The sequence below is a fragment of the Streptomyces sp. SID1328 genome (genome assembly GCF_009865595.1).
In the GTDB taxonomy this organism is placed as follows: domain Bacteria; phylum Actinomycetota; class Actinomycetes; order Streptomycetales; family Streptomycetaceae; genus Streptomyces; species Streptomyces griseoluteus.
Map to the genome: position 1 here is coordinate 1 of NZ_WWKH01000034.1, position 51,806 is coordinate 51,806.

A 51,806-nucleotide genomic window follows, 5' to 3' on the forward strand; every position below is an offset into this window, starting at 1 on the left:
CGTGGCCGCCGCGGCCCGCGGGGCCGGCGCCGAGGTCGTCACCCGGCCCGCCGCCATCGCCGGCGACACCGCAACCTCCGAGGCCGCCGTCCTGCACGCCCTGGACGCCTTCGAGGAGCGCGTCCGGGCGGCCGTCGACGTGGTGCTGCTCGTGCAGTGCACCAGCCCCTTCCTGCTCGCCGACGACATCGGCCGGGTCGCCGAGGCGGTCGTCCGCGACGGCGCCGACACCGCCGTCACCGTCGCCCCGTTCCACGGGTTCGTCTGGCGCGACGGCGACCCCGACGAGCCCGGCGGCTTCGGCGTCAACCACGACAAGGCCGTACGCCCCCGCCGCCAGGACCGCCCGCAGGACCTGCTGGAGACCGGCGCCGCCTACGCGATGGACGTCGCCGGCTTCCGCACCCACGGCCACCGCTTCTTCGGCCGCACCGAGCTGGTCCGCACCGACCCGGCCCGCGTGCTGGAGATCGACGACCCGCACGACCTGGCCCGCGCCCGCGCCCTGGCCCCGCTGCTCGACACCGTCCCGGCGGGCGCGCTGCCCACCCGCGACGACGTCGACGCCGTCGTCCTCGACTTCGACGGCACCCAGACCGACGACCGGGTGCTGATCGACACCGACGGACGGGAGTTCGTCTCCGTGCACCGGGGCGACGGGCTCGGCATCGCCGCGCTGCGCCGCGCCGGGGTGCCGACGCTGATCCTGTCCACCGAGCAGAACCCCGTCGTCGCCGCCCGCGCCCGCAAGCTCCGGCTGCCGGTGCTGCACGGCATCGACCGCAAGGACCTCGCCCTCAAGCAGTGGTGCGAGGAGCAGGGCATCGCCCCCGAGCGGGTGCTCTACGCCGGCAACGACGTCAACGACCTGCCCTGCCTCGCCCTCGTCGGCTGGCCCGTCGCGGTCGCCGACGCCCACGACGCCGTACGCGGCGCCGCCCGCGCCGTCACCACCGTCCCCGGCGGATACGGCGCCGTCCGGGAGATCGCGGGCTGGCTCCTCGGGCCCTCCCTCGACACCCTTCCCGACCCCGTCCCCACGTCCCACAGCAAGTAAGGAACACCCTGATGAGCACCAACTCCCGTCTCCGCAGCTTCGGTTCCCGCGAGGCCGGCCCCGGCCGCCCGGTCTACGTCACCGGCGAGATCGGCATCAACCACAACGGCGAGCTGGAGAACGCCTTCAAGCTGATCGACGCCGCCGCCGAGGCCGGCTGCGACGCCGTGAAGTTCCAGAAGCGCACCCCGGAGATCTGCACCCCGCGCGACCAGTGGGACATCGAGCGCGACACCCCCTGGGGCCGGATGACCTACATCGACTACCGCCACCGCGTGGAGTTCGGCGAGGACGAGTACCGCCAGATCGACGAGTACTGCAAGGAGAAGGGGATCGACTGGTTCGCCTCCCCGTGGGACACCGAGGCCGTCGCCTTCCTGGAGAAGTTCGACGTCCCCGCCCACAAGGTGGCCTCCGCCTCCCTCACCGACGACGAGCTGCTGCGCGCCCTGCGCGCCACCGGCCGCACGGTGATCCTCTCCACCGGCATGTCCACCCCGAAGCAGATCCGCCACGCGGTCGAGGTGCTCGGCTCGGAGAACATCCTGCTCTGCCACGCCACCTCCACCTACCCGGCCAAGGCCGAGGAGCTGAACCTCCGCGTGATCAACACGCTGGAGAAGGAGTTCCCGAACGTCCCGATCGGCTACTCCGGCCACGAGACGGGCCTGCAGACCACGCTGGCCGCCGTCGCCCTCGGCGCCGTCTTCGTCGAGCGCCACATCACCCTGGACCGCGCCATGTGGGGCTCCGACCAGGCCGCCTCCGTCGAGCCGCAGGGCCTGATCCGCCTGGTCCGCGACATCCGCGCCATCGAGGCGTCCCTCGGCGACGGCGTCAAGAAGGTCTACGACTCCGAGCTGGGCCCGATGAAGAAGCTGCGCCGGGTCCCCGGTGTGGTCGCCGAGGCGGAGATCGCCGCCGCCGCGGGCGAGCCGGTCACGGTCTGACCCGACTCGCCCGACTGCTCTACGACGGGACGGTCACAACCCCCCATGAGCCCTCGCGCCGGACACCCCGGCCCCCCTGCCCGCACGCTCGCCTTCGTGGAGAGCCCGGTGCAACTGCTGAACGTACTGGAGTGGGCCCACGCGGGCGGGGTGGCCGCGCGCGAGGGGGCCGGGGCGGAGCTGACGCTCGTCGTGCTGGCCCCCACCGACCCCATGACCCGGGGCCAGCTGCGCCGCATGGCCGACCTCGCCCGGGACGAGGGGTACGAGGTGCGCTGGGAGGAGGCGCGGGGCGGCGCGAGCGCTCCGTTCCAGACCGTCGGCGCGCTGGCCGGGGCGCTCCGGCGGGCCGGCCGGATCGTCATGGGCGACCCCTTCTCCCGCTACGTACAGCTCCTGCTCACCATCACCCGGGCGCCCGAGCTGGTCGTGGTGGACGACGGCACCGCCACCATGGAGTTCGTCGCCCAGCTGGCCCGCGGGGAACGGCTGGTGCGCTGGCACCGCAAGGGCGGTCCGCCCGGACCCCGTGACCTGCTCTTCGCCCCGGTCTCCGCCACCGCCCGGCGCCGGCTCACCCCGAGCGGCGGCCGGCGGGTGGAGGTCTTCTCCGCGATGCCGGTGACCGAGACCCCGGACGGCGTCACGGTCACCGCCAACGAGTTCGCCTGGACCCGCGCCCGCTTCGGCCCGCCCCGCGTGACGAAGAGCGCCGACCTGGTCGGCACGTCCCTGGTGGAGACCGGCGTGGTCGACGCCGACCGCTACCTCGCGGCCGTCCAGGCCCTGGCGAAGGCCCACGGCGCCACCCGGTACTTCGCCCACCGCCGGGAGAGCACCCCGAAGCTGCACCGGCTGGCCATCGAGACCGGCCTGGAGATCGTCCGTCCCGAGCTCCCCCTGGAGCTGATCGCCCGCCGGGGCCCGATCGGCAGCACCGTGCTGAGCTTCCCCTCCACGGTCGTCCACACCCTGCCCCTCGCCCTGAAGGGCACCGGCGTCCGCGTCGCCGTCTGCGACATAGACCCCGCCTGGCTCACCGCCCACGCCTCCCCACGGGCCCAGGGCTTCCTCTCCGGCGTGACGGGAACGGCCCGCGACACGCACCGGCTGACCACGGTGGTGCCGGGGACCTGAGGGGTCAGTCCCTCCGCGCCAGTACGAATCCCCGCGCCCGCGTCTCCTCGCCCTGCGGCTCGCGGACCACGGACGCGACCAGGGTCAGGCCCGCGTCCGTGAGGCCGGCGGCGATCGCCGCCGGGGAGCGCATGTAGTAGTCCAGGTCGATCTCGTGCCCGAAGCGTTCCGTCAGGTGCAGGTGGCCGGCCTCGCCGGTCTGGAAGGCCAGCAGGACCGGCGCGCCGGGGCGCAGCGTGCGGTGGAACTCGGCGAAGGCATGCGGGAGGGTGTCGTCCGGGACGTGGATCGTGGAGTAGAGGGCCAGGATGCCGCCGAGGGTGGCGTCCGGGAGGTCCAGCGCGGTCATCGAGCCCACGTGGAAGCGCAGACGCGGATGGGCCTCGCGGGCCAGGGTCACCATCGCGGGGGAGAGGTCCACCCCGAACACCGGCACGCCCAGGCTGTCCAGCAGGGCGGTGACGAACCCCGGCCCGCTGCCCAGGTCGGCCACCGGGGCGGGGCCGTTCTCCTTGACCAGCTCGGCGAAAGCGCTGATCAGGGAGCGGTCCAAGGGGTGGCGCAGGCCCGAGGGGAACCGCTCGGCGTACTCCTTGGCGATCGCGTCGTAGGACGAGCGGGTGGTGTGCAGGAACTCCGCGGTGGTGTCGGTCACGCCGCCGCACCCTACCGGCGCCGCCGCGCCGCGCGGGTCCGGTCCATGGACAAACCGAGCGGCGGGGCGGCGGGCGTGGTATCCGTGGAGGGAGAAAGAAAGGTTTTACCCAACCCAGTCCACCGCCATGCGTCCGCCGGTCAAGTTTTCTTCCCTCCAACGGGCTGAACTTTTGTTGATCGAGGGTCAGTTGACCGTCCGGGCGTCCTACCCTTCAGAGGGTGAACCGATTGATGACCCGAGAGACCGTGGCCGACCTCCCCGGTGCTGTGCTCCCCGGCGCGCTCAGCGAGTCACTGCACGCCGAGCTCGTAGCCTTCCGCCGCGACCTGCACATGCACCCCGAGCTGGGCAACCAGGAGTTCCGCACCACCGCCGCCATCAAGGAGCGGCTGGAGCGGGCCGGGCTGGAGCCCCGCGTCCTGGTCACCGGAACCGGGCTCATCTGCGACATCGGGCACACCGAGGGCGAGCGCTCCGGCGTACCGCTGCTGGCCCTGCGCGCGGACATCGACGCGCTGCCCATCCCGGACACCAAGGACTGCGCGTACCGGTCCACCGTGCCCGACCGCGCCCACGCCTGCGGCCACGACGTGCACACCACCGTCGTGCTCGGCGCCGGCCTGGTCTTCGCCGACCTGCACGCCAAGGGCCTGCTGTCCCGCCCGGTGCGGCTGATCTTCCAGCCCGCCGAGGAGCAGCTCCCCGGCGGCGCCCTGACCGCCATCGCCGACGGCGCGCTCGAAGGCGTCGGCCGCATCCTCGCCCTGCACTGCGACCCCAAGGTGGAGTGCGGCCGGATCGGCCTGAGGCACGGTCCGATCACCAGCGCCTGCGACCGGCTCGACGTGGCCCTGGACGGCCCCGGCGGCCACACCGCCCGGCCGCACCTGACCACCGACCTGGTCACCGCCGCCGCCCGCGTCGCCACCGACGTGCCCGCGCTGGTCGCCCGCCGTGTCGACACCCGCAGCGGACTCGCCCTGACGTGGGGCCGTATCGAGTCGGGCCACGCGGCCAACGTCATCCCCCAGCACGCCGAACTCTCGGGCACCGTCCGCTGCCTGGACCTGGACGCCTGGCGGGACGCGCCCGACGTCGTGCACGCCGCCATCGACGAGGTCGCCACCCTGCACGGCGCCAAGTCGGAGATCACCTACGTGCGCGGGGTGCCGCCGGTGGTCAACGACCGGGAGTCCGCCGAGCTGCTGCGTCGCGCGATGGTCGCCCGCTGCGGGCTGGACTCGGTGGAGAGCACCGAGCAGAGCCTCGGCGGCGAGGACTTCTCCTGGTACCTGGAGCACGTGCCCGGCGCCATGGCCCGCCTCGGCGTCCGCCGCCCCGGCGAGCGGACCGTACGCGATCTGCACCAGGGCAACTTCGACGCCGACGAGAACGCGATCACGGTCGGCGTCGAACTCTTCACCGCGGCCGCCCTGATGGAGTCCCCCGAGGTCTGACCGGCACCCGGCAGGACACGGCACGGCCCCCGCGTGGCACGCGGGGGCCGTTCGCGCAACACATCCGCAGGCCATTCGTATCCGCCCCGAAACATGGCGGCCCGAGGCTCGGTAGATCGAGTTCAAGTGCCGTTTGCCTCGGTTCGATAACGGCTGCGCGAGAGGTGTTTTTCTGACATCTACGCGCGTTACGATGCCGCGAGCCGACGCCGACGGGGCGTCTCGGCCGGGGCGTCGTCAGACGCTCCCACCAAGCGCCATGGTGGCGCTCAGGTCAGGTGAAGGAGCCTTCCCGTGCGCCGGGTAGCCAAGCTTTCCGCTGCGTGTATAGCCACCGCAGCTCTCGCCCTTTCTGCCACGGCCTGTGGCAGCACCTCCTCCGAGAACGACAAGTCGTCCTCCTCCTCCGGTGACGGCAAGGGCGTCAAGATCGGTCTCGCCTTCGACGTCGGCGGCCGTGGTGACCGCTCCTTCAACGACTCCGCCGCGCGCGGTGCCGACAAGGCGAAGGGCGAGTTCGGCGGCTCCGTCAAGGAGCTGACCGCCAAGACCACCGACACCGAGGCCGACCGCGAGCAGCGCCTCTCCGACCTGGCCGACGCGGGCTACAACCCGATCATCGGTGTCGGCTACGCGTACGCGCAGTCCATGGGCAAGGTCGCCAAGAAGTACCCCAAGACCAGCTTCGGCATCGTCGACTCGGTCGTGGACGCGCCCAACGTCGACAGCATCACCTTCACCGAGGAGCAGGGCTCCTACCTGGCCGGTGTCGCCGCCGCGCTGAAGACGAAGAAGTCGCACGTCGGCTTCATCGGCGGTGTGGACGTCCCCCTGATCAAGAAGTTCGAGGCGGGCTTCGTCCAGGGCGTCAAGGACACCAACTCCAAGATCAAGGTCGACACCCAGTACCTGAGCCACGGCTCGGACACCTCCGGCTTCGCCAGCCCCGACAAGGGCAAGGAAGCCGCGCAGGGCATGCTGGACAACGGCGCCGACGTGATCTACTCCGCCGCCGGCTCCTCCGGCAACGGCGCGATCGAGGCCGTCAACGGCAAGAAGGGCGCCTGGGCGATCGGCGTCGACTCGGACCAGTACAACATCCCGGGTCTCGCCAAGTACAAGGGCTCGATCCTCACCTCGATGGTCAAGAACGTCGACCTCGGCGTCTACGACTTCGTGAAGTCCGTCCACGACGGCAAGGCGCTGGCCGGCGTCAACAGCTACTCCCTCGCCAAGGACGGCGTCTCGCTGTCCACCAGCGGCGGCTTCATCGACGACATCCAGGCCAAGCTGGACGCCGCGAAGAAGAAGATCGTCGACGGCTCCATCAAGGTCAAGACCACCCCGTGACCTGACGGGTCCTCAAGGACCCCGGCTCGGCGTGGGGGCGCCGTGAGCGCGCTCCCCGCCGAGCCATAACAATGTGTCAACTCTACGCGTGTAGCGCTGAGTTGCCGCGCTAGCGTCGCCGACGCCTGCCCTCCCTCCCCCGCATCCCCCTTCCCCGAGGAGAGTGCGCCATCAACGCGTCCAGCCCTCCCGCTGCCGTCGAACTGCGCGGCATCACCAAGCGTTTCCCCGGCGTCGTCGCCAACCGCGACATCGACATCACCGTCCGCCCGGGCACCGTCCACGCCCTGTGCGGCGAGAACGGCGCCGGCAAGTCCACCCTGATGAAGATCCTCTACGGCATGCAGCAGCCGGACGAGGGCACCATCACCATCCACGGCGAGCAGGTCACCTTCGGCAATCCCGGTGACGCCATCGCGCGCGGCATCGGCATGGTGCACCAGCACTTCATGCTCGCCGACAACCTCACCGTGCTGGAGAACGTCGTCCTCGGCGCGGAGAAGCTGCACGGCATCGGCGCCAAGGCCCGCACGAAGATCCGGGAGATCTCCGACGCGTACGGCCTGGGCATCCGCCCCGACGTGCTCGTGGAGCGCCTCGGTGTCGCCGACCGCCAGCGCGTGGAGATCCTCAAGGTCCTCTACCGCGGCGCCAAGACCCTGATCCTGGACGAGCCGACGGCCGTCCTGGTGCCCCAGGAGGTCGACGCCCTCTTCGACAACCTGCGGGAGCTGAAGGCCGAGGGCCTCACCGTCATCTTCATCTCGCACAAGCTGGGCGAGGTGCTGTCGGTCGCCGACGAGATCACCGTCATCCGGCGCGGCACCACGGTCGGCACGGCCGAGCCCAGCACCACCACGCCCAAGCAGCTCGCCGAGCTGATGGTCGGCAGCGAACTGCCCACCCCGGAGACGGAGGAGTCCACCGTCACCGACGTCGCGCTCCTGGAGGTCGCCGGGCTGCACCTGGCCCAGACCGACCTGGACGGCATCGAGCGCGTCATCCTCGACGAGATCTCCTTCACCATCCACAAGGGTGAGGTCCTCGGCATCGCCGGTGTGGAGGGCAACGGCCAGTCCGAGCTGGTCGAGGCGATCATGGGTATGCGCGACCCGGACGCCGGCACGGTCACGCTCGACGGCGCCGACGTCAGCCACGTCCCCACCCGCCGCCGCCGCGAGGCCGGCATCGGCTACATCCCCGAGGACCGCCACCGCCACGGCCTGCTGCTGGAAGCGCCGCTGTGGGAGAACCGCATCCTCGGCCATGTCACCGAGCGCCCCAACTCCCGCCGGGGCCTGCTGGACCCGAAGGCCGCCCGCACCGACACCGAGCGCATCGTCGCCGACTACGACGTGCGCACCCCGGGCATCGACGTCACCGCGGCCTCGCTGTCCGGCGGCAACCAGCAGAAGCTGATCGTCGGCCGCGAGATGAGCCACAGCCCCAAGCTGCTCATCGCCGCCCACCCCACCCGCGGTGTGGACGTCGGCGCGCAGGCCGCGATCTGGGACTACATCCGCGCGGCCCGCCGCGACGGACTCGCGGTCCTGCTGATCTCCGCCGACCTGGACGAGCTGATCGGTCTCTCCGACACCCTGCGGGTGATGTACCGCGGCCGCCTGGTCGCCGACGCCGATCCCTGCACGATCACGCCCGAGGAGCTGGGCTCCGCCATGACGGGAGCGGCCTCCGGCCACCTGGAGCACACAGAGGACGACGCCCGATGAACAAGCTGACCTCACGGATCGACAAGGAGCGGCTGCTCCTCGGCATCGCGGCGCCGCTGCTGGCCATCGTCGCGGCCCTGCTGGTCACCGCCCTGGTGATCCTGGCCACCGGCAAGAGCCCCGGCGCCGCGTTCAGCGACATGGTGACGTACGGCTTCGCCTCCGACAGCCAGGTCTACATCCTGAACAAGGCGACGACGTACTACCTCGCGGGTGTCGCGGTGGCCATCGGCTTCCGGATGAACCTGTTCAACATCGGTGTCGACGGCCAGTACCGCCTCGCCGCGTTCGTCGCCGCCGTCCTCGGCGGCGCGCTGACCGTGCCCGGCTGGCTCGCCATCCCGCTGATCATCCTGGCGGCCATGGTGACCGGCGCCCTGTGGGCGGCCATCGCCGGCATCCTCAAGGTGACCCGCGGTGTCAGCGAGGTCATCGCCACGATCATGCTGAACTCGATCGCCACCGCGATCATCGGCTACCTGCTCCAGCCCAGCCAGCTCGGCCAGCTCGACAAGGCCGGCACCCTGGTCTCCACCAAGCCCCTGCCGGAGTCCTCCTGGTTCTTCCAGATCGACACCGGCCCGGCGGGCGTCCTGTGGGGCTTCATCGTCGTCGCGGTGATCGTCGGCATCGGCTACTGGTTCGTGCTCGGCCGCACCCGGTTCGGCTTCGACCTGCGCACCGTCGGCCAGTCCGAGACGGCCGCCGCCGCGAGCGGTGTCGGTGTGAAGAAGATGATCGCCACCAGCATGATCATCTCGGGTGCGGTGGCCGGTCTCATCGGCATGCCGACCCTGCTCAACGACAGCCACCAGTTCAGCAACGACTTCCCGGCGGGCATCGGCTTCACCGGCATCGCCATCGCGCTGCTGGGCCGCAACAACCCGGTGGGCATCGCGCTGGGCGCCCTGCTGTGGGGCTTCCTGGAGCGCACCACCAACCACCTGGAGTTCCAGGGCTACGACAAGGAGATCCTCGGCGTGATCCAGGGCGTCATCGTCCTGTGCGTCGTGATCGCCTACGAGGTCGTGCGCCGCTACGGCCTCAAGCGCCAGCAGCAGCGGGTCGGCGCCGAGCTGGCCGCCCGTGCCGCCGCCCCCACCGAGATGCAGGAGGTGGCGTGATGACCGCCACGATGACGGACGCGCCGCCGCCCGCGGCGCCCAAGGCGGACAACGCCCCCCGGCCGGCGGGCCGTTCGCTCGCGAAGATTCTTCTGATCGTCGGCGGCGCGCTGCTGCTCGTGGCCGTGGTCCGGGTCATCACGGGGGCCAACCAGCTGACCTCCGAGGGCCAGGTCAGCGCGGCCCTCGGGCTCGCGGTACCGATCGGGCTCGCGGGCCTGGCGGGCCTGTGGTCCGAACGGGCCGGCGTGGTCAACATCGGCCTCGAGGGCATGATGATCCTCGGCACCTTCGGCGCCGGCTGGATCGGCTGGCAGTCCAGCCCCTGGCTCGGCCTGCTGTGCGGCGTCGGCTTCGGCGTCCTCGGCGGTCTGGTGCACGCGGTCGCCACGGTGACCTTCGGGGTCGACCACATCGTCTCCGGTGTGGCGATCAACCTGCTCGCGCTGGGCGCCACCCAGTACCTCGCCAAGCTGTTCTTCGCCGAGGGCACGGCCGCCGAGGCGGGCGGCAACCCCAAGCAGTCCCCGCCGGTGAACTCGCTCGGTGACGTCACCGTGCCGGGACTCTCCGACGCGCTGCACTCGGTCGAGCAACACCACTGGTTCCTCATCTCCGACATCGCGGGCATTCTCGGCGGTATCGTCACCGACGTGTCCGTGGTGACGATCCTCGCCGTGCTGCTCTTCGTGGGCAGCTGGTGGGTGCTGTGGCGGACCTCGTTCGGCCTGCGCCTGCGCTCCTGCGGCGAGAACCCGGTCGCGGCGGAGTCGCTCGGCGTGAACGTGTACCAGTACAAGTACGCGGCCGTCGCCGTCTCCGGCGGTCTCGCCGGGCTCGGCGGTGCCTTCCTCGCGCTGGTCACCTCGCACACCTACCTGGAGGGCCAGACCGGCGGCCGCGGCTACATCGGTCTCGCCGCGATGATCTTCGGCAACTGGCGTCCCGGCGGTCTCGCCATGGGCGCGGGTCTGTTCGGCTACTCCGACGCCCTCCAGCTCCGCAACGGCGGTGTCACCGTGCACGCCCTGCTGCTCCTGCTGGTCGTGCTGCTCGCCGCCCTCGCGGGCTGGAAGCTGTACCGCAAGGCGCTCTGGCAGGGCGTGATCAGCGCGGTCATGGCCGTACTGGTCCTGGCCTGGTACCTGTTCACCGACGAGGTCCCGAGCGACTTCGTCGGCGCCACCCCGTACGTCGTCACGCTGCTGGTGCTGTCGCTGTCCGCGCAGCGGCTGCGGATGCCGAAGGCGGACGGCATGCGGTACCGGAAGGGGCAGGGCAAGTGACCACCGCGTTCGACTGGGAGGCGCTGCGCGCCGAGGCCCGCGAGGCCATGGCCCACGCCTACGCCCCCTACTCGGGCTACCCGGTCGGCGTGGCCGCCCAGGTCGACGACGGCCGCACGGTCACCGGCTGCAACGTGGAGAACGCCTCCTACGGGCTCGGTCTGTGCGCCGAGTGCGGGCTGGTCTCGCACCTCCAGCGCACCGGCGGCGGGCGGCTGACACACTTCACCTGTGTGGACGGCACCGGCGCCCTCCTCGTGCCGTGCGGCCGCTGCCGCCAGCTCCTGTACGAGTTCGGCGGACCCTCGCTGCTGCTGGACACCCCCGAGGGCGTCCTCCCGCTCTCCGAGATGCTTCCGCAGGCCTTCGGCCCGGACCATCTCACCAAGTAAGTCCGTGCGGCCCCCCTGCCCGCTCCGCGAGCAGGGGGGCCGTACATCTGCACCTCCCGGAAGGAACTCCCTGGCCATGGACGCCATCTCCGTCATCCGCAGCAAGCGGGACCGCGCCGCACTGACCGACGAGCAGATCGACTGGGTCATCGACGCGTACACCCGCGGCGAGGTCGCCGACTACCAGATGGCCGCCCTCAACATGGCGATCCTGCTCAACGGGATGGACCGCCGGGAGATCGCCCGCTGGACCGCGGCGATGATCGCCTCCGGCGAGCGCATGGACTTCTCCTCGCTGTCCCGGCCGACCGCCGACAAGCACTCCACGGGCGGCGTCGGCGACAAGATCACGCTTCCGCTGGCCCCGCTGGTCGCCGCCTGCGGCGCGGCCGTGCCGCAGCTCTCCGGGCGCGGCCTCGGCCACACCGGCGGCACCCTGGACAAGCTGGAGTCCATCCCCGGCTGGCGCGCGCTGCTCTCCAACGAGGAGATGCTGTCGGTGCTGGACGGCGTCGGCGCGGTGATCTGCGCGGCGGGCGACGGCCTGGCTCCGGCGGACAAGAAGCTGTACGCCCTGCGCGACGTGACCGGCACGGTGGAGGCGATCCCGCTGATCGCCTCGTCCATCATGTCCAAGAAGATCGCCGAGGGCACCGGCTCCCTGGTCCTCGACGTGAAGGTGGGCTCCGGCGCCTTCATGAAGAACATCGAGGACGCGCGTGAGCTGGCCTCCACCATGGTGGGCCTCGGCACCGACCACGGCGTGAAGACGGTCGCCCTCCTCACCGACATGTCCACCCCGCTCGGCCTCACCGCGGGCAACGCGCTCGAGGTCCGCGAGTCCGTCGAGGTGCTGGCGGGCGGCGGCCCGGCGGACGTCGTCGAGCTGACCCTCGCGCTCGCCCGCGAGATGCTCGACGCGGCCGGCCTCAAGGACGCCGACCCCGCCAAGGCCCTGGCCGACGGTTCCGCGATGGACGTCTGGCGCCGCATGATCGCGGCCCAGGGCGGCGACCCGGACGCGAGCCTCCCCGTGGCCCGCGAGCAGCACGTGCTCGTGGCCCCCGCCTCCGGCGTCCTCACCCGCCTCGACGCCTACGACATCGGCATCGCCGCCTGGCGCCTGGGCGCGGGCCGCGCCCGCAAGGAGGACCCGGTGCAGGCCGGCGCGGGAGTGGAGCTCCACGCGAAGCCGGGCGACACGGTGGTCGCGGGCCAGCCCCTGCTGACCCTGCACACGGACACCCCGGACCGCTTCGGCTACGCCCTGGAGGCGACGGAGGGGTCGTTCGACATCGCGCCCGCAGGGGCCGAGTTCTCGGCTTCGCCGGTGGTGCTGGAACGTATCGCCTGATCAGGGGACTTCTTCGTTCGGGTGAACGGGATCGGTGGACCTCCGCCGGTCCCGTTCGTCATGCTGGGATCGGTGACGCCCTGATTGGAGACCGTCATGAGCGCACTCACCGTGGGCCAGGACCCCGACCGGACCTGGGACGACCTCGTCCGGTTCCGGGACGAGTCGGACTGGCCCGAGGGCAGCAGGGTGGAGATCATCGAGGGGATCGTCACCGTGTCGCCCACTCCCGCGTACCGCCACAACGTGATGGCGGCGCGCATCCAGCGTCGCCTCTACTCCGTGATCCCCGAGGACTGGGAGATCTTCCAGACACTGTCCATCGCCGTGCCCTCCCGTCTGGGCATGTTCATCCCTGGTCTGGTCGTCACGCCGCTACAGCCGCCCGAGACGGAGTCGCACATCCCGGCAGCCCTCGCCGAACTCGTCGTCGAGGTGACCTCCCCGTCCAACGCCCGGCACGACCGGGTCAGCAAGCCGGCCGCGTACGCGACGGCGGGCATCCCGCTCTCTCTGCTCGTGGACCCCTGGGCCCCCGGCGGCCCCACCGTCACCCTCTACGGTGAGCCGCAGGACGATGCCTATCGGGTACTTCGTGCGGTGAAGTTCGGTGACACCGTCCACCTGCCCAAGCCGTTCGACGTGGCGATCGACACCAGCGAGTTCCCCGTGGACTGATCGCCGTGCGATGAGTTGCGGGGGCGCCCCCGGTCTACCCGACGTGGACCCCAGGACCGATCCCGTGCTCGTGCTGCGTGGCCCCGTCACCCGGGATGAGGTGGCGGGGCTGGCTGATGTGGTGCGGGGGTTGGCCCCCCGCAGCCGGGTCGTCGTCTGTGACGTGGCCGGGCTGGGGCCGCCGGGGCTGGCGCAGGTCGAGCTGCTCGCCCGGCTGGAGCTGGCCGCCCGCCGCGGAGGTGGGCGGATAGCGCTGCGCGGACCGGCGCCCGCGCTACGCGCCCTGCTCGGCCTCGTCGGCCTCGGAATCCAGGTGGAGGGGGAGGCCGAAGAGGGGGAACCAGCGGGGGGTGTCGAGGAAGCAGTGGAAACCGGTGATGCGGCCCCCTGACATCTCCAGGACCTGCACCGCCCAGGGGGTGAAGCCGCCCTTTTCCGGGTCGGGCTTGTAGTGGGCGAAGCCCGGGAGACCGTTGACCTGGACCGGGAGGAGGCGGGACCCCGCGCAGGAGGCGCCCATGGTGGACATGAAGCCGGTGATGTCGGCGGGGCCGAGCAGCCAGAGGTCGAACGGCGGCATGGTCATCACCGCGTCCTCGTGGAGCAGGGCGGTCAGTGCCGTCATGTCGTACCCCTCGAACGCCTTCACATAGCGCTCAAGGAGCTGCTTCTGCTCCTCGTCCAGCGGGTCGGAGACCGCGGCCTCGGCGCCGGTGTCCGCGCGCTCGGCGAGGGTGGCGCGGGCCCGCTGGAGGGCGCTGTTGACCGAGGCGACCGTGGTGCCGAGCAGCTCGGCCACCTCACTGGCCCGCCAGGCCAGCACCTCGCGCAGGATCAGCACCGCCCGCTGCTTGGGCGGCAACTGCTGGAGCGCCGCCATGAACGCCAGCCGGATCGACTCGCGGGCCACCGCCGCCTCCGCCGGGTCGGTCACCGCGGGCAGCACCCGCGCGTCCGGCACCGGCTCCAGCCAGGTGTGGTCCGGGCGCGGGGAGAGCGCGGCCTGCGCGAGCGGGGTCGGTTCGGTGAGGTCCATCGGGCGGGCCCGTTTCTTGCCGGCGGCCAGCATGTCCAGGCAGACGTTGGTGGCGATCCGGTACAGCCAGGACCGCAGACTGGACCGGCCCTCGAACTTGTCGTAGCTCCGCCAGGCCCGTACCAGCGTGTCCTGGACCGCGTCCTCGGCCTCGAAGGATGAGCCGAGCATGCGGTAGCAGTACCCGGTCAGCTCGGTCCGGTGCTTCTCCAGCGCGACATCGAGGTCCGCTGTCGCCGTGCCGTCACTCATCGTCCACCCACCCCTGTGGCCGTCCCGTACGCGCGCCGTCGCGCCCCAGTACTCCGGAAGCTACCGCAGCCCACTGACAACGGCCCCCGGACTCGGAAAACCCGCAGCTCGGGCGGGCGCGCGCACCGGGTCAGTGCGCCGGTACGGCCTCCCGGCGCGCGGCGGTACGGGCCGCGAGGGTGCCCAGCGCGGTGATGGCGACGACCCCGGTGACGGCGAGCAGGCCGACGCCGACCGTGCCCGCCCAGCCGCCGGAGTGGAAGGCGAGCGCGCCGACGGTGCTGCCCGCGCTGGAGCCGATGTAGTACGACGACTGGTACAGGGCGGTCGCCTGGGCGCGGCCGTGCGTGGCCGTCCTGCCGACCGCCGAGGAGGCGACCGCGTGGCCCGCGAAGAAGCCGGCCGTGATCAGCACCAGGCCCAGCAGGACCAGCGGCAGGGACGGCACCAGCGACAGCAGCAGGCCCGCCGCCGTCGTACCGCCCGCCGTGTACAGCGCGCCCCGGCGGCCGAGGCGGCCCACCAGCCGGCCCGCCGACGAGGCGGAGACCGTGCCGACCAGGTAGACCAGGAAGATCGAGCCGATGATGCCCTGCGGCAGGGAGAACGGCGCCTCGGTCAGCCGGTAGCCGATCACCGTGTACACGCCGCCGAACACCGTCATGAACAGCGCCCCGATCGCGTACAGGCGGCGCAGCAGCGGGGAGGAGAGGTGGTCGCGGACCGCTCGGGCCAGCACGCGGGGGCGCAGCGAACCGGCCACGAAGTGCCGGGGCGCGGGCAGCAGCAGCCGGAACGCCACCGCGCAGCCCACCGCGACCAGGCCGATCACCCCGACGGCGATCCGCCAGCCCCACTCCTGCGCGACCCAGCCGGTGATGACCCGGCCGCTCATGCCGCCCACGCTGTTGCCCGCGACGAACAGGCCGATCGCCGTGACCAGCGCCTTCGGCCGGACCTCCTCGGCCAGGTACGCCGTCGCGGAGGCGGGCAGCCCGGCCAGCGCGGCGCCCTGCACGGCCCGCAGCGCGACCAGCGCGCCGATGGACGGTGCGAACGGCACCAGCAGGCCGACGCCGACAGCGACCATCAGGGACGCCGTCATCACGGTCCGGCGGCCGAACCGTTCCGACAGCGCGCTCATCGGCAGCACGAACAACGCCAGCCCGCCGGTCGCCGCCGCCACGGTCCAGCTCGCCTCACCGGCCGCCACCCCGTAGTCGTCGGAGATCAGCGGCAGCAGGGCCTGGGTGGAGTACAGCAGCGCGAAGGTCGCCACGCCCGCGAGGAAGAGGGCGAAGCTCATCCGGCGGTAGCCGGGGCCACCGGGCGTCAGCCGCGAGTCGGCCGGGGCCGGAGCCGAGGTCTCGGGGGAGGGGACGGGCGTGCGGGCGTCCACGCTGATGGACGCCCCGGTACTGGCGGGAGACATGCCTCGAAACTAAGGACGCGACCACTCATCCGTCCAATGCATGGAATCGCCATAATCGTTCCCATGGAGCATCAGCAGAGGTCACAGCCGCGCCTGTCACCATCCGGTGACACAGAAGACATGGCGCTGCTGCTCGCGCCCCGCCTCGCCTACTTCGCCGGGGTGGCCCGCACCGAGCACGTCACCCGCGCCGCGCACGAGATGAACGTCCCGCAGTCCACCCTCTCCCGCGCGATGGTCCGGCTTGAGCAGGACCTCGGGGTGGACCTGTTCGCCCGGCACGGCCGCACCGTCTCCCTCACCCCGGCCGGGCGCACCTTCCTCGGCTCGGTGGAACGGGCCCTCGCGGAGGTCGAACGGGCCGCCGAGGAGGTCCGCGCGGACGCCGACCCGGACACCGGCAAGGTCGCCTTCGGCTTCCTGCACACCATGGGCCCCGAGACCGTACCCGGCCTGCTGCACGCCTTCCGCGCCGGCCATCCCCGGATCCGCTTCAGCCTGGTGCAGAACTACGCCGAGGCGATGCTGGAGCGGCTCCGGGCGGGCGAGCTGGACCTCTGCCTCACCTCGCCGGTGCCGGACGCGCCCGACCTGGTCGCCCGGCGGCTGGACGAGCAGAAGCTGCGCCTGGTCGTCCCGGCCGACCACCGGCTGGCCGGCCGCCGTCGCATCCGGCTCGCCGAGGCGGCCGACGAGACCTTCGTGACCCTGGAGCCCGGCTACGGCCTGCGCCGCATCACCGACGACCTGTGCCGCGAGGCCGGGTTCCGGCCCAGGGTCGCCTTCGAGGGGGAGGAGACGGAGACGCTGCGCGGGCTGGTGGCCGCGGGCCTCGGGGTCGCCCTGCTGCCGCCGCCCACCGTCCCCCGGCCGGGCGTGGTGGAGCTGACGGTGACCGCGCCGAGGGCGGTCCGCGAGATCGGCGTCGCCTGGCTGGCCGACCGCCCGGACACCCCGCCGGTGGCCGCCTTCAAGAAGTTCCTGCTCTCCAGGCGGGGCAGCCTGCTCCCCTCCTGAACCCGGCTACCTGCGCAGCGACTTCCCGAACCCCGACGCCAGCGGCATCCGCAGCCCTATCGGCGGCGGCGCCGCGAGCGCGTCCTCCACCGGGCGGGACAGCGGGCTGCCGAACAGGGCGCCCAGGGCGAAGTCCACGGCCAGCGCGAGCACCTCGTCCCGGTGCTGGTGCAGCCCGTGCCCGTCGGAGTGCACCTCGAACCGGCACACCTCCCGGTTCACCTTCTTCGCGCGGGCCGCCAGCCGGAACGACAGCTCCGGATCGCACCGTTCGTCGTTCGTGCCGTGCGCGATGAGCACCCGGCGCCCCACCAGCTGCTTGACCGGCTCGTCGGTGTCCGCGCCTTCCTCCGGCAGCCAAGGGGCTATCGCCACAACGGAGTTGACCGCCTCGTGGCCTCCGGCGCCCAGCGCCGCCCGGCCGCCCATGTCCAGCCCGGCCAGACACACCGGCACGTCCCCGTACCGCCGCACCACCTCGTCCGCGGCCCAGTTGGCATCCGCCGCGAGGTGGGCCTCGGCGCCGTTCCAGCCGCGGTAGCGGTAGTGGACCGGGTGGACGGCGAGCCCCTCCTCCCGGCCGGCGCGGGCCAGGCTGCGGGCCAGGGCGCGGGCGAAGGTGCCGGGCAGGAACGGGGACGGCCGGCGGGTGGAGACCTCGTCCCCGCCGGGGAGCACCAGTACCGCTCCGCTGACCGCGCCCGGCGCGGGGCCGACCGCCTTTCCCAGCCTGGCCGTCCGGACCGGCGTCGTCGCTTGCTGTCCCATGGCAGAACACTGTCAGAAGGCGCGGTGTACGAAACCCTTCCTGGCGGTCACCATTGCGTATCGACGCGCAGGGGGTACGGATCGCGCCGCCGCGTGAACGGCCGGAATGCGCGCATCCTGTCGAGGAGCCCGTTCGCACGCTCGATTTCCGGTGCCGGTTGTGAAGTCAATGCGATGAAATCAAGGTTCATTCCTTTCGATGAACGGTCCACGGCGGCCGACGACTTCACCCGCCCCGGATGTGAAGGGCGGCTGCCCGAACGGCCGTTCCCCCTTAACGTTGCCACCAGCGCGTATGCGGGAAGAGGAGGTCTGTATTACTCATCACGCGCCCGGAGAATACGTACAGACATTCACCGGCCGTCCGTATTTCGGTGATTGCGGTGGGCGGTCCGTGATGTTTACGGTCGTGGACCGCTCGGATCATCCGTGATCCATGTCTCCGCATTCAAGGACGCATTCACCATGAAGCAGTCTGCTGCCAAGACCCTCGGTGTCGCCGCCCTCGGTGCCGCTTTCGCCGCCGCCGGCGCGGGCGCCGCCGACGCGGCTCCGCTCGCCCCGGCCGCCCTCCCCGTCGTGGGTCCCGTCGCCCACACGCTGCCGGCCGCGAACGTCACCCAGGCGCTGCCCGGCGCCGCCGAGGCCGTCTCCCAGGGGCAGGGTGTGATCGGGGGCGGGCTGAACACCGCGCGCCCCGCCGTGCAGAAGCTGCTCGCCCAGGGACCGACCGCGCCCGTCGCCGGACTGCTCGGCGGTCTGCCGGTGCAGGGTCTGCCCACCCACGGCCTGGGCCTCAACGGCATCCCGCTCGGCTGACACCCGCCCCGCGCGCCACTCCCCGCGCGCGAGGGCCCACACACGACGCCGCCGAGGCCGTCCGGTGCTCTCCGGGACGTCCTCGGCGGCGTTTCGCTCAAGCGGAAACCGGCCGGGGGGCTCGCTCACCAGGCGGTGGTGCGGGCCTTGTCCTCGGAGGGCAGCAGTATCCACAGGGCTATGTAGAGCAGGAACTGAGGGCCGGGCAGCAGGCAGGACACCAGGAAGATCACCCGCATCGTCCCCGCCGACATACCGAAACGCCGGGCCAGCGCGGCGCACACGCCGCCGATCATGCGGCCGTTGGTGGGGCGGGCAAGGGCGGTCATGGCGGGCTCCTCCGTCGTCGTCGGCCCGCGACCGGGCCGCGTGCCGGGGCGGGCCGAGTGCCGCGCCCCGTCTGTCGTCGTATGCCCAACGGTACGGAGACGAAGCGGGAGAAGCATCACTCTAAGGGGCGATACCGACCCTGGGAATCGTCGGGGTCCGCCCCTGAGAAAGCTCCCCGCGCACGCTCACCGCACCACCGGCCGGACCCGCGACGCCGGCCCCGGCGACCCGGTCGGCCCCGCGTACTTCCCCGGCCGTGTACCCGTCGCAACTCCCGGACGCGTCCCCGGAGATGCCCTCGGGGACACCCCCGAGTCCGCCGCGCCCGCCCCGGTGCCCGTACCCATCCTCGGGCACAGCGCCCCCGTCCAGCCGCCTCCGCAGCCAGGCCCGCCCCGCCGGGACCACCGTCAGATGGGCCAGCAGCACGCCCACCGTGTTCAGCAGCAGCACGTCCACATCCACCACCCGCCCCGGCACCCCCGTCTGCAACAGGGCGATCCCCAGCGAGATCAGGGCACCGGCGGCAGCCGTACGGAACAGGGACGCCAACCCGGACACGCTGAGCCTGCCGTCAGCCATGGGCAGCAGGACGCCCAGCGGAGCCAGCAGGGCCAGGCCCTCGCCGATGCGGCGCCCCGCCTCGGGCCAGCCCAGCGCCAGGTCGGCACGCAGCCCGGTCAGGGGGTGAAGGTTCGCGGGGCGCACCCACGGCACGTCCAGGGGCCGCAGCGTCAGCCAGGCGACGAGCGCGAGATGCGCGACGAGGAGGATTGCCCCGGTCACTCGGATGCGGTTCGCGGCGCTGCCGCCGATGGAGCCTTGACGCTGCACGTCCCCCAAGACGCCACGCCGCGCTCGAACGGTTCCGCTTCGGCGCCCCCCGCCCCCGTGAGGCGTGCGCCACACGGGCACCGGGCCCTGCCTCGCCTCAGTTCGACGCGACGGAACCGGACGGGGGCTGGACCCGGCCCGGATGGTCGCGCACGCCCTCCGTGCACTCGTACCGGCGCGGCGCGGCCGGGGCCGGACCCGCCAGGATCACCGAGCCGTCGCCCTCCGCCGCCGCCGAGTCGGAGAAGGTGCACACCACCTGGGCGAGCGCGGGGGAGCCCAGCTTGTCCGGGGCGGTGCTCAGGCGCAGCGCCTCCTCGGGCTCCGCGCGGCCCGGACCGGTGACGGTGATGCCGCCCGGTACCCGCGTCTGATAGCCCGCAGCGCGTTCCCCGGCGGAGGGCGCCGAGGCGAGCTGGTCCAGCAGGCCCTGCGCGACCATGACCCGGCGCCGCGCGTCCGGCGTGCCCTCCGGCACCCGCACCGAACGGTCCACGGTCACCAGCGAGGCCCCGCACAGCAGGAACACCTGCACCGCAACCCCCTCCGGCGACTGGGTGGCCTGCCCGGACCCGGCCGGCGAACAGGGCACCCGCGACGGCGCCCCGCCGAAGTCGGTCGGCACCTCCGTCGGCCGGATGCCGCAGCCGGTGAGCAGCGCGCCCAGCAGCGGCAGCGCCAGCAGCCCCCGTACCGCCCGCCCGCTCACGCGCCCTCCCCGGCGCTGCCCCCGGCCAGGGAGTCGCCCTTCTCGTCGTCGCCGGACTCCTCCGTCAGCCGGGAGGCGTCGCGCGGCAGCCGGAGCGTGAACACCGCACCGCCGTCGGGGGAGTTGGCGGCCGTGATCTCACCGCCGTGGATATGGGCGTTCTCCAGCGCGATGGAGAGGCCGAGCCCGCTGCCCTCCGAACGCGGACGGGAGGCGCTGGCCTTGTAGAAGCGGTCGAAGACGTGCGGCAGCACCTCCTCGGGGATACCGGGACCGTGGTCGCGTACCGCGATCAGCAGGTCGTCACCGTCGATGCGGACCGAGACCCGCACCGGGGAGCCACCGTGCTTGAGGGCGTTGCCGATCAGATTGGCCAGGATGACGTCCAGGCGGCGCGGGTCGAGCCGGGAGTGGATGCCGCGCTCGGCGTCCAGCTCGACCGCGTCCAGCCAGGCGCGGGCGTCGATGCAGGCGGTGATCTGGTCCGCGAGGTCGACGTCGTCCAGGACCAGCCGGGCGGTGCCCGCGTCGAAGCGGGTGACCTCCATCAGGTTCTCGACCAGGTCGTTCAGCCGCTTGGTCTCGCTGACCACCAGGCGTACCGCGGGCTCGATCATCGGGTCGATGCCGCCGCCCTCGAACTCCAGCTCGTCCTCCAGCACTTCGGTCACGGCGGTGATGGCGGTCAGCGGGGTACGCAGTTCATGCGACATGTCGGCGACGAAGCGGCGGGAGGACTCGTCACGGGCGGCCATGTCCGCGACCCGCTTCTCCAGCGCCTCGGCCGCCTTGTTGAACGTCCGCGACAGGTCGGCGAGTTCGTCCGTGCCGGTGACCCGCAGCCGGGTGTCGAGCCGACCCTCGCCGAGCCTTCGCGCGGCGACTCCCAGGCGGTGCACGGGTTTCAGCACGGTCGTGGCGGCGGCCTGCGCGAGCAGGGCCGAACCGATCAGGGCGAGCGCGGTGGCGATACCCAGCGACCACGCAAGGGAGTTGAGGTCCTTGGCCTCCGGCTCCAGCGACTTCGCCATGTAGCCGGTCGAGCCGCCGTCGACCACCTTGGTCCCGGCCACCAGGAAGGGCGTGCCGCGCTCGGTGACGCGTTGCCAGTACAGGTGATAAGGCGACTTGTTGGAGCCGCTCGTCTTCTGCCGCTTGTTCACCGCCGCACGCAGCGACGGGGGCACGTCCTTAAGCGAGAAGCCGCTCAGGCCACCCGAACCGCCGTAGACCGTGCGGCCGTCGGGGTCCCGGGCGACCAGCAGCACGCTGAAGCGCTGGCTGCTGCCCGCCATCTGCCCGGCGGCACGCTGGAGTTCGTCCTGCGTGGGGCGCGCGGGCAGGGCACCCGCGCGGTTCTGCATCTCCTGCCGGAAGTCGCGCAGCACCGCGTCCTGGGCGCGGGTGAGCACCGCCTCCCGGTTGAGCCAGTACGCGATGCCCGACGCGGACACCGCGGCCGTCAGCGCGACCAGCCCGAAGACCAGCACCAGCCGCAGCCGCAGGCTGGTGAACCGCAGTCCGGCCAGCTTCCTCCCCCGTTCGGCCCTCCAGCGGCCGAATCCCCCGCGCTCGCTCACTGAGGGGCGTCCAGGCGGTAGCCGACACCACGGACCGTGCGGATCAGCGTCGGGGAGGACGGCACGTCCTCGACCTTCGCCCGCAGCCGCTGCACACACGCGTCCACCAGGCGCGAGTCGCCCAGGTAGTCGTGCTCCCACACCAGCCGCAGCAACTGCTGCCGCGACAGCGCCTGCCCCGGCCGGCGGCTCAGCTCCAGCAGCAGCCGCAGTTCGGTCGGGGTGAGCTGGAGGTCCTCGCCGTTCTTGGTCACGGTCATCGCGGACCGGTCGATGACGACGCTGCCGAAGGTCGCCGAGTCGCTGGACTCGCGCTCCCCCCGCCGCAGCACGGCCCGGATACGGGCGTCCAGCACGCGGCCCTGCACCGGCTTGACCACGTAGTCGTCGGCGCCGGACTCCAGCCCGACCACCACGTCGATGTCGTCGTTCCGCGCGGTCAGCAGGATGATCGGCAACTGGTCGGTGCGCCGGATGCGGCGGCACACCTCGAACCCGTCGATGCCGGGCAGCATCACGTCCAGCACGATCAGGTCGGGGCGCTGCTCGCGCAGCAGCTTCAGGCCGTCCTCGCCGCTCGCGGCGGTGGCGACCCGGTGCCCCTGGCGCGTCAGGGACAGCTCAAGGGCCGTACGGATGGCGTCGTCGTCCTCGATCAGCAACAGGGAAGGCACGGGCTCATTCTGGCCCATGCAGCGCCTGTCGTACGACCCGTGCCGCCCCGCGTTCTCCGGTGGCGGACGCGAGCCGGACACGGCGTGCCAAAACGGCCCTTTGCCAGCTCCCGCCCGCCGGGACCGGGTACGACCCGCCCGCTCCGGCCCCTGTGACAGGTCTGTGACAGTCGGCGGACACGGCCATGAAGGACGGTCGGCAAGCTTTTCGGCAGGCGGGAGAGCACCACCGGCCACGCAGAGCACCGGAAGTCCACGACGGGGAGCGCGAGATGAACACGCCGCACGGCATGAGCACCAGCGCAGTGGTCACGCGTCTGCACGACGCACACCGGGGGGCAGAGAATTCCGGGAAGTCCGGTGCCGGGACCACGCTGCCGGTACGCGGCCGCGAGTCCCAGGGAGTACGGGGGTGCGCCCGCGGCACCGGGCGTCAGCACACCGGTTACATGACGGTGGTCGACGCCCGCACGGGGGAGGGGTACGGGGGAAGCGCGCACAGGGAGGAACCGGGGGAGCGTCGCTCGCTGACGGAGGCGGAGTTCACTGCCTACGTCCAGGAGCGCCGCGCCTCCCTGTACGCGACCGCCTACCACCTGACCGGCGACCGCTTCGAGGCCGAGGACCTGCTGCAGAGCGCGCTGTTCTCGACCTACCGGGCGTGGGACCGGATCAGCGACAAGGCCGCGGTCGGCGGTTACCTCCGCCGCACCATGACCAACCTGCACATCAGCGCGTGGCGCCGCCGCAAGCTGAACGAGTACCCGACCGAGGAACTGCCGGAGACGCCCGCCGGCACGGACGCGATGCGCGGCACCGAGCTGCGCGCCGTCCTGTGGCAGGCGCTCGCCCGGCTGCCCGAGCCGCAGCGCACCATGCTGGTGCTGCGGTACTACGAGGGCCGTACCGACCCGGAGATCGCCGACATACTCGGCATCAGCGTCGGCACGGTGAAGTCCAGCATCTGGCGCTCCCTGCGGCGCCTGCGCGAGGACGAGGTCCTGAGCTTCGGCCGGGACCACGAGGACGCCTTCGGCGAGCTGGTGGCCTGAAGGACGGGTCCGTCGGGGGACGGGCCCACGGGGGAACGGGGGGAACGAGCCGTCACGGCTCGGCCCGAGGGGAAACGGGGAATCACGAGGGCCCACCGGGGGGAGGGTCCGCGTGACAACCCGTAAGGGGACACGGGGGAAACGGGGGATCGCCCGGAGGCGGGGCTGGACGGCTGGGGGGCCGCACAGTCCCGCTTCCGCATGTCCCGCCCGGTTACGCCGCCGTCTGCTGCCGTACCTGCCGGCCCGCGGCGGCCGCCGCCATCCGGCTCAGCGCCTCGTCCCGGCCGCAGGCGTGGGCCCCCAGGGCCACCTGGCGGGACACGATCGAGCGTTCCGCGCGCAGCAGCCGCCAGCCCCGGCGCAGCAGGAACGGCACCGACTTGCGCCCCTCCTTCAGATCGCGCAGGAAGCGGCGCCGGAAGGTGGTGACCGGCCCCCGGGTCAGACACAGCGCGTCGGCCAGCAGCCCGAGTTCACGGCAGCGCTCGACGATCTCCGCGGCGAAGATGCCCTCGGCGATGAACAGCGGGGTACGGCCGATGCTCAGGGTGTCCTCGCCGGTACGGGCGCTCAGCGAGATGTCGTACACCGGCACCGGGGTCGTGCCGGACGCGCACAGGCGGGCGATCGCCGCGAGGGCCACGTCGGCGTCCCAGGACGCCGGATGGTCCCAGTCGATGTCCGAGCTTCCGTCCACCAGCGGCAGGGTGGGGTCGTCGCCCTCCTTGTAGAAGTCGTCGAGGCGCAGCACGGGCAGCCCGGAGAGGGCGGCGACGAGTGACTTGCCCGAACCGGAGGGGCCGCACAGCAGCACCACACGGGCGGGGGACGGAGGATGGATGCTCACGGAACACCAGTTTGACGCATGGTGGCCGTCCTGCCGACCCCGCGGGTCCGCATTGGAGCGCGCGTCACATGTCAACTACCCTACGTGTCGACCTTATTACCCTGCGCACCAGAAGGCGGCACCACCGATGGCCCGACATTCCGCACCCCGGTCCCCCCGTCAGCCCGCCGCGCGGCGCGCCCTGATCGCCCTCGCCTCGGCCGGGGCCGCCCTGGCGGCGGGCGCGACCACGGCGCACGCCGAGACGGCCGCACCGCTGGTGGACGTGCCGCCGCTGCGCTCCGCCGACCTCGGTGACATCAACCCGCAGTCCGGGGTGAACGCGCTGACCACGTCGGTCGGTTACACCACCGGCACCGTCGCCGGCCTCAAGCCCAACCCGCTGGCCGGCACCGGCACCGACCCGCTGAACAACGGCATCGGCACCACCGTCGCAGACTTCAAGCCGCTCAGCACCCTGGCGCTGACCGCCCCGATCGCCCAGGCGCCGTCCTTCGGCGCGGTCCCGGTCGTCGGGCAGGCCCTGGGGCTCCTCACGCCGAAGGGCTGACCGACGCGAAACCGCGCCGCCCCTTCGAGGTGAAGGGACGGCGCGGCTCTCGTGCGTGCTCAGTAGGACGAGCCCGACGCGCCCAGCGCCCCGGTCGGGTGCCAGACCGTCTTGGTCTCCAGGAACGCGGTCATCCGGTCGATGCCGGGAGTCGCCGGGTAGTCCACAGGCTGTGGACGGAGAACGCGCTTCAGGTTGTCCGCCGCCGCGATCTCCAGCTCCTTCGCCAGAGATGCGTCGGCGCCCGCGAGGTCGATCGCGTTGACGTCCTGGTGCGCGGCGAGCGGCGCGCCCAGCTCGGCCGTGCCGCCCGACAGGATGTTGACGACACCGCCCGGAACGTCGGAGGTGGCCAGCACCTCGCCGAGCGACAGGGCGGGCAGCGGGGCCTTCGCGGAGGCGACGACGACCGCGGTGTTGCCGGTGGCGATCACCGGGGCCAGCACCGAGACCAGGCCCAGGAAGGACGAGTCCTGCGGGGCCAGCACCGCGACCACGCCGGTCGGCTCGGGCGAGGAGAGGTTGAAGTACGGGCCCGCGACCGGGTTGGCGCCGCCCACGACCTGGGCGATCTTGTCGGTCCAGCCGGCGTACCAGACCCAGCGGTCGACGGCCGCGTCCACGACGGCGGCGGCCTTCGCCCTGGACAGGCCCTCGGCCTCGGCGACCTCGCGGACGAACTGCTCCTTGCGGCCTTCCAGCATCTCGGCCACCCGGTACAGCACCTGACCGCGGTTGTACGCGGTCGCGCCGGACCAGCCGCCGAACGCCTTGCGCGCGGCGACGACCGCGTCACGGGCGTCCTTGCGGCTCGACCGCGGTGCGTTCGCCAGCCAGTTGCCCTTGGAGTCGGTCACCTCGTACACCCGGCCGCTCTCGGAACGCGGGAACTTCCCGCCGACGTACAGCTTGTAGGTCTTGAAGACCGACAGCCGCGGCTCGGTCTTTTCGGTCTTCTCAGACATCGAGGTACGCCTCCAGGCCGTGACGGCCGCCCTCGCGGCCGAAGCCCGACTCCTTGTAACCGCCGAACGGCGACGTCGGGTCGAACTTGTTGAACGTGTTGGACCAGACGACCCCGGCACGTAGCTTGTTGGCGACGGCCAGGATGCGGGAGCCCTTCTCGGTCCAGATGCCGGCCGACAGCCCGTACTGGGTGTTGTTGGCCTTGGCGACGGCCTCGTCCGGGGTGCGGAAGGAGAGGACCGACAGCACCGGGCCGAAGATCTCGTCGCGGGCGATGGTGTGCGCCTGGGTGACGCCTGTGAACAGCGTCGGGGCGAACCAGTAACCGGACGACGGCAGTTCGCACGCCGGGGACCAGCGCTCGGCGCCCTCCGCCTCGCCCTGCTCCGCCAGCGCGGTGATCCGGGCCAGCTGCTCGGCGGAGTTGATCGCGCCGATGTCGGTGTTCTTGTCCAGCGGGTCGCCGAGGCGCAGCGTGGACAGGCGCCGCTTGAGGGCGTCCAGCAGCTCGTCCTGGATCGACTCCTGGACCAGCAGCCGGGAGCCGGCGCAGCAGACCTGGCCCTGGTTGAAGAAGATGCCGGTGACGATGCCCTCGACGGCCTGGTCGATCGGGGCGTCGTCGAAGACGATGTTGGCGCCCTTGCCGCCCAGCTCCAGCGTGAGCTTCTTGCGCGTGCCCGCGACCGTGCGGGCGATCTCCTTGCCGACGGCCGTGGAGCCGGTGAAGGCGACCTTGTTCACGTCGGGGTGTCCGACCAGCGCCGCGCCCGCGTCGCCGTAGCCCGGCAGGATGTTGACGACACCCTTGGGCAGGCCCGCCTGGCGGCAGATGTCCGCGAAGAACAGGGCGGAGAGCGGGGTGGTCTCGGCGGGCTTGAGGACGACCGTGTTGCCGGTGGCCAGCGCCGGGGCGATCTTCCACGCCAGCATCAGCAGGGGGAAGTTCCAGGGGATGACCTGGCCGGCGACGCCCAGCGGGCGGGGGTTCGCCCCGAAGCCGGCGTGGTCGAGCTTGTCGGCCCAGCCCGCGTAGTAGAAGAAGTGGGCGGCGACCAGGGGGAGGTCCGCGTCGCGGGTCTCCTTGATCGGCTTGCCGTTGTCCAGCGTCTCCAGCACGGCCAGCTCGCGGCTGCGCTCCTGGATGATGCGGGCGATGCGGAACAGGTACTTGGCGCGCTCGGAGCCGGGCAGCGCCGACCACGTGGCGAACGCCTTGCGGGCTGCCCTGACCGCGCGGTCCACGTCCGCCTCGCCGGCCCGGGCGACCTCGGAGAGGACCTCCTCGGTGGCGGGGGAGACGGTCTTGAAGACCTTGCCGTCGGCGGAGTCGGTGAACTCGCCGTCGATGAAGAGGCCGTAGGAGGGGGCGATGTCGACGACGGCGCGGGACTCCGGCGCCGGTGCGTACTCGAAGAGGGAACCCATGGTGATCAGTCCACCGTCACGTAGTCGGGGCCGGAGTAGCGGCCGGTGGCCAGCTTCTGACGCTGCATCAGCAGGTCGTTCAGCAGCGAGGAGGCGCCGAAGCGGAACCAGTGGTTGTCCAGCCAGTCCTGGCCCGCGGTCTCGTTGACCAGCACCAGGAACTTGATGGCGTCCTTGGTGGTGCGGATGCCGCCCGCGGGCTTCACGCCGACCTGGACGCCGGTCTGGGCGCGGAAGTCACGCACCGCCTCCAGCATCAGCAGGGTGTTGGCGGGGGTGGCGTTGACCGCGACCTTGCCGGTGGACGTCTTGATGAAGTCCGCGCCCGCCATCATGCCCAGCCAGCTCGCGCGGCGGATGTTGTCGTACGTGGACAGCTCGCCGGTCTCGAAGATGACCTTCAGGCGGGCGCTGGTCCCGCAGGCATCCTTCACGGCGGTGATCTCGTCGTACACCTTGAGGTAGTCGCCCGCGAGGAACGCGCCCCGGTCGATGACCATGTCGATCTCGTCGGCGCCCGCCGCGACCGCGTCCCGCACGTCGGCCAGCTTCACGCCGAGGGCGGCGCGGCCGGCCGGGAAGGCGGTGGCGACCGAGGCGACCTTGACGCCGGAACCGGCGACGGCCTCCTTGGCGGCGGCCACCATGTCGGGATAGACGCAGACGGCCGCGGTCGTCGGGGCCGTCCGGTCGGTGGGGTCGGGGTGGACCGCCTTGGCGCCGAGCGCCCGGACCTTGCCGGGGGTGTCCGCGCCTTCCAGGGTGGTCAGGTCGACCATCGAGATGGCGAGGTCGATGGCGTACGCCTTGGCGGTGGTCTTGATCGAACGGGTACCGAGCGACGCGGCACGCGCCTCCAGGCCGACCGCGTCGACGCCGGGCAGCCCGTGCAGGAAGCGGCGCAGCGTGCTGTCGGACGCGGTGACGTCGGCGAGAGACTGTGCGGGGGACGCGAGGGGGGCACCGCCCTGTTCGAGCGACGCCGAGGACTTGGGGGAGGGCATGGTCACCAGACGAGCATATCTACGCGCGTAGCGGCTGTATAGCCCTGGGGGCGGGGTTGTGGGCAGTGCCACCGTCGCAGGTCACGGATGCGTTCCTCTCTCGGGCCGGGTGGTGGTGGTCGCGTCCCCTTCGTGCAGAATCGGGGCCATGACGACCCCGGACCACCAGTCACCCGCTTCGCGGCCCGTGGTGCCCGCCGCCAGGGACCGGATCTACCGTTCGCCGATGGGACTCGTGGGCGGTGTGCTCGTGCTGGCCCTCGTCGTCTGGCTCGGCTGCGACGCGCTGTTCCGCGGCCACGGCCGGGTGCCGTGGCTCGCGCTGGCCGTGATGATCCTGGTCGTACCCCTGGTTACGGCGTTCACCCTGCGCCCCGCGGTCTTCGCCAACCAGGAACGCCTCCGGGTCCGCAACCCCTTCCGTGTGATCGTCCTGCCCTGGGGTGAACTGGCCACCCTGCGCTCGGGCTACTCCAACGAGGCGCTGGCCACCTCCGGCACCAAGTTCCAGCTCTGGGCGATCCCGGTCTCGCTGCGCGCCCGCAAGCGCGCGGCCAACAAGCGGGCGAAGGCGGCGGCGCAGGCGGCGCGTGGCGCCCAGGGCGGCAACCGGTTCGGCGGGGTCTTCGGCGGCGGGGGAGCGGGCGCCTTCGGCGCCGCCGAGGCGGTGGACGCCCCGGTCCGCGCCGAGACCGACAAGATCATGGACGACCTCCGCGACCTCCACGAGCGCCACGGCGAGGCGGAACACGCCCAGGGTGAGATCACCACCCGCTGGGCCTACGAGATCCTGATCCCGGCCCTCGCGGGCGCCCTACTCCTGGCGATCCTGCTGATCACAGGCTGACCCCGGCCACGGTCGGCGGCGGACGGAGAGAATCCGGCCGCCGCCGATTTTTGTGCCCGCTCTTGCCGCGCCCCTCGGCGCGCACCCCATCCGACACCCGAAGGACAGAGGAAAGACGGCAGTGAAGACCCGGCGCGGCTGGCGCGCGAACAAGAAGGCGCCGCAGGACCGGTACAAGCTGGGCGTCCTGCGCGCGATGACGGCCGCGGCCCGGCTGTCGCGCGACCGGAGGGCGTGGATCGCCGCCGGCGCCGTGCTGCTGGTCGCGGTGGCGGTGGGGGTGTGGGTCCACCTCGCCGGACGGCAGGACGGCCCGCCGGACACCCGCGCCCGCCAGTACAAGGAGTTCGACGCCTGCCTGCTGACCGGCGACAAGGGCATCGCGGAGGGCACCCGTGCCGCCTCGGCGTGGCAGGGCATGCAGCAGGCGTCGTTGCAGACGCGGGCCCGGATCAACTACGTGCCGGTGACGGGCGCGCAGTCGGTGACCAACACCCGGCCGTTCCTCAACAGCCTGATGCAGCGCCAGTGCGGTGTCCTGATAGCGGTCGGCGCCCCCCAGGCGCGGGTCGCCCAAGAGGCGGCGGCCCGGCATCCCGAGGTGCGGTTCGTCCTGGTCGACGGGGCGTCACATGCCGGGAAGAGCAAGGCCGGGAACGTCACCGTGGCCGAGCCGGACGACTCGCTGCCGGGTGCGGTGGCCGACGTGATCAGGCGGGCCGTGGACGCCTCCGGGCAGTGACACACGGGGAGTTGCAGTAAAGATCAGTTAAAAGTGATGGCCGTGTGTAGATCAAATGATCGATGGTGAGAAAAACTTACGAAGTTTTGCTGACTTCTTAAGTTAAGGCTCCCCCATGCGTGTTCGCTGGGTCCGTAGCCCTCGCTTGTTCCCGCCGGGCGGTTCCGGCAGACGTCGAGCGAGGGCTACGGCTCTTTCTGTACTTGTCTCTCTCACCTTCATGCTCACCACCGAGACAGCGGCGGCCACCGGCGCCACCCTGCCGGCGCTGAGCATGCCCGAACTGTCCTTCGCCGGCCTGGTGAAGTGGGCCCACAGCTCCTCCCTCGACACCCCCGACCAACAGGGCGGCACCGCGCGGGGCAAGAGTCACCACGCCTCGGCGGCGGCCACCAGCACCAACCACACGGCCGGCCACAAGCCCGGCCGGGGCAAGGGTGAACTCGGCGCGTATCGGCGTCATGTGACTTCGCCCCAGAAGACCACCACCAAGGCCCTGGCGTCGGGGAAGAGCTTCAACCCCCGCACGAGCAAGCGGGACGCCAGGAAGTCCACCGCGACCTCGGACTACTTCGTCAACGCCGATGGCTCCACCACCGTGCGCCACTACGACGTACGGGCCAACTTCAAGTCGGCGGACGGCACCTGGAAGCCGATCGACACCAGCCTGAAGAAGAGCGACGACGGCCGGTTCGAGCAGACCGCCAACTCCGTCGACGTCGACTTCGCCCCGGACGCGGCCGACGACCGGCTGGCCTCGCTCGGCCTCGGCAGCGGCCGTTCGGTCGCGTACTCCCTCCTCGGCGCCCGCGAGAGCGAGGCGTCGAAGGACGAGAACGGCACCCTGCTGTACGCGGACGCCCTGCCCGGCACCGACGTGCAGCTCGCGCCGATCGCGGACGGCTTCAAGGAGAACCTCGTCCTGCGCTCCAGGGACGCGGACAACTCCTGGCTGTTCGCGCTGGACGCGAAGGGGCTGACCCCGCGCATCGGCAAGAACGGTGACGTCGAGTTCACCGGTGCCAACGGCAAGGTCGCCGCGACCGTCCCCCATGCCTACATGGAGGACTCGCGCATCGACCACCGCTCCGGTGACGGCGCCCGCTCCCGCGAGGTCACCTACGAGCTGACCACCGTGGACGGTGAACCGGCGCTGCGGATGACCGCCGACCGGGACTGGCTGGACGACCCCGAGCGGGTCTACCCGGTCACCGTCGACCCGACGACGGTCGTGAACGCCAGCCAGGCGACGTACGTCCAGAACGACTACAACTCCAACCGCTCGGCGGAGAACCAGATCAAGGTCGGTTCGTACGATTCGGGCACCACCAAGGCGAACTCCTTCCTCCAGTTCTCGTCGCTGGGTTCGACGATCGCCGGCCGGCAGGTCTCCGCCGCCACGCTCAACGTCTGGGCGCTGTGGTCCGCCACCTGCACCCCCGAGGCGTTCTCGGTCTACCCGGTGACCCAGTCGTGGTCCCCGTCGACGACCACCACCTACCCCGGTCCCGCGTACGGCTCCGCCATCGGCTCCGCCACGCCCGCCCCCGGCGCCTCCTGCACCAACAGCACCGGCAGCACCGGTGTCGGTGTGAAGATGCCGGTGTCGCTGTCGACGTCCTGGTTCACCCAGGTCGCCGCGGGCGGCGTCAACTACGGCCTGGCGCTTGCCGCGCCGACCGGTGACGGACTGCACTGGAAGAAGTTCCACTCCGACGACTCGGCCACCTCCGCCTGGCGTCCGTCTCTCGACCTGACCTACGGGACCAACGTCGAGCCGCAGGTCAACGCTTCTTACCCGCCTGAGAACTTCCAGGCCAACACCCTCCAGCCGGAGCTGCTCGTCTACGCGAGCGACGCCGACAAGTCGCCGAACGCGGCGCTGTCGTACTCCTTCGAGGTGTACGACGCGGACTCCGGCAGCACCACGCCCGTCGTCACCTCCGGCGCCCTGACCAAGGGGAGCTGGAAGATTCCGGCGGGCAAGCTGAAGTGGTCGAAGAACTACGCCTGGTACGCCGGGGTGAGCGACGGGCTCGACGAGACGACCTACTCCAGCCGGTTCACCACCGCCGTGCCGCAGCCCCCCGTCACCTCGGGGCTGGCCCAGAACACCGACGGCCACGACTTCGACCCGAGTGACGCCAACTTCACCACCGACGACTCCGACGCGGACGTCGAGGTGGTCGGCCCATCGCTGGAGATCGACCGCTCGTACAACAGCATCGACCCGCGGGTCGACGGTGCCTTCGGCGCCGGCTGGTCGACGGTCGCCGACATGAAGGCCGCCGAGGTCAAGAACCCGTCCGGCACCGTCACCAGCGTGATCATCACCTACCCCGGTGGTGAGCAGGTCGCCTTCGGCCGCAACACCGACGGCACCTTCCAGCCGCCGCTCGGCCGGTACGCGCGCCTCCAGCCGGTCACCGACGGCTACGCGCTGACGGACAAGGACTTCACCGAGTACGCCTTCACCCAGCCCACCGCCAAGGCGGGCACGACGGCGATATCCAGCATCAAGGACTACGCGGGCCGCACGGAGACGTTCACCTACAACACCTCCAAGCAGCTCACGAAGATCACCAACCAGAAGTCGCAGCGCTCGCTCGCCCTGACCTGGGTCACGCCGTCCGGCGCCACCACGGCGCACGTCGCCTCGGTCGCCACCGACGCGGCGGTGACGGGCGACTCCTCCACGGTCCAGACCTGGAACTACGGCTACAGCGGCGACCAGCTCACCTCGGTCTGCCCGCCGGCCACCCCCACCAAGTGCACCACCTACAACTACGCCACCGGCAACCACTACCGCACCACGGTGCTGGACGCCGACCCGTACGCCTACTGGCGGCTCGGTGAGGCGTCCGGTGCCACCGTCGCCGCGGACTCCGTCGACAACAACCAGGGCCGCTACAACGGTCTGTACCACAACGTGACGCTGGGCGGGGCTTCCGTCCTCGCGGGCTCCACGCAGAAGACGGCCGGCTTCAACGGCACGACCTCCTACGTGGAGATGCCGAGCGCGCCGGGAGCCACGCCGTCGTACATGACGGTCTCGCTGTGGTTCAAGACGACCACCGCGGGAGGTGTCCTCTTCTACTACGGCGACAAGCCGCTGAGCGACTCCGACCCGGTCGCCAACACCAAGAAGAACACGCCCGCCGTGTACGTCGGCACCGACGGCAAGCTGCGCGGCTGTCTGGCCATGTCGCCGGGATGCATGTCGACGATCACCTCGGGTGCCTCGGTCACCGACGGCCAGTGGCACAACGCCGTGCTCACCGGCATGGCCACCAGCCAGACCCTTTACCTGGACGGCGTCTCCCAGGGTTCGCTGAGCGGCACCATCAACGACTGGGAGCAGCCCTACCTCTCCCTCGGCGCCGGTGTGAACACCGACGGCTGGCCCTCGATGAACCCGAACGACAAGCTCGGGCACTACACGGGCCAGATGGCCGAGGCCGCCGTCTACTCCGAGCCGCTCGACCCCTCGGTGATCACCGCGCAGTACCAGGCCGCCAAGCGGTCCGCCGGGCTGCTGAACAAGATCACCACGCCCGGCGGGAAGACCCCGGCGTCGGTCGTCTACGGCACCACCGACGACCTGGTCAAGCAGGCCACGGACTCCGAGGGCGGCACCTGGAAGCTCAACCCGCCCGTGGTCACCGGGTCCTCGCAGGTCTACCGCTCGGCGGTGATGGGCTCGGTCCCGGCCGGCTACTGGCGGCTCTCCGACACCCTCGGTGCGCAGCAGGCGGCCAACGAAGTGCACACCGGGTTCGGCACGTACAACACCGTCACGCAGGGCGTGGCCGGGCCGTTCGGCGCCGGTGACGTGACCGCGGCGTCCTTCGACGGCACGTCGTCGTACGCCGAGATCCCGTACGCCCCCTGGCACCGCTCGGGCGACCGCGCCGTGGAGCTGTGGTTCAGGACCAGCGCCCCCGGTGTGATCCTCTCCGACCAGGCCCAGGCGCCCGCCGGCACCCCGTCCGGGTCCTGGAGCCCGCTGCTGTACGTGGGCACCGACGGCAAGCTGCACGGCCACTGGTGGAGCGCCACCGGCTCGGGCGCCTTCGGCTCCACGGCCGCCGTCAACGACGACACCTGGCACCACGCGGTGCTGTCGGCATCCGGCACCACCCAGACGATGTACCTGGACGGCGCCAAGCAGGCCGACTTCACCGGCGCGGTGGGCGATCAGAGCAGCACGCGGTCCTTCGTCGGCGCGGGCTTCGCCAAGTCCTGGGAGGCCTCTCCCGGTGACCTGAGCTTCTTCACCGGCTTCATCGCCGAGGTCGCCACCTACGGGCACCCGCTGACCGAGGACCAGGTCGAGCAGCACTGGTCGGCGTACAAGGCGTCGTCCGGCGTCGCCCCGGTGCGCACGGTCACGCTGACCGACCCGACCGACAAGACGCTGAAGTACGTCTACGACGCGGAGATGGGCAACCGCCTGCTGGCCGCGTACGACACCGACGGCAACCGGACGACCTACGGCTACGACACGGGCGGCTTCCTGCACACCGTGACCGATGCCAACGGCAACCGGAGCACCACGGGGTACGACGTGCGCGGCAACACGGTCTCGCAGACCAGTTGCCAGGACACGGCGGCGGACAAGTGCGCCACCGAGTACTACACGTACTACCCGGACGCCACGACCGCCTTCCCGGCGATGGACCCGCGCAACGACCTGCTGCTCACCGAGCGGGACGGCCGTTCCTCGGGCCCCACCGACAACACCTACCTCACCAGCTACTCCTACGACACCGGCGGCAACCTGCTGTCGGTCACCAGCCCCCCGGTCCCGGGCAGCCCGGGCGGCCGTACCGCCACCACCACATACACCACGGCGTCCACCCCGGCCGCCGAGGGCGGCGGAGCCCTGGCACCGGCCGGCCTGACGGACACGGTCACCACGCCGGGTGGCAGGACGACGAAGTACACCTACTTCTCCACCGGCGACCTGGCCTCGGTCACCGACGCCAACGGCGCCAAGATCACGTACACCTACGACAAGCTGGGCCGGCAGATCTCCCGCACGGAGACCTCCGACTCCCAGCCGTCCGGTCTCACCACGTCCCAGACGTACGACAAGAACGACCAGGTCGTCACCGAGACCAGCCCCGCCGTCACCAACCGGGTCACCGGCGCGGTGCACCAGGCGAAGACCACCACCGGCTTCGACGACGACGGCAACGTGCTCTCGCAGACGGTGGCCGACGTCCGGGGCGGTGACGCCTCGCGTTCGACGTCGATGACGTACGACGCCTACAACCGGCTCGCCTCGCGGACGGACCCCGGCGGCGGCACCACGTCGTTCGAGTACGACGTCTACGGCAACAAGGTGAAGGAGACCGACCCGCTGGGGACGGTCAACACCTACACCTTCGACGCCGAGCAGCGGCCGCTCACCACCAACCTGCTCGGCTACACCGGCGACCCGAACAACCCGTCGGCGCCGACGACCCTGGTCCAGGAATCGCGGGCGTACGACCCGGCCGGACGGCTCGCGTCGATCACCGACGCCATGGGCTGGGTGACCGCGTACACCTACACCGACGACGGCCTGTCCGCCTCGGTCACCCGCAAGGACCCGGCCAACGGCAAGCAGTTCGTCGAGGAGGCCAACACCTACGACCTCGCGGGGAACCTGACCAAGCAGGTGACCAACGACGGCCGGACCACGTCCACCTTCACGGTGGACGCGGCCGACCGCGTCGCCTCGTCCGTCCTCGACCCGGCCGGCGTCAACCGCAGCACCAAGGTGTCCTACGACCCGGACGACAACGTCGTGACGGAGACCGAGACCGACCCGGCCACCGGTGACGTCGACCGGACGGACACCCGCTACGACGCCCTGGGCAATGTCACCGGCTACACGGAGCACGACGGCACCACCGCTCCCGTGGCCCGCTGGAAGCTGTCGGAGCCCAGCGGCCTCACGGCCCAGGACTCCTCCGGCGGCAACAGCAAGGTGACGCTGGGCAGTTCGGTCACGCGTTCCACCGAGAAGGGCGGCTCCGCCGTCCTCAACGGCACCGCCACCGCCTACGGGCAGGCGGACGGCCCGGCGGTCAACACCAGCGGCGACTTCACCGTCTCCGCCTGGGTCAAGCTCGGCTCCACCGCCGCCAACAGCACCTTCCTCGCCCAGGACGGCAAGCTCAACAGCGGCTTCCAGCTCTACTACTCCACCACGTACGGCTGGACCTTCAACCGCCACTCCACGGACGCCGTCGGCGCCGCGACCGTCCGGACCAATTCCGGCACCGCCGCGGTCAAGACCGGCACCTGGACCCACCTCACCGGTGTGTACGACCAGGCGTCCGCCTCGCTGAAGCTGTACGTCAACGGCGCCCAGTCGGGCACCACCACGTCCTTCACCTCACCCTGGGAGGCCACCGGTCCGCTCCAGATCGGCCGGCGTCTGTTCAACGGCACCTACGCCGAGAACGCGCAGGGCTCCGTCGCCGACGTACAGGTCTACGGTGACGCGCTGAGCGCGTCCCAGGTGTCCGCCCTGGCGGGTGGCACGCTTCCGGCGGCAGGCAGTTCGGTGCGCTCGACCACCTGGAAGCTGGACCAGCGGGGCCTGCCGCTGTCCTCGACCGACGAGCTCGGCAACACGACGGACTACGCCTACGACGAGGCCGCTCAGCAGACCACGGTCACCGAGCCGGTCGTCAACGCCGAGAAGGACGGGGGCTCACCCACTGCCCTGCGGCCGATCTCGATGACGGGCTACAACACCTTCGGCGAGACCACCGAGACGTCCGATCCGTCGGGCAACGTCACGACCACGGCCTATGACGCCGAGGGCCAGGAGACCTCGACCAGGCTGCCGGACTACACCGCGCCGGGTGCCTCCACGCCGATCACGGCCACGTCCTGGAACGAGTACAACAAGCTCGGCCAGGTCACCGCGGAGGTCGACCCGCTGGGCAACCGCACGTCGTACACGTACACCCAGCTGGGCGACGTGGCCTCGGTCACCGAGCCGGGCGGCGGCACGTCGACGATGGTCTACGACGCCAATGGCGACCTGCTGTCGTCGAACAGCCCCGGCGGCGCGCGCCAGGAGTCCACGTGGGACTACCTCGGCAACGAGCTGACCAGCACGGACATCGTCCGCCAGCCCACGCAGCGGGCGTACACGGCGATCAACGAGTACAACGCGCCGGGCGGTGACCTCTCCCGCCGGGTGAGCCCGACCGGTGTCTCGGAGTCGTACAAGTACAACGCCCTGGGCGAGACCACCGAGGTGACCGACGGGGCGGGCAACGTCTCGAAGTTCACCTACACCATGGACGGCGACGTCCTCACCGCGACGGACCCGGACAACACCAGCACCAAGAACACCTACGACGGCTTCGGCCAACTGACCGGCACCAGCGAACTGGACGCGGGCGGCGCGGTGCTGCGCACCAGCAGCTCCACCTACGACCGCGCCGGAAACCCGTTGTCGGTGACCGACTACCGGGGCCACACCACCACCTTCACCGTCGACCCCACGGGTCTGGTGACCAAGGCGGTGGAGCCGGTCTCCGCGACCGAGTCCATCACCACGTCCTTCGGTTACGACGTCGCGGGCAACCGCACCCGCTTCACCGACGGCCGGGGCAACCCGTTCATCACCACCTACAACAAGTGGGGGCTGCCCGAGTCCGTCATCGAGCCGTCCACCCCGGACCAGCCCGCCGCGGCGGACCGCACCTACACCACGGTGTACGACGCGGGCGGCCGGGTGGCCGAGCAGCGGTCACCGGGCGGGGTGACCGTCGCCAACGAGTACGACACGAAGAGCCGGCTGGTGAAGCAGACCGGTTCGGGTGCGGAGGCCGCGACGGCCGACCACACCTACGCGTACGACGCCGACGACCGCGTCACGGCCGTCGCCGGTGCGGGAGAGGACGACGACCACTTCACCTACGACGACCGGGGAGCGCTGCTCACGGCGTCCGGCCCGTCGGGCAGCTCGTCGTTCGCCTACAACGGCGACGGCGCCATGACGTCCCGCACGGACGCCTCGGGCACGTCGTCCTACGGGTACGACACGGCAGGCCGGCTGAAGACGGTCGACGACGCGGTCACCGGCTCCAGGGCGACCTACACCTACAACGTCGACAACGCGGTCACGCAGATCGACTACGGCACCGGCAAGTCCAAGCGCGCGTTCAGCTACGACGCGCTGCAGCGCATCACCGGTGACAAGCTGACCTCGCCCACCGGCAAGGTCCTGTCCTCCATCACCTACGGGTGGGACGACAACGACAACATCACGTCGAAGACGACCACCGGTGTCGCGGGCGCGTCCACCAACACGTTCGCGTACGACTGGTCGGACCGGCTGACGTCCTGGAACAACGGCACCACCACGGAGGTCTACGGCTACGACGCCTCGGGCAACCGCACGCGGGTCGGCGGCGACACGTACACGTACGACGCCCGCAACCGGCTCACCTCGGACGGCCACAGCACGTACGCCTACACCAAGCGCGGCACGCTGAGCTCGGTCACGGACGAGTCCGGGACCAGGACCGACATGAAGGCGGACGCCTTCAACCGGGTCATCAACGAGGGCGACCGCACGTACACGTACGACGGTCTGGACCGCGTCCTGAAGGCCAGAGACGGCGGCGGCGCGGACGTCTTCTCCTTCCAGTACAGCGGCGACGGCAACGACGTCGCCTCCGACGGCTCGGCGACGTACAGCCGCAGTGCCGACGGTTCGCTGCTGGGCATCAAGTCGGGTACGTCGTCGGTGCTCGTGCTGACCGACATCCACGACGACCTGGTCGCGCAGTACACCGACTCCGGTGAGACGCTGAGCGGTTCGGCCAGTTACACGCCGTTCGGCAAGGTCTCCGCCTCGGCGGGGATGCTGGGCAACCTCGGTTACCAGTCCGGCTGGACCGACCCCGAGACCGCCCAGGTCAACATGGCCGCGCGCTGGTACTCGCCGCAGACCGGCCAGTTCAACAGCCGGGACACCGTCAGCAACGATCCGCTGCCGGACTCGGTGAACGCCAACGCCTACGCGTACGCCAACCAGAACCCGATGACGGGCGTCGACCCGACCGGGCACTGGTTCGGCTTCGTGAAGAAGGCGTTCCACAAGGTCGCCAAGAAGGTCAAGAGCAAGGCCAAGTCGGCCTGGAAGAAGACCAAGCACGCGGTCAAGGCCGTCGCCAAGAAGGTCCGCAAGGCGGCCAAGCACATCAAGAAGGCCGTCAAGAAGGTCGTCCACAAGGTCCGCCGGGCGGCGCGCAAGGTCGTGCACTACGTCCATGACAGCGTCAAAAAGGTCAAGAGATACGTCAAACGCACCTATAAGAGCGTCAAACGCTATGCCCACAAGGTCGTCCAGCACGTCAAACAGCGGGCCCGGCAGGTCGCCAAGGCCGTCAAGCACGTAGCCGCCAAGGCTGCCGACCTGGGCAAGAGAGCCATCAAGAAGGTCGGCCGGGGCGTCAAGGCAGCCGCCAAGGCGACAGGCAACTTCGTCAAGCAGCACGCCGCGACGATCGTGTCGGTCGCGGTGGGCGTGGCGGTGTTCACCGGCTGCACCGCTGCGACCTGGGGCGTCGGAGCGGTCGGCTGCGCGGCCCTCGCGGGGGCGGCGGCCAACGGCGTCGGTTACATGATGAGCGACGGCCCCAAGTCCGTCGGCGGTTTCCTCGGGTCGGTGGCGATCGGTGCCGCGACCGGTGCCCTCGGTGGTGCGGCCGGTGGCGCGGCCTCCGGCGCGGTGGGCCGACTGCTCGCCGGCGCCGGCGGCAAGGTTCTCAACGGCGCGGCCATGGGCGCGGCGGGCGGAGCCGCGGAAGGCGCGGTCGGCTACGGCGTCTCCTGCGCATCCAGCGAGGAGGGCTGCAGCGCGAGCGGCGCGGCAAAGGCCTCGGCGGTCGGCGCGGTGACGGGCGGCATCTTCGGCGCTGCGGCGAGCAAGTTCGGCCGCAAGGGCTGCACGCCGCACAGTTTCACCGGCAGCACGGGCGTCCTCATGGCGAACGCCATGGTGAAGCCCATCTCCCAGGTCAAGCCCGGCGACTACGTCCTGACGGCCGAGCCCGGCAAGACGAAGAAGGAGAAGCACAAGGTCAAGTCGGTGATCGTCACCAAGACCGACCGTGACTATGTCGACGTCGTCATAGCCACCAAGTCGGGCCCGAAGACGATCCAGACCACCAAGCACCACCAGTTCTACGAGGCCACCAGAAACACCTGGACCCAGGCGGGCGACCTCAAGCCAGGTCAGAAGCTCCAGAACGGTAGCGGCGGCCTGACGGAGATCCGCGAAGTCAAGGCGTACACGGCAAATCGTGTGACGTATGACCTCAGCGTCGAGGGGCTGCACACCTATCAGGTGGCCGCGGGCGGTCTTCAGGTCCTCGTTCACAACACCGACGGCGAGGCATGCCCGGTCACAGCGGCTGCGCGAGCAGCGGCGGACGGGGCGACGAAGGTAACGCCGTCGAGAATGCGCCCGGCGATAGCAGAGGCCCTGGAGGTGCCGAACGGGGAGCCGATTGCGCGAACCAGCACACGTGGAGCCGCGCCCAAGCTGCACCCTGAGGTCCAAGAGATTCTGGACAGCATCCCGGTGAATCAGCGAGGTAAGGGACACGGCCAGTGCGGCCTCCCCCAATGCCTTACCGAGGTGCTGGGCCGCGGCGTGGACCCGCGGGGCTTGCGGGCTGCGGCTGTAACAGTCCGCAGTTCGGCAACGCACGAGAAGCATGGGTTGCCAGTGGGACCGTGCCCGAGCTGCAGGGTCTTGACCGAGCACTACGGACTCGATTTCGTGACAGACAACTAGGCTGGGTGAACATGAGATTCTCAGATACGGCGGAGCAACTTCTCCGTGACGCCGGGTGGCATCCAGGGCGGAGGGTGGAAGTGGCTTCGTGGCGAGCCCGACTCGAAGCCGGTGGGTTTCACGTGACCGAATGCGCCGAGAAGTTCCTCTCGGAATTCGGCGGCCTGGTGTTCAGGAATAGCGGACCGGGCCTTACCTGTGCAGTCGAACCGTTCGAGCTGGACCCGACCCTGGCGGATGGTGAAGACGACAGGTTCGGTGAGTGGGGTGAGGAACTGAACAAGTCGCTATGCCCGGTAGGCGAAGGCGGCCACGGTGAGTACTTTCTGGCCATTGACGAGGGTGGTGAAATGTACTTGGTGGCAGACTGGGTCGCGACCTTCGGCGCCAGCGATCAGGCGCTGGAAGCGTTGCTCCTCGGAATCGCGCCAACTGTTGTCGCGGAAAGCTGAGCGCGCCTGAGCCGGCCCGTGGAAAGGTTCGTACCGCGCGCCCGTTCGGGGCGCCGGTGTGGACCCACTGGAGCCGGTCGCGCTGCCCAATCTGGTGAAGGTTCATCAGGGCTGGCGTTCAGGCTCTTGTCAGCGGCCCCTCTGGTTCTGCCGGAGGGGCCGCTTGACTGTCTGGTGATGTGATCGCTGGAACCAATCGGTGCAAGCGCGGAGCTTATGCCTTGTAATAAAGGTCGAACTGCCTGTTGCTCCCCGAGTTGTTCGTGATGCCGAAGCACAGACGCGGGGCGCCCGAGCCGGTGTAGATGGCCATTCCCTCCGGTTCGCGGGGGTCGGCCGCAGCGTCCGCCTCCGAGTGGGTGCTGGCGATGTAGCCCGTCGTGGGGTTGTTCTGAGTGCCGTTCAGGTCGAAGGACGTCGTGTGGACGGCCCACTTGTCGACGCCGGTCAGGGTGCTGGAGGGCGTGGTGGTTCGGGGGTCGCCATCGAGCATGTAGACGTACTGACCGTAGGACGTGAAGCCCTGGAAGGTGGCCGGGGTGGTGGGGTCCGGGGTGCCGTCGGCCTTGTACTTGTACAGCGGGGGCTGCTGGATACGGGCCAGCGGGGCCGGGAGGGTGCCGGTGCCGGCCGTGGCCACCGCCGCCGACAGGTCGTACGCCGCGAACCAGTGGTCGGAGCCCAGCGCGTAGCGGATCAGCAGGATGTTGTGGTCCGCGTCCACCGACGGCGTCATGGAGGTCGCCGCCGGGTCCGGTGAGCCGAAGCGCTGCACGGACGGGTGGCTGGTCCACAGCACCGTCTTGGTGACGAAGGGGAAGCGGACGAACTCCTGCCCGTACCCGCTGCGTCCGGACCCCGCCTCGGTCCACACGTACGCCGGGTTCCCGCCGCTGGCCGGCTGGACGCCGAGGGAGACCCCGTGGCCGAAGCCCAGCAGGTACATGTACCCGTTGACCGCGCCGGTGGCGATGTCGTGCCGGGTCAGACAGAGGTCACCCGACTCCGCGTGGTCGTCCCCGCCGATGGACGCCGTCACCGCGACCTGGCTGCCCGAGCGGAGGTAGGCGATCTGGCTCGCCCCGGCCACCTGGAGCGTGTAGAAGTGCCCGGCCGCCGAGTCGAAGGCGATGCCCTGGAGCGTGGTCGAACTGTCCTGGTTGGCGACACCGGCCAGCCAGCGGGTGGAACCGGCGGCGACGTCGATCAGCGCGGTCCCGCCCGGCACGTTCGCCGGGTTGTCCAGGGGCGCGGCCACCGCCGCCTGGGCGGGCAGTCCCAGCCCGGCGGCGGCACCGGCGGCGAGGCCGGTACCGCCCCGTATCAGGCTGCGACGAGTCATGTTCATGGTCATGACCTGGACACTAGTGGCCGGGCCCGGCCCGGCCACCAGCCTCTTGTGCAGATCTTGACCTCTAAGGACGCCCCCGCGTCAGATCCCCGCCGCCTCCGACAGGTCCCGCTTGATCGCCGTCAGCAGTTCGGTCGCCCGCGCACGGGCCGCCGGGAGGGCGGCGCGGTCGGTGACCGGGACCACGACCTCCAGGTAGCACTTCAGCTTGGGCTCGGTGCCGCTCGGGCGGACGATGACGCGGGCGCCGTCCAGGGCGTACCGCAGGCCGTCCGTGGGCGGGAGGGAGGCGGTGCCGCGGGTCAGGTCCTCCGCCGAGGTGACCGGGAGGCCCGCCAGGGCGGTGGGCGGCTGCTCACGCAGGCGGCGCATCGCGTCGGCGATGACCGACAGGTCCTCCACCCGTACCGAGAGCTGGTCCGTGGCGTGCAGACCGTGCTCCAGCGCGAGGTCGTCCAGGAGGTCGAGCAGGGTCCGCCCGGACTCCTTCAGCTCCGACGCCAGCTCGGTGATGAGCAGGGCCGCCGTGATGCCGTCCTTGTCCCGCACGCCCTCGGGGTCCACGCAGTAGCCGAGCGCCTCCTCGTACCCGTAGCGCAGGCCCTCCACGCGGGCGATCCACTTGAAGCCCGTCAGGGTCTCCTCGTAGCCGAGCCCGGCCTTCCCGGCGATCCGGCCGAGCAGGGAGGAGGAGACGATGGACTCCGCGAAGGTGCCCGTGACACCCCGGCCCACCAGGTGCGCGGCGAGCAGCGCGCCCACCTCGTCGCCGCGCAGCATCCGCCAGTCGCCGCCGTCGCGTACGGCCACCGCGCAGCGGTCCGCGTCCGGGTCGTTGGCGATCACGAGGTCCGGCTCGGTGACGGTCGCCCGCTCGAAGGCGAGGTCCATCGCGCCGGGCTCCTCCGGGTTGGGGAAGGCCACGGTCGGGAAGTCCGGGTCGGGCTCGGCCTGTTCGGCCACCAGCACCGGCTCCGGGAACCCGGCCCGCGCGAACGCCGCGAGCAGCACGTCCTTGCCGACGCCGTGCATCGCCGTGTAGACGGTACGGGCGCCGCGGGCCGACCCCTCGGCCAGCACCGCGTCCGTACGCGCCAGATACGCCTGAAGCACCTCGTCGCCCAGCACCTCCCAGCCCGACTCCGGCCGGGGCACGTCGGCGAGCGCGCGCACCGCGTCGATCTCGGCGGCGATCTCCGCGTCGGCGGGCGGCACGATCTGGGAGCCGTCGCCGAGGTACACCTTGTAACCGTTGTCGCGCGGCGGGTTGTGGCTGGCCGTGACCTCCACGCCCGCGACCGCGCCCAGGTGCCGTATGGCGAAGGCGAGGACCGGGGTGGGCAGCGGGCGCGGCAGCACGGCGGCACGCAGTCCGGCGCCGGTGATCACGGCGGCGGTGTCCCGCGCGAAGTCGGCCGACTTGTGCCGGGCGTCGTAACCGATGACGACCAGGCCGTCCGCCTCGCCCTTGGCCTTCAGGTACGCGGCGAGACCGGCGGCGGCGCGGATCACGACGGCGCGGTTCATCCGCATCGGGCCCGAGCCCAGCTCGCCGCGCAGCCCGGCGGTGCCGAACTGGAGCGTGCCGTTGAAGCGCGCGGTCAGCTCCGCCGTGTCCCCGGCGTCGACGAGCTTCGCCAGCTCCTCGCGGGTTTCCGGGTCGGGGTCCTCGGCCAGCCACGCCTGGGCCCGTGCGATCACTTCGTCCTGCACCTCGGGTGAACCTCTCTCTCGATTCCGTCCGCTGCCGCCGTCGGGCTACAGCCGGTTCAGCACCTGTCCGAGCAGCTGGCCCATGCGCGCCGCCGAGTCGCGGCCCGCCTGGAGGACCTCCTCGTGGTTCAGCGGCTCGCCCGTCATACCGGCGGCGAGGTTGGTGACCAGGGAGATGCCCAGCACCTCGGCACCGGCCTCGCGCGCGGCGATGGCCTCCAGCACCGTGGACATGCCGACCAGGTCCGCGCCGATCACGCGGGCCATGCGGATCTCGGCGGGGGTCTCGTAGTGCGGGCCGGGGAACTGCGCGTAGACGCCCTCCTCCAGGGAGGGGTCGATCTCCTTGCACAGGGCGCGCAGGCGCGGCGAGTACAGGTCGGTGAGGTCGACGAAGTTGGCGCCGACGATCGGGGAGGTGGCCGTCAGGTTCAGGTGGTCGCTGATCAGCACCGGCTGGCCGGGGCGCATGCCCTCGCGCAGGCCGCCGCAGCCGTTGGTCAGCACAATGGTCTTGCAGCCCGCGGCGACCGCGGTGCGGACCCCGTGCGCGACGGCGGCGACGCCACGGCCCTCGTAGTAGTGGGTACGGCCCAGGAAGACCAGGGCACGCTTGTCACCGAAGGTGTACGAGCGGATCTTGCCGCCGTGCCCCTCGACGGCCGGCGGCGGGAAACCGGGGAGCTCGGTGACCTGGAACTCGGCGTCGGGTTCGCCCAGGGCGTCCACGGCCGGCGCCCAGCCGGAGCCCATCACGAGGGCGACGTCGTGGGTCTCGGCGCCGGTGAGTTCGCGCAGGCGCGTGGCGGCGGCGTCGGCGGCGGCGTGCGGGTCGCCCTGGCGGTCGTCCGGAAGGAGAGATGCGTTCACGCGGACGAGGGTAGCCGGTGTTCTCCTACGCGCGTAGATGACAGAGCCCACAGGAATGCGATCGTTGTCATGCTGATTCCGACAAAGGCTGGGCAAAACGGCTGCGCACGCTTGACCGACGGTGCCGTCAGTGCCTGGTGAGCCCTCCCGGCGCTGTGAAAACTCCGCTCCCACCAGCCCGTATGGACGCTTGTGCCCCCGGCGCGCCCGCTTCCGGCCGGGTGCGGGACAATGGGGTACGTGACTCGGATCGTGATCATCGGTGGCGGACCCGGCGGATACGAGGCGGCGCTGACGGCCGCCCAGCTCGGCGCGGAGGTGACCGTCGTGGACTGCGACGGTCTGGGCGGGGCGTCGGTGCTGACCGACTGCGTGCCGTCGAAGACCCTCATCGCCACGGCCGAGGTGATGACCACCTTCGACTCCTCCTACGAGGAGCTGGGCATCATCGTCGCCGACGACACCCCGCACATCGAGCAGGCGGCCCGCGTGGTCGGCGTGGACCTCGGCAAGGTCAACCGCCGGGTGAAGCGGCTCGCGCTCGCCCAGTCCCACGACATCACCGCCTCCGTCACCCGCGCCGGTGCCCGGGTCATGCGCGGCCGGGGCCGCCTTGAGGGCATGCAGGCCCTCGACGGCTCCCGCAAGGTCGTCGTCACCGCCGCCGACGGCACCGAGGAGACCCTCACCGCCGACGCCGTGCTCATCGCCACCGGCGGCCACCCGCGCGAGCTGCCCGACGCCCAGCCGGACGGCGAGCGCATCCTGAACTGGACCCAGGTCTACGACCTCACCGAGCTGCCCGAAGAGCTGATCGTGGTCGGCTCCGGCGTCACCGGCGCCGAGTTCGCCGGTGCCTACCAGGCGCTCGGCTCCAAGGTCACCCTGGTCTCCTCGCGCGACCGCGTGCTGCCCGGCGAGGACCCGGACGCCGCCGTCGTGCTGGAGGACGTCTTCCGCCGCCGGGGCATGAACGTGATGGCCCGCTCCCGCGCCCAGTCCGCCAAGCGGGTCGGCGACCGGGTGGAGGTCACCCTGGCCGACGGCCGCGTGATCACCGGTACGCACTGTCTGATGGCGGTCGGTGCGATCCCGAACAGCACGGGCCTGGGCCTCGAGGGGGCCGGGGTCAAGCTGCGCGACTCCGGGCACATCTGGACCGACAAGGTGTCCCGCACGAGCGCGCCCGGCGTGTACGCGGCCGGTGACGTGACCGGCGTCTTCGCGCTGGCCTCCGTCGCGGCGATGCAGGGCCGGATCGCGGTCTACCACTTCCTCGGCGGCGCGGTGGCCCCGCTCGACCTCAAGACGGTCTCCTCCAACGTCTTCACCGACCCCGAGATCGCCACGGTCGGCTACAGCCAGGCGGACGTGGACGCGGGCAAGATCGACGCGCGGGTGGTGAAGCTGCCGCTGCTGCGCAACCCGCGCGCGAAGATGCAGGGCATCCGGGACGGCTTCGTCAAGATCTTCTGCCGGCCGGGCACCGGGATCGTGGTCGGCGGCGTGGTCGTCGCGCCGCGCGCCTCGGAACTCATCCACCCCATCTCGATCGCGGTCGACAACAATCTGACGGTCGAGCAGATCGCCAAGGCGTTCACCGTCTATCCGTCGCTGTCCGGCTCGATCGCCGAGGTGGCCCGGCAGTTGCAGACCCGCAAGGCGGGCGGCGCGGGCTGACCGGCGGCGCCCGCGGCCCATGCGGGCGGCATAGTCGGCCGGTAGGTCCCTATATCACTTCCGGGGTCCGGTTGCGAACAACTTCTGCTATTCGGCGCAAACTGCTGAAAGCAGACGGTCGTTGGGGTTACTGTCAGTTTCGTGTTCGCTGCAGAACGTCGTCAACTGATCCTCGAAATGGTGCGAGCGAACGGGGCCGTGTCGCTCCGTGAACTCGCCCGCGTCGTCCAGACCTCCGAAGTGACCGTACGGCGGGACGTGCGCGCGCTGGAGGCAGAAGGACTCCTCGACCGCCGGCATGGCGGTGCGGTACTGCCGGGTGGATTCACGCGAGAATCCGGCTTTCCGCAGAAATCCCATCTCGCGACCGCGGAGAAGACGGCCATCGCCGACGTCGCCGCAGGGCTGGTCGAAGAGGGCGAGGCCATCGTGGTCGGCGCCGGTACGACCACCCAGGAGCTGGCCCGCAGACTGGCCCGGGTACCGGGCCTGACCGTGGTCACCAACTCCCTGCTGGTGGCGCAGGCGCTGGCCCATGCCAACCGGGTGGAGGTCGTCATGACCGGCGGCACCCTCCGGGGCTCCAACTACGCCCTCGTCGGCTCCGGCGCCGAGCAGTCCCTCCAGGGTCTGCGCGTCTCCAAGGCGTTCCTCTCCGGGAGCGGCCTGACCGCCGAGCGCGGGCTGTCCACGTCCAACATGCTGTCGGCCTCCGTGGACCGGGCCCTGGTCCAGGCCGCCTCCGAGGTCGTGGTCCTCGCCGACCACACCAAGCTGGGTACGGACACCATGTTCCGTACGGTGCCCACCGAGGCGATCACCCGCCTGGTCACCGACGAGCCCCCCGCCCACGACGACCGTGCCGCCACCGAGCTCCAGGCCCTGGCCGATCAGGGCGTGCAGATCACGGTGGCCGGAGCGGCCGGCGCCCCGGCCCCGGACCAGCCCCAGGCCCCCCGCGGGCAGCGCGCCTCCCAGCTCCCCGGCCCCCGCCGGGGCCAGGTCCCCGGCTCCGCCCTCCGCGGAGTCCTCAGCGACCAGCCCACCGACCGCCCCCGAGTGGCCGACCTGCGCCGCAGGTAGCGCCTCGGCGGGGCGTCACGGCCGACGGGGGTGCGTCGGCGTCGTAACGGGCACCCGTCGCTGGGGAACCGTTCCTTCGGCGGTGCTGTGCCGAGCGTGCCCTTCGCTGGGTAAAAGCCGACGCCCGGCGGACCAAGTTCGGTCGCCGGGCGTCGGGATGTGACGTCGGGTCAGTCCTTGATCTCGCAGATCGGGGCGCCCGAGGTGATGGAGGCGCCCACCTCGGCGAGGAGGCCCTTGACGGTGCCGGCTCGGTGGGCGTTGAGGGGCTGTTCCATCTTCATGGCCTCCAGGACGACGATGAGGTCGCCCTCCTGGACGGTCTGGCCCTCTTCGACGGCCACCTTGACGATGGTGCCCTGCATCGGGGAGGCGAGGGTGTCGCCGGAGGCCACGGGGCCGGACTTCTTGGCCGCGCGGCGCTTGGGCTTGGCGCCCGCCGCGAGGCCGGTACGGGCCAGGGACATGCCGAGCGACGAGGGGAGGGAGACCTCCAGGCGCTTGCCGCCGACCTCGACCACGACCGTCTCACGGCCCAGCTCCTCGTCCGCCTCCGCGTCGGCGGGGGCGGTGAAGGGCTTGATCTCGTTGACGAACTCGGTCTCGATCCAGCGGGTGTGGACCGTGAAGGGGTCCTCGGAGCCGGTCAGCTCCGGCGCGAAGGCCGCGTCCCGGACCACCACACGGTGGAACGGGATGGCCGTGGCCATGCCCTCGACCTGGAACTCGTCCAGCGCCCGCGCGGCGCGCTCCAGCGCCTCCTTGCGGGTGCGGCCGGTCACGACCAGCTTGGCCAGCAGGGAGTCCCACGCCGGGCCGATGACCGACCCGGCCTCCACGCCCGCGTCCAGCCGGACACCGGGGCCGGCCGGGGGGTCGAAGCGGGTGACCGTGCCGGGGGCGGGCAGGAAGCCCCGGCCCGGGTCCTCGCCGTTGATGCGGAACTCGAAGGAGTGCCCGCGCAGCTCGGGGTCGCCGTAGCCCAGCTCCTCGCCGTCGGCGATGCGGAACATCTCGCGGACCAGGTCGATCCCGGCGACCTCCTCGGTCACGGGGTGCTCGACCTGGAGGCGGGTGTTGACCTCCAGGAAGGAGATCGTGCCGTCCTGGCCGACCAGGAACTCACAGGTGCCGGCGCCCTCGTAGCCCGCCTCCTTGAGGATGGCCTTGGACGCCCGGTACAGCTCCTCGACCTGGGCCTCGGAGAGGAACGGCGCCGGGGCCTCCTCCACGAGCTTCTGGTGGCGGCGCTGGAGCGAGCAGTCACGGGTGGAGACGACGACCACGTTGCCGTGCTTGTCGGCCAGGCACTGGGTCTCCACGTGCCGGGGACGGTCGAGGTAGCGCTCCACGAAGCACTCGCCCCGGCCGAAGGCGGCGACGGCCTCGCGGACCGCCGAGTCGTACAGCTCCGGCACCTCTTCGAGGGTGCGGGCGACCTTCAGGCCACGACCGCCACCGCCGAAGGCGGCCTTGATCGCGATCGGCAGGCCGTGCTCCTTGGCGAAGGTCACGACCTCGTCCGCGCCCGAGACCGGGTCCGGCGTACCGGCGACCAGCGGGGCACCCGCGCGCTGCGCGATGTGCCGGGCGGCGACCTTGTCACCGAGGTCCCGGATCGCCTGCGGCGGCGGGCCGATCCAGGTCAGTCCCGCGTCCAGCACGGCCTGGGCGAACTCGGCGTTCTCCGAGAGGAAGCCGTAGCCGGGATGGATCGCGTCCGCGCCGGACTCCCGCGCGGCGTTCAGGACCTTCTGGATGTCCAGGTAACTGGTGGCCGGGGTGTCACCGCCCAGGGCGAACGCCTCATCCGCGGCCCGGACGTGCAGAGCGTCCCGATCCGGGTCGGCGTACACGGCCACGCTCGCAATGCCTGCGTCCCGGCAGGCCCGCGCCACACGGACAGCGATTTCGCCACGGTTGGCGATGAGCACCTTGCGCACGATTGAGGCTCCCTCCTTGAAACAAGCCGAGTTTAGGGACAGCCGACACGGCACATCGACCCGTCCCCAATGGTGAGCTTGCCCACACGGAGCGTGATGCGTGGCCCGCTCGACCCGCGAAAGCCCTTGTCGCACCTCGGTACGCAGGACTCCACCGGAAAACCCTAGCCCCGTCATGTGGCCAAGGTCTCTGTGAGAGCGTGCTGCGGGCCACGCGGTTTCTTTGTGGAGTCCCTACGAATGGCCCAATGATTCTTTGCCGCCGGCCGAGGTCTTGTCCCCCGTCCTACCCATTAGTAGCGTTCGCGCTGATCCGGTGTACTGCCGGTAACAGGCGATCCGCGCGGGGGCGGCGGCGAAGGTGGGGTGGGGCCGGTGGTGCGCAGACCGGTGGCATGGATCGTGACGGTCGTCCTGCTGGCCGAGGCGGTCGGCATCGCGGCGGTGAACTGGCTGCTCGGCGTGGTGGTGGACAACCAGCGGATGTCCCTGGCCGGCCTCGACCCCGATGTGATGGCGACGTCCTCGAAGGTGGGAGCCGTGCTCTTCGGGCTCTACTTCGCCTTCTGCGCCCTGGTGGCCCTGCTGGTCGCGGTGCGCGACCGAGCCCCGGCCGGCCTCGGCCGGGTCCTGCTGATCAGCGCCGCCGTGGTGCACGGCCTGCTGGGCGCGGTCGCGTGGGGCCTGGTGGGCCCGGGGGCGTTCCTGGCGATGATGGTGGTGCTCGCCCTGCTGGTGCTGCTGCTGGTGACGTACGACCGTCCGCGTGACACGGGCGCCCGTCCGGCCGGCGACACGCCCGGTGCGGGAGGCGCCCCGGAGGCCGCCCCCGAACCGAAGCCCACGTCCACCCCTACGGGTGACCCTCAGGGCCGTACGGCCGACACGCCGAACATCACTCGGACGGCGCCCACAACTCCGTGATCCCGACACCCAGTTCGCGCAACAGCTTGCGGACGAGGGGGAGGCTGATGCCGATCACGTTGCCGTGGTCGCCCTCGATGCCCTCGATGAAGGGCGCCGAGCGGCCGTCCAGGGTGAAGGCCCCGGCGACGTGGAGGGGCTCGCCGGAGGCGACGTAGCGGGCGACCTCCTCGTCCGTGGGCTCGCCGAAGCGGACCACGGTGGAGGCGGTCGCGGAGACGTACCGCTTGGCGGCGGTGTCCCAGATGCAGTGACCGGTCTGGAGGACCCCGGCGCGGCCGCGCATCGCCTTCCAGCGGGCGGTGGCCTCCTCCGCGTCGGCGGGCTTGCCGAGCGCCTGTCCGTCCAGTTCCAGCACCGAGTCGCAGCCGATCACCAGCGCGCCCTGCACCTCGGGCCGGGCCGCCACCACGGACGCCTTGGCCTCGGCGAGGGCGAGGGCCAGCTCGGCCGGGGTGGGGGCGGTGACGGCGTCCTCGTCCACTCCGCTGACGATCACCTCGGGCGCCAGTCCGGCCTGCCGCAGCAGACCCAGCCGGGCGGGGGACTGGGAGGCGAGAACAAGGCGGCGCCGCTGGTCTGTCATGCGATCAGCCTAGCGCCGGTCCTCTCCTCACCTCAGCCCGATGACGATCATCGCCAGCACCATGGCCAGGGCCATGAAGAGGCCGAGCCGCCTGAGCTTCTCCTCCATGTGACGGAGTTCCTCGGGCGGCTCGTCCTCGGGGTCTGACCACAGCATGGCTCCAGCGTGGGGCGCGGCCCGGCCCGCGCGCCTGAGTACCCGTACTCAGGTTCCGGCTCAGCCCGGCCAGTAGGTCCGGGACCAGGACACCGGCCCCGGCCGGGGCAGGCTCCGGGTGGCGATGCGCGCCGGGTCCGACCACGCGTCGCGCGGCCCCTCC

Annotated in this window: 42 protein-coding genes and 2 pseudogenes; 23 read left to right on the forward strand and 21 right to left on the reverse strand. The window is 71.3% G+C overall.

The window, feature by feature from the left end; genetic code table 11:
- The 3 genes from GT030_RS00990 to GT030_RS01000 all read left to right on the forward strand — a co-directional run.
- Window positions 1–1,057 (forward strand): HAD hydrolase family protein (locus GT030_RS00990; protein ID WP_161199364.1); only part of this gene is annotated, 1,057 nt, incomplete at its 5' end.
- An 11-nt stretch (window positions 1,058–1,068) separates the two neighbouring features.
- Window positions 1,069–2,007, forward strand: a complete 939-nt coding sequence (locus GT030_RS00995; RefSeq protein WP_161199365.1) for an N-acetylneuraminate synthase family protein — start codon at window positions 1,069–1,071, stop codon at window positions 2,005–2,007.
- 45 nt (window positions 2,008–2,052) lie between these two features.
- Window positions 2,053–3,144, forward strand: coding sequence for a hypothetical protein (locus GT030_RS01000; RefSeq protein WP_161199366.1), 1,092 nt, complete (start codon window positions 2,053–2,055; stop codon window positions 3,142–3,144).
- 4 nt (window positions 3,145–3,148) lie between these two features.
- On the opposite strand, the gene GT030_RS01005 is transcribed toward GT030_RS01000, so the two are convergent.
- The gene (locus tag GT030_RS01005; protein WP_161199367.1) at window positions 3,149–3,799 is read right to left on the reverse strand and encodes a class I SAM-dependent methyltransferase; all 651 of its coding nucleotides are present in this window, start codon (window positions 3,797–3,799) and stop codon (window positions 3,149–3,151) included.
- 233 nt (window positions 3,800–4,032) lie between these two features.
- Here GT030_RS01005 and GT030_RS01010 point away from each other — a divergent pair, with 233 nt between their 5' ends.
- The 9 genes from GT030_RS01010 (at window position 4,033) to GT030_RS01050 (ending at window position 13,564) form a co-directional block, all read left to right on the forward strand.
- Entirely contained in the window at window positions 4,033–5,259 is a 1,227-nt protein-coding gene (locus GT030_RS01010; RefSeq protein WP_161199368.1) for an amidohydrolase, read from the forward strand.
- Between the two features lie 294 nt (window positions 5,260–5,553).
- A complete protein-coding gene (locus tag GT030_RS01015) occupies window positions 5,554–6,609 on the forward strand; it encodes a BMP family ABC transporter substrate-binding protein (RefSeq protein ID WP_161199369.1) in 1,056 nt (351 codons plus the stop codon).
- 143 nt (window positions 6,610–6,752) lie between these two features.
- A complete protein-coding gene (locus tag GT030_RS01020; RefSeq protein ID WP_346009530.1) occupies window positions 6,753–8,339 on the forward strand; it encodes an ABC transporter ATP-binding protein in 1,587 nt (528 codons plus the stop codon).
- The gene (locus tag GT030_RS01025) at window positions 8,336–9,463 is read left to right on the forward strand and encodes an ABC transporter permease (protein WP_135789526.1); all 1,128 of its coding nucleotides are present in this window, start codon (window positions 8,336–8,338) and stop codon (window positions 9,461–9,463) included. The genes GT030_RS01020 and GT030_RS01025 overlap by 4 nt, the downstream gene beginning before the upstream one ends.
- Window positions 9,463–10,749 (forward strand): ABC transporter permease, encoded by a 1,287-nt coding sequence (locus GT030_RS01030; protein WP_161199370.1) that lies wholly within the window; start codon window positions 9,463–9,465, stop codon window positions 10,747–10,749. Before GT030_RS01025 ends, GT030_RS01030 begins: the two co-directional genes overlap by 1 nt.
- Window positions 10,746–11,141 (forward strand): cytidine deaminase, encoded by a 396-nt coding sequence (locus GT030_RS01035; RefSeq protein WP_161199371.1) that lies wholly within the window; start codon window positions 10,746–10,748, stop codon window positions 11,139–11,141. The genes GT030_RS01030 and GT030_RS01035 overlap by 4 nt, the downstream gene beginning before the upstream one ends.
- A gap of 70 nt (window positions 11,142–11,211) precedes the next feature.
- The gene (locus GT030_RS01040; protein ID WP_161199399.1) at window positions 11,212–12,495 is read left to right on the forward strand and encodes a thymidine phosphorylase; all 1,284 of its coding nucleotides are present in this window, start codon (window positions 11,212–11,214) and stop codon (window positions 12,493–12,495) included.
- Between the two features lie 96 nt (window positions 12,496–12,591).
- Entirely contained in the window at window positions 12,592–13,173 is a 582-nt protein-coding gene (locus GT030_RS01045) for a Uma2 family endonuclease (protein ID WP_161199372.1), read from the forward strand.
- Window positions 13,174–13,183: 10 nt separating this feature from the next.
- Window positions 13,184–13,564, forward strand: coding sequence for an STAS domain-containing protein (locus GT030_RS01050; RefSeq protein WP_161199373.1), 381 nt, complete (start codon window positions 13,184–13,186; stop codon window positions 13,562–13,564).
- Here GT030_RS01050 and GT030_RS01055 read toward each other — a convergent pair.
- The gene (locus GT030_RS01055; protein ID WP_161199374.1) at window positions 13,448–14,461 is read right to left on the reverse strand and encodes a sigma-70 family RNA polymerase sigma factor; all 1,014 of its coding nucleotides are present in this window, start codon (window positions 14,459–14,461) and stop codon (window positions 13,448–13,450) included. The two genes, GT030_RS01050 and GT030_RS01055, sit on opposite strands and share 117 nt — an antisense overlap.
- 130 nt (window positions 14,462–14,591) lie before the next feature.
- The gene (locus GT030_RS01060; protein ID WP_202459526.1) at window positions 14,592–15,893 is read right to left on the reverse strand and encodes an MFS transporter; all 1,302 of its coding nucleotides are present in this window, start codon (window positions 15,891–15,893) and stop codon (window positions 14,592–14,594) included.
- A gap of 63 nt (window positions 15,894–15,956) precedes the next feature.
- Between GT030_RS01060 and GT030_RS01065 the strand changes: the two genes are divergently transcribed.
- A complete protein-coding gene (locus GT030_RS01065) occupies window positions 15,957–16,910 on the forward strand; it encodes a LysR family transcriptional regulator (protein WP_161199375.1) in 954 nt (317 codons plus the stop codon).
- A gap of 6 nt (window positions 16,911–16,916) precedes the next feature.
- Here GT030_RS01065 and GT030_RS01070 read toward each other — a convergent pair whose 3' ends face one another.
- Together GT030_RS01070 and GT030_RS01075 are read right to left on the reverse strand one after the other, a co-directional pair.
- Window positions 16,917–17,678, reverse strand: a complete 762-nt coding sequence (locus tag GT030_RS01070) for an alpha/beta hydrolase (RefSeq protein ID WP_161199376.1) — start codon at window positions 17,676–17,678, stop codon at window positions 16,917–16,919.
- A 47-nt stretch (window positions 17,679–17,725) separates the two neighbouring features.
- The gene (locus GT030_RS01075) at window positions 17,726–17,908 is read right to left on the reverse strand and encodes a hypothetical protein (RefSeq protein ID WP_161199377.1); all 183 of its coding nucleotides are present in this window, start codon (window positions 17,906–17,908) and stop codon (window positions 17,726–17,728) included.
- Window positions 17,909–18,143: 235 nt separating this feature from the next.
- Here GT030_RS01075 and GT030_RS01080 point away from each other — a divergent pair, with 235 nt between their 5' ends.
- Window positions 18,144–18,497: an ATP-binding protein gene (locus GT030_RS01080; RefSeq protein ID WP_161199378.1), complete on the forward strand. Its 354-nt coding sequence runs from the start codon at window positions 18,144–18,146 to the stop codon at window positions 18,495–18,497.
- A gap of 125 nt (window positions 18,498–18,622) precedes the next feature.
- Here the strand turns inward: GT030_RS01080 and GT030_RS01085 are convergent, their stop codons facing one another.
- From GT030_RS01085 to afsQ1, 5 genes and pseudogenes are all read right to left on the reverse strand, one after another.
- Window positions 18,623–18,826: a PspC domain-containing protein gene (locus GT030_RS01085; protein ID WP_030806720.1), complete on the reverse strand. Its 204-nt coding sequence runs from the start codon at window positions 18,824–18,826 to the stop codon at window positions 18,623–18,625.
- A 373-nt stretch (window positions 18,827–19,199) separates the two neighbouring features.
- Window positions 19,200–19,661: pseudogene (locus GT030_RS01090) on the reverse strand (VanZ family protein); the annotation flags it as partial.
- Window positions 19,662–19,758: 97 nt separating this feature from the next.
- On the reverse strand, window positions 19,759–20,370 hold the full coding sequence (locus GT030_RS01095) for a hypothetical protein (protein ID WP_161199380.1): 612 nt from the start codon (window positions 20,368–20,370) through the stop codon (window positions 19,759–19,761).
- Complete coding sequence (locus tag GT030_RS01100) at window positions 20,367–21,950, reverse strand: HAMP domain-containing sensor histidine kinase (RefSeq protein ID WP_161199381.1); 1,584 nt, start codon at window positions 21,948–21,950, stop codon at window positions 20,367–20,369. The genes GT030_RS01095 and GT030_RS01100 overlap by 4 nt, the downstream gene beginning before the upstream one ends.
- Window positions 21,947–22,624 carry a two-component system response regulator AfsQ1 gene (afsQ1, locus tag GT030_RS01105; RefSeq protein WP_158707462.1) on the reverse strand — a complete coding sequence of 226 codons (678 nt, stop codon included), beginning with the start codon at window positions 22,622–22,624 and terminating at the stop codon, window positions 21,947–21,949. The genes GT030_RS01100 and afsQ1 overlap by 4 nt, the downstream gene beginning before the upstream one ends.
- 272 nt (window positions 22,625–22,896) lie before the next feature.
- Here afsQ1 and GT030_RS01110 point away from each other — a divergent pair, with 272 nt between their 5' ends.
- On the forward strand, window positions 22,897–23,676 hold the full coding sequence (locus tag GT030_RS01110; RefSeq protein ID WP_161199382.1) for a SigE family RNA polymerase sigma factor: 780 nt from the start codon (window positions 22,897–22,899) through the stop codon (window positions 23,674–23,676).
- A 214-nt stretch (window positions 23,677–23,890) separates the two neighbouring features.
- On the opposite strand, the gene GT030_RS01115 is transcribed toward GT030_RS01110, so the two are convergent.
- Window positions 23,891–24,526, reverse strand: coding sequence for a uridine kinase (locus GT030_RS01115; protein WP_346009529.1), 636 nt, complete (start codon window positions 24,524–24,526; stop codon window positions 23,891–23,893).
- Window positions 24,527–24,653: 127 nt separating this feature from the next.
- On the opposite strand from GT030_RS01115, the gene GT030_RS01120 reads away from it, so the two are divergent.
- Entirely contained in the window at window positions 24,654–25,076 is a 423-nt protein-coding gene (locus GT030_RS01120) for a hypothetical protein (RefSeq protein ID WP_161199383.1), read from the forward strand.
- A gap of 59 nt (window positions 25,077–25,135) precedes the next feature.
- Here the strand turns inward: GT030_RS01120 and GT030_RS01125 are convergent, their stop codons facing one another.
- Genes GT030_RS01125 through deoC form a run of 3 tightly spaced genes read right to left on the reverse strand, consistent with a single transcriptional unit; the run spans window position 25,136 to window position 28,474 of the window.
- Complete coding sequence (locus GT030_RS01125) at window positions 25,136–26,041, reverse strand: aldehyde dehydrogenase family protein (protein WP_161199384.1); 906 nt, start codon at window positions 26,039–26,041, stop codon at window positions 25,136–25,138.
- Window positions 26,034–27,470, reverse strand: coding sequence for an aldehyde dehydrogenase family protein (locus GT030_RS01130; protein WP_161199385.1), 1,437 nt, complete (start codon window positions 27,468–27,470; stop codon window positions 26,034–26,036). The genes GT030_RS01125 and GT030_RS01130 overlap by 8 nt, the downstream gene beginning before the upstream one ends.
- Before the next feature lie 5 nt (window positions 27,471–27,475).
- Window positions 27,476–28,474 carry a deoxyribose-phosphate aldolase gene (gene deoC / locus GT030_RS01135; RefSeq protein ID WP_161199402.1) on the reverse strand — a complete coding sequence of 333 codons (999 nt, stop codon included), beginning with the start codon at window positions 28,472–28,474 and terminating at the stop codon, window positions 27,476–27,478.
- Window positions 28,475–28,622: 148 nt separating this feature from the next.
- Between deoC and GT030_RS01140 the strand changes: the two genes are divergently transcribed.
- The 4 genes from GT030_RS01140 to GT030_RS01155 all read left to right on the forward strand — a co-directional run bounded on the left by GT030_RS01140 (window position 28,623) and on the right by GT030_RS01155 (window position 41,337).
- On the forward strand, window positions 28,623–29,321 hold the full coding sequence (locus GT030_RS01140; RefSeq protein WP_161199386.1) for a PH domain-containing protein: 699 nt from the start codon (window positions 28,623–28,625) through the stop codon (window positions 29,319–29,321).
- Window positions 29,322–29,442: 121 nt separating this feature from the next.
- Window positions 29,443–30,063 carry a BMP family ABC transporter substrate-binding protein gene (locus GT030_RS01145; RefSeq protein ID WP_161199387.1) on the forward strand — a complete coding sequence of 207 codons (621 nt, stop codon included), beginning with the start codon at window positions 29,443–29,445 and terminating at the stop codon, window positions 30,061–30,063.
- 220 nt (window positions 30,064–30,283) lie between these two features.
- Complete coding sequence (locus tag GT030_RS01150) at window positions 30,284–40,885, forward strand: LamG-like jellyroll fold domain-containing protein (RefSeq protein WP_237522137.1); 10,602 nt, start codon at window positions 30,284–30,286, stop codon at window positions 40,883–40,885.
- An 11-nt stretch (window positions 40,886–40,896) separates the two neighbouring features.
- Entirely contained in the window at window positions 40,897–41,337 is a 441-nt protein-coding gene (locus GT030_RS01155; RefSeq protein ID WP_161199389.1) for an SUKH-3 domain-containing protein, read from the forward strand.
- A 214-nt stretch (window positions 41,338–41,551) separates the two neighbouring features.
- Here the strand turns inward: GT030_RS01155 and GT030_RS01160 are convergent, their stop codons facing one another.
- The 3 genes from GT030_RS01160 to GT030_RS01170 all read right to left on the reverse strand — a co-directional run bounded on the left by GT030_RS01160 (window position 41,552) and on the right by GT030_RS01170 (window position 45,271).
- On the reverse strand, window positions 41,552–42,691 hold the full coding sequence (locus GT030_RS01160; RefSeq protein WP_161199390.1) for a hypothetical protein: 1,140 nt from the start codon (window positions 42,689–42,691) through the stop codon (window positions 41,552–41,554).
- A 78-nt stretch (window positions 42,692–42,769) separates the two neighbouring features.
- A complete protein-coding gene (locus GT030_RS01165) occupies window positions 42,770–44,401 on the reverse strand; it encodes a phospho-sugar mutase (RefSeq protein ID WP_161199391.1) in 1,632 nt (543 codons plus the stop codon).
- Window positions 44,402–44,446: 45 nt separating this feature from the next.
- Window positions 44,447–45,271 carry a purine-nucleoside phosphorylase gene (locus GT030_RS01170; protein ID WP_161199392.1) on the reverse strand — a complete coding sequence of 275 codons (825 nt, stop codon included), beginning with the start codon at window positions 45,269–45,271 and terminating at the stop codon, window positions 44,447–44,449.
- 231 nt (window positions 45,272–45,502) lie between these two features.
- Between GT030_RS01170 and GT030_RS01175 the strand changes: the two genes are divergently transcribed.
- Together GT030_RS01175 and GT030_RS01180 are read left to right on the forward strand one after the other, a co-directional pair.
- The gene (locus tag GT030_RS01175; RefSeq protein WP_161199393.1) at window positions 45,503–46,951 is read left to right on the forward strand and encodes an NAD(P)H-quinone dehydrogenase; all 1,449 of its coding nucleotides are present in this window, start codon (window positions 45,503–45,505) and stop codon (window positions 46,949–46,951) included.
- A 141-nt stretch (window positions 46,952–47,092) separates the two neighbouring features.
- A complete protein-coding gene (locus tag GT030_RS01180; RefSeq protein ID WP_161199394.1) occupies window positions 47,093–48,034 on the forward strand; it encodes a DeoR/GlpR family DNA-binding transcription regulator in 942 nt (313 codons plus the stop codon).
- Between the two features lie 170 nt (window positions 48,035–48,204).
- Here the strand turns inward: GT030_RS01180 and GT030_RS01185 are convergent, their stop codons facing one another.
- Window positions 48,205–49,977, reverse strand: a complete 1,773-nt coding sequence (locus GT030_RS01185; RefSeq protein WP_161199395.1) for a biotin carboxylase N-terminal domain-containing protein — start codon at window positions 49,975–49,977, stop codon at window positions 48,205–48,207.
- A gap of 375 nt (window positions 49,978–50,352) precedes the next feature.
- Between GT030_RS01185 and GT030_RS01190 the strand changes: the two genes are divergently transcribed.
- A complete protein-coding gene (locus tag GT030_RS01190; RefSeq protein WP_161199396.1) occupies window positions 50,353–50,901 on the forward strand; it encodes a hypothetical protein in 549 nt (182 codons plus the stop codon).
- Here GT030_RS01190 and GT030_RS01195 read toward each other — a convergent pair.
- The 3 genes and pseudogenes from GT030_RS01195 to GT030_RS36055 all read right to left on the reverse strand — a co-directional run.
- Complete coding sequence (locus tag GT030_RS01195; protein WP_161199397.1) at window positions 50,873–51,487, reverse strand: nucleoside triphosphate pyrophosphatase; 615 nt, start codon at window positions 51,485–51,487, stop codon at window positions 50,873–50,875. The two genes, GT030_RS01190 and GT030_RS01195, sit on opposite strands and share 29 nt — an antisense overlap.
- Before the next feature lie 27 nt (window positions 51,488–51,514).
- Window positions 51,515–51,643, reverse strand: coding sequence for a hypothetical protein (locus tag GT030_RS37020; protein WP_267881259.1), 129 nt, complete (start codon window positions 51,641–51,643; stop codon window positions 51,515–51,517).
- A 60-nt stretch (window positions 51,644–51,703) separates the two neighbouring features.
- A pseudogene (locus GT030_RS36055) lies at window positions 51,704–51,806 on the reverse strand (acyl-CoA carboxylase subunit epsilon); the annotation flags it as partial.

Coding starts and splice junctions, on each gene's coding strand:
- GT030_RS00995 (WP_161199365.1), top strand. CDS start 1,069: ATGAGCACCAACTCCCGTCTCCGCAGCTTCGGTTCCCGCGAGGCCGGC.
- GT030_RS01000 (WP_161199366.1), top strand. CDS start 2,053: ATGAGCCCTCGCGCCGGACACCCCGGCCCCCCTGCCCGCACGCTCGCC.
- GT030_RS01010 (WP_161199368.1), top strand. CDS start 4,033: ATGACCCGAGAGACCGTGGCCGACCTCCCCGGTGCTGTGCTCCCCGGC.
- GT030_RS01025 (WP_135789526.1), top strand. CDS start 8,336: ATGAACAAGCTGACCTCACGGATCGACAAGGAGCGGCTGCTCCTCGGC.
- GT030_RS01030 (WP_161199370.1), top strand. CDS start 9,463: ATGACCGCCACGATGACGGACGCGCCGCCGCCCGCGGCGCCCAAGGCG.
- GT030_RS01045 (WP_161199372.1), top strand. CDS start 12,592: ATGAGCGCACTCACCGTGGGCCAGGACCCCGACCGGACCTGGGACGAC.
- GT030_RS01050 (WP_161199373.1), top strand. CDS start 13,184: ATGAGTTGCGGGGGCGCCCCCGGTCTACCCGACGTGGACCCCAGGACC.
- GT030_RS01055 (WP_161199374.1), bottom strand. CDS start 14,461: ATGAGTGACGGCACGGCGACAGCGGACCTCGATGTCGCGCTGGAGAAG.
- GT030_RS01060 (WP_202459526.1), bottom strand. CDS start 15,893: ATGTCTCCCGCCAGTACCGGGGCGTCCATCAGCGTGGACGCCCGCACG.
- GT030_RS01065 (WP_161199375.1), top strand. CDS start 15,957: ATGGAGCATCAGCAGAGGTCACAGCCGCGCCTGTCACCATCCGGTGAC.
- GT030_RS01070 (WP_161199376.1), bottom strand. CDS start 17,678: ATGGGACAGCAAGCGACGACGCCGGTCCGGACGGCCAGGCTGGGAAAG.
- GT030_RS01080 (WP_161199378.1), top strand. CDS start 18,144: ATGAAGCAGTCTGCTGCCAAGACCCTCGGTGTCGCCGCCCTCGGTGCC.
- GT030_RS01085 (WP_030806720.1), bottom strand. CDS start 18,826: ATGACCGCCCTTGCCCGCCCCACCAACGGCCGCATGATCGGCGGCGTG.
- GT030_RS01110 (WP_161199382.1), top strand. CDS start 22,897: ATGAACACGCCGCACGGCATGAGCACCAGCGCAGTGGTCACGCGTCTG.
- GT030_RS01120 (WP_161199383.1), top strand. CDS start 24,654: ATGGCCCGACATTCCGCACCCCGGTCCCCCCGTCAGCCCGCCGCGCGG.
- GT030_RS01125 (WP_161199384.1), bottom strand. CDS start 26,041: ATGTCTGAGAAGACCGAAAAGACCGAGCCGCGGCTGTCGGTCTTCAAG.
- GT030_RS01130 (WP_161199385.1), bottom strand. CDS start 27,470: ATGGGTTCCCTCTTCGAGTACGCACCGGCGCCGGAGTCCCGCGCCGTC.
- deoC (WP_161199402.1), bottom strand. CDS start 28,474: ATGCCCTCCCCCAAGTCCTCGGCGTCGCTCGAACAGGGCGGTGCCCCC.
- GT030_RS01140 (WP_161199386.1), top strand. CDS start 28,623: ATGACGACCCCGGACCACCAGTCACCCGCTTCGCGGCCCGTGGTGCCC.
- GT030_RS01150 (WP_237522137.1), top strand. CDS start 30,284: ATGCTCACCACCGAGACAGCGGCGGCCACCGGCGCCACCCTGCCGGCG.
- GT030_RS01155 (WP_161199389.1), top strand. CDS start 40,897: ATGAGATTCTCAGATACGGCGGAGCAACTTCTCCGTGACGCCGGGTGG.
- GT030_RS01160 (WP_161199390.1), bottom strand. CDS start 42,691: ATGACCATGAACATGACTCGTCGCAGCCTGATACGGGGCGGTACCGGC.
- GT030_RS01175 (WP_161199393.1), top strand. CDS start 45,503: ATGGGGTACGTGACTCGGATCGTGATCATCGGTGGCGGACCCGGCGGA.
- GT030_RS01195 (WP_161199397.1), bottom strand. CDS start 51,487: ATGACAGACCAGCGGCGCCGCCTTGTTCTCGCCTCCCAGTCCCCCGCC.
- GT030_RS37020 (WP_267881259.1), bottom strand. CDS start 51,643: ATGCTGTGGTCAGACCCCGAGGACGAGCCGCCCGAGGAACTCCGTCAC.